Here is a 57,671-nt window from a genome sequence, read left to right as displayed (position 1 = left end):
CCTGCGCAAGGCCGCGATCGCACCGCCGGAATCGGCGGCAGAGGGCGGTGCGGCAGCATGGCTGTTGTAGCCCTCATGAGGCCGCCCGTAGGCCATGTAGTCGAGATCGTTGCGCGCCTGGGCGACCGCGACGGGGGCACCGGTCGTCAGGCCAAGAGCGAACGTGGCGGCAATGATCGGAAATCGAAACGCGTGCACGACCTGCACCTTAAGCCATCCCAAAGCGGAGACGGCTTAAGTCATGCACCGGTTATGGTTAACAAACGGTTCTCACGCGAATGTCGGCGGTGCGCCGCCTCGCACGAGGCGAAAGCACGCACCAGCACGGCACCGTCAGGCGCTGACGCCTGTGCCGATCGGGCACGACACGCCGGTGCCGCCGAGCCCGCAATAGCCGGCCGGATTCTTGGCGAGATATTGCTGATGATAATCTTCGGCGAAATAGAATTCGCCAGCGGGCGCAATCTCGGTGGTGATCGCACCGAGGCCTTTTGCCGACAGCGCTCCTTGGTAAGCCGCCTTCGAAGCTTCCGCAGCTTTGCGTTGCGCGTCGTCAAAAGTGTAGATCGCGCTGCGATACTGGGTGCCGATGTCGTTGCCTTGGCGCATGCCCTGCGTCGGATCGTGGCTTTCCCAGAACGTCTTCAGAAGCTGCTCGTAGGAGATCTTCTTGGGATCGAACACCACCAGCACCACTTCGGCGTGGCCGGTGCGGCCCGAGCAGACTTCTTCATAGGTCGGGTTCGGCGTATAGCCGCCGGCATAGCCGACCACGGTCACATGGACGCCATCACCGAGCTCCCAGAACTTGCGTTCCGCGCCCCAGAAGCAGCCAAGTCCGAACATCGCCTTTTCGAGGCGCGCCGGATACGGCGGCTTGAGGCGTTCGCCGTTGACGAAGTGAGTGGTGGCGGTCGGGATCGCTGTGGCACGGCCGGGCAGCGCCTCGGCCGCGCTTGGCATTGCTGTGGTCTTGCGCATGAACAACATGGGTTTTCTCCGGGGCGAGACATCGGCTGGGCTCGGGGCCGCCTCAGCCGCGAGTTCGTTACGAGCTCGTCATATGTGTCATATATGTCCTTACGCCGCGCCCGGCAGTCCCGTTACAGGCGGCGCGTCAATCCCGCGCATAGCCGATCAGCGGCTTGCGCGGCCGGAACACCAGCAAAAGCAGGATACCAAGCACGCCGAGCACGGCAAACACCGGCTGGTCCAGCACAAGCTTGACGACGCTGGCCCAGAGCCAGGGCGCCTTGCTCTCGACCCAGGCCCGGAACGCCTGCTGGCTGGACTGGTTGATGTCGTTCCAGAACTGACCGAACTGGGTGAACCGCAATGACTGGTCGGCGACCCAGCGCGCCCCGTCATAGACCAGGAAGACGAACCCGCAGGCCAGCAGCAACAGCCCTATCAGTCGGAAAAAGCCGCGGATCATGCTTCACCTATGCCTTTGGCACGCCGTTCGGGAGCCGTCCCAGCCATTACCGGGCCATTGGCGGAAATTCAACCTCATCAGTCACTTATCGCCCTCTTACGGCGGGATCCGGCCGGTTTCCGGGGCCTGAAAGCGTTGACCTTGCGGGAGGCGCCCTCTATAAGAGGCGCCAATGGCGGCGGGCGCAATCCCGCCGCCGCTGTTCTTTGGGCAGCGCCGGCCTCCTTTGAAGCGTTTCGGCTTCGGCAACGGCATTCTCAAAGACACGCGTTTTAGGGAAAACCAGCAGCGTCGATCACGCGGTTCAAGCGGCCGACGCGCTCATGTCACGATCAAGAGCGAACAGTCACCGCAAGGATATTTGAGACCATGGCCAACACCACTTCCGCCAAGAAAGCGACGCGCAAGATCGCCCGCCGCACCGCGATCAACAAGTCGCGTCGCACGCAGATGCGCGGCGCCGTTCGTCGCGTCGAGGACGCGATCAAGCGCGGCGACCGTGATGGAGCGCTGCAGGCGATGTCGCGCGCCGAACCCGAGTTGATGCGCGCCGCGCAACGTCACATCATTCATAAGAACAACGCGAGCCGCAAGGTCTCGCGGCTTACGCAGCAGATCGCGAAGCTCGGCAAGTGAGTCAATTGCACGAGTGAGCTGATCGAGAAGCTCAGTTCTCAAACAGCCCGGCATCGCCGGGCTGTTTGTTTTTGGTATCGCGTTTGCAAAACGCCGCTTGCGAGCGATGCATCGTTGCGTTCGTCCACGCTTTGACTTGATGCATTTTTGCCGCACCTGAAACAAATGCGCGCGTTGCAAGAAATGCCTGCGCCAAGCCAACAAAATGGAAGAGCACGTGACGCATTTCGCGTCTGCAGCGCGGGAGTTACCCTCCTAAAAGAGACTCGAAAATCATTGTTTCGATAATCACTTATCCCCATAGCGAGACCAAGCATTTGGAAAAATCGCTTTGACGGCTCTTGCTTGAAGGATTTGTAAATTTTTTTTTGCAGCACATCGCAATTTGTGACAGCGCCGTTTGCGCGCACGATTTTCTGCGGTGATTCAAAAACTTGCTTTCGAGTCTCGGGCTCCTCGTGCGGGCACGTTAACCGTTGAATAGGATTTGGGTGCTCCGATGTTGAATCAAATGCGTTGCGGGCGGCCGCGCATCGTGTATTTCTAAATTGCTCGCGGCGCCCACGATCTTGAGACCAGCGCGGTTTTAGAAACGGGGCGGACGTGCAAATCGGCGGCGGTGTGCGCGTTGGCGACGCTTTCCAAGCGATTGTCGAATCGAGGCCTATAGCGATATGGGCAACGATATGGCTGTGTCGAAATTTCTCTGGCGAGGTCTTCGTGCCTCGTTCGCTTCAACAAGAGAGATACGACACCGGCAAGAGCGGGAAGCCAGCCCGGGCGGGTGGTAGTTTGGACGGGCTGAGCGAACTGGCATAGCGGCCGAGCGATTGAGTTTCGGACGCAGTCGATTTTGGACACACGTGGGATGACAGCTTGCCGCGAGCAATCGCGGCGGGACGGGGAGGTTGCATGCTTTACGGAGACCACACTCTATTTGCTCGAATGGCAATTGCCGCGAATAAGATTTTCCATGTCGCCGCCGAAAATGTGCGGCCTCTGACACCGGCCCCGGCCACCCCTTCGAGTACTTGCTGACCTCGCGGAACGTTTCCGCTCCTTGCCATCGCTGATCTGACGCGGCGCTTGTCGCCGGACGGTCGAGCTGTCTCTGGAGCGGAATGGTCCGCTTGAGGTCACGCTGCGGCAGGCTCCCTGCACGGCGTTTCATCATTAGAACATCACTGGGTCGGAAGAGCTTTCAGACAATGACAAATTCGGAACAAGAACGCTGGTCACGCGTCAAAGGGCGGCTGCGCTCGAGCGTCGGAGAGGACGTCTATACGAGCTGGTTCGCGCGGATGGATCTCGAAGGCGTGCAGGACGAGAGCGTGCATCTTTCGGTTCCAACCCGTTTCCTCAAGAGCTGGATCCAGGCACATTATGCCGAACGCGTGCTCTCGGCCTGGCAGGCCGAGATGCCGGAAGTGCATCGCATCGACCTCACCGTGCGCTCGGCCGTGCGCTGCGCGACGCCGGTCAAGGAAGCCGCACCTCAACTGGAGGTGCGCCGTCCCGAACGTGCCGATGCGCGGCCTGCGGTCGAGCTGCGCGCGACCGCGACTGCGCCGGTCTCTAGCGGCCATGATGCGCTGGGCGGCTCGCCGCTCGATCCGCGCCTGACCTTTGCGAGCTTTGTCGTCGGCCGCTCCAACACGCTGGCGCACGCGGCCGCTCGTCAGGTCGCCGAGGGGCGTCGCGGCGATCCCGTGATGTTCAACCCGCTCTACATCCACGCCGGCGTCGGCCTCGGCAAGACCCATCTGCTGCAGGCCGTGACCTGGGCCGGCAATGCGGGCGGCGAGCGCAAGGTGCTTTATCTCACCGCCGAGAAGTTCATGTATGGCTTTGTCGCGGCGCTGAAGACGCAGACCTCGCTCGCCTTCAAGGAAGCGCTGCGCGGCATCGATGTGCTCGTGATCGATGACCTGCAGTTCCTGCAGGGCAAGTCGACGCAGGCCGAGTTCTGCCACACGCTGAATGCGCTGATCGACGCCGGCCGCCAGGTCGTGATCGCCGCCGACCGTCCGCCATCCGACCTGGAGAGCCTGGACGACCGCGTGCGCTCCCGGCTCGCCGGCGGCCTCGTCGTCGAGATGGGATCGCTCGGAGAAGAGCTGCGCCTCGGCATCCTCAAGTCGCGCGTCGCGGCGGCGCGCGTGCATCATGCAAGCTTCGACGTGCCGGAACCGGTGCTCGACTATCTCGCCCGCAGCATCACCCATAACGGCCGCGATCTCGAAGGCGCAATCAATCGCCTGCTCGCGCACTCCAAGCTCAACAACCAGCCGGTGACGCTCGACATGGCCGAGCGGGAGGTGCGCGATCTGATCCGTCCGCAGGAGCCGAAGCGGATCAAGATCGAGGACATCCAGCGCGTGGTGGCGCGGCAATACAATGTCAGCCGCTCCGACCTGTTGTCCTCGCGCCGTACCGCGAATGTGGTCCGTCCACGCCAGGTCGCGATGTACCTGGCCAAGACGCTGACGCTGCGCTCGCTGCCCGAGATCGGCCGCCGCTTCGGCGGACGCGACCACACGACCGTCCTGCACGCGGTGCGCAAGATCGAGGCGCTGGTCGCCAAGGACACCACGCTCTCGGAAGAAGTCGAGTCGCTGAAGCGGCAGCTCCAGGAATAACGGCGTTCCCATCCCTTGCGGCCGCGTCCGCCCTCCCGAGCACGGGGAGGGCGGAATTTTTGCACCCGGACGCTTCCTGCCCTCGTCTTTAGACCAAGGGCGTAAATCCTCTCTCGCCTCGGTGGGCGCCGGCCAAATCGTTGAAAAGAGGCCCGCAATCCCTTGCGCTCGGGCCACATCCGCGCCACTTTACGGTCCCCCCGAAAGCCGTATGCTTCAGGCTTGACGGGTGTCATCAGCCGCGGCGCGCCTTGCGCCCGCCGGCATTCCCAAAGACATGTTCTGTCGGATCGGGCGGATATTGCTATGAAGGTCACCGTCGAACGCGCGCAACTCCTCAAATCCCTGGGCCACGTCCACCGGGTGGTCGAGCGCCGCAACACCATTCCGATCCTCGGCAATGTGCTGCTGCGCGCCGACAGCACCCAGCTCTCGCTGAAGGCGACCGACCTCGACCTCGAAGTGACGGAAACCCTGGCTGCGGAAAGCGCGACCGGCGGCTCGACCACGGTTCCCGCGCACATGTTTTACGACATCGTACGAAAGCTGCCCGACGGCGCGCAGATCGTGCTGGAGGCCGATAGCGACCGGGCGGTGCTGGCGATTCGCGCCGGGCGGTCGCGTTTCACGCTCCAGACGCTGCCCGAAAGCGACTTCCCGGACCTCGCTGCCGGCGAGATGGCGCATTCCTTTTCACTCGCGGCAGCCGACGTGAAGCGGCTGATCGATCGCACCCAGTTTGCGATCTCGACCGAGGAGACCCGGTACTATCTCAACGGCATCTATTTGCACACGGCCGGCAGCGGCCAGGCCGCGACCCTGCGCGCGGTGGCAACCGACGGACACCGCTTGGCGCAGTTCGATCTGCCGCTGGCAGCAGGCGCGGCCGGCATGCCCGGGGTGATCGTGCCGCGCAAGACGGTCGGCGAGGTGCAGCGTCTGATCGAGGACAATGAAGCCGAAGTCAGGATTGAATTATCGCAAGGCAAAATCCGCTTCACCATCGGCAATGTAGTGCTGACGTCGAAGCTGATCGACGGCACCTTCCCCGACTACGGGCGCGTAATTCCGCAGAACAACGACAAGGAACTGTTGGTCGACAAGGCGGACTTCGCCGCCGCCGTCGACCGCGTCTCGACGATTTCAAGCGAGCGCGGTCGCGCCGTGAAGCTTGCACTATCCTCCGGCAAGCTAGTGCTGAGCGTCACCAATCCGGATTCGGGCAGCGCGACCGAAGAGCTCGAAGTCGAGTATGCCTCCGACCCGCTCGATATCGGCTTCAACTCGCGTTACCTCTTGGACATCGCCGCACAGATCGGGGGCGAGGTCGCGGTGTTGCGCCTCGCCGATCCGGGTTCACCAACCCTGATCCAGGATCGCGATAGCAAGAACGCGCTCTACGTGCTGATGCCGATGCGAGTGTGAACGCTTGCCTGTCATGGCCGGGCTTGACCCGGCCAGCCGTCAAAACAAATGACTTACTGGGTGTACATCCTCGCAAGAAAACCCGGTGGAACGCTGTACATCGGTGTGACGAACGACCTGGTCCGGCGTGTTTACGAGCATCGCGAGGGTCTGGCGGACCGCTTTACCGCAGCGCTCCAGCGCGAGAAGAACATGAAACACTGGTCCCGCGAGTGGAAGATAGATCTGATCGTCGCGAAAAATACCGACTGGCGTGACCTCTACGATGAAATTGTCCGCTAATGCGGACGACGGATTGCCGGGTCAAGCCCGGCAATGACACCGGACATGACCCCTTCCCGCATCCATCGCCTGGCCTTGACGCATTTCCGCAATTATCGCGCGGCCAGCCTTGAGACGCGCACCGACATGGTGGTGCTGGTCGGCCCCAACGGCGCTGGCAAGACCAATTGCCTGGAGGCGATCTCATTTCTTTCACCGGGCCGGGGCCTGCGCCGCGCGACGCTGGAGGATATCGCAGACAACCAGGGTGACGGCTCCTGGGCGGTATCCGCCGAGGTCGAGGGTGCGCTCGGCCTGGCAACGCTGGGCACCGGCATCGAGGCGCAGCAGGGCGAAGGGCAGAGCACGAGCCGGCGCTGTCGGATCGACCGCGAGCCGGTCGGCTCCGCAAACGCTTTCGGTGATCATTTACGCATGGTGTGGCTGACGCCATCGACGGACGGCCTGTTCGTCGGACCAGCCTCGGAGCGGCGCCGCTTCTTCGATCGGCTGGTGCTTGCCATCGACAGCGAGCATTCCAGCCGTGTCTCGGCACTGGAGCGCTCTTTACGATCGCGCAATCGGCTGTTGGAGGTGCGCAATTTCGACGATCATTGGTGTGACGCGATCGAGCGCGAGACTGCGGAACTCGCCGTCGCGGTGGCGGCGACGCGCGGCCAGACCGCGGTGAAACTGGCAGCGATGCTGCGCACGCGGGGCCAAGCCTCCGCGTTTCCCGCAGCGGAAATCGCGCTGGACGGCTGGATGGAAAATGCGTTGCTCAGCGAACCCGCAACCGCCGTCGAGGACCGCTATCGCGAGATTCTACGCACCAGCCGCGCCCGCGACGCCGCCGCAGGCCGCACGCTGGATGGGCCGCATCTCACCGATCTCCAGGTGATCTATGCGCCGAAAAACATGCCGGCGCGCGATGCCTCGACCGGCGAGCAGAAAGCGCTGTTGATCGGGCTCGTGCTCGCACACGCCACCCTCGTTGCCGAAAGCACCGGCATCGTGCCGCTGCTCCTACTCGACGAGGTGGTCGCCCATCTCGACCCCAACCGGCGCGGTGCGCTGTTTGCCGAATTGGCCAAGCTCGGCGCGCAGGTCTGGTTGACCGGCGCCGACCCGCTGCAATTCAGTGGCGTCGGCGAAGCCAGCGATATTTTCGATGTCGAGAGCGGCCGCATCGCGCGCCGTGCTTAAAGGACTCAATGCGCCGCTGCCGCCGCTTGCGCGGGTTGCCCGTCGAGCACCCTGTCGACGATCGATTGCACCAGGAACACCGATCCCTTCTCGGTGAGGTGGATCGTGTCGCTCGAGGTGATGTCGCTGGCCTGGTCGCCGAGCCGCGCCAGACAACCATCGACGTTGCAAAAGACGTCCCAGGCGGAAATGAATTCAGCCCCCTTCGGCACGAGCTTGGCGCGCAGCTCCGCGTCATACCAATTCGCCGAGACCGATTCAGTCGTGCGCGCTGGAATCAGGCGATGGTGCAGCATGTAATATCGGAGCACCTCGTTCGGCAGTCCGCGCTTCCAGACCGGCTCAGAGCCGAGCACCACGATCCGCGCGCGGGTCTCGCGTTTCAGCACGGCCACGGTCTCGGCGATGTTGTCGATGAACTTGTCCGCGCCGCCGTGCAGCAGCACGATGTCGGGCTTGAGCTCAACCGCGAGCGCAAGCACTTTGTCGTTCATGGCGCGGCAATTGGGGACACCGGGAATATCGGCGTGCAAGGCCGGAGCGCACGCGCTCGAGGTGAACTGGGCGATGCCGAAGTCGCGCCTGCGTTGCGCCTCGCGCAAGCCCGGCATCAGTGAACCGGCGGTGGAATCGCCCCAGATCAAGAGCAGCGGGCGGCGGTCGCGGTCGACGCAATCATCGGCAAACGAGGTCTCGTGGCTGAGATCGAGCATGCATTGATGCACGCGCCATTTGGCGGCCTGCGTCGGCACCTGCGCCATGGCGCGGATCTCCGCCGGCACGCGGAAATCGAAGCCGTTCTGACTGACAACGATAATGCCGCCGAGCGCAACCAGCGCCATGGCCGCACCAAGCGAGGCGAGCTTGGCGCTGCTTGGCTGGCCGAAGCGAATTGGGATCTCGACGAAACGGTACGTCGCCCAGGCCAGCACGATGCTCAGGCCGACCACCAGCGGCCGCTCCAGCGTCGTCAGCGGCGCGAATTTGATGATGGCGAAAAACACCAGCAGCGGCCAGTGCCACAGATAGAGCGGATAGCTGATCTGGCCGAAAAAGATCATGATCCGGCTCGACAGCAGATGTCGACAGCCCCAGGCCGCGGGCGCCGACAGCAACAGCACGCTGCCGGCGACCGGCAGCAGCGCCCACCAGCCGGGAAACGCACGCCCGCTGTCGAGCAGCACGGCCGCAACCCCGATCAGCACGGCACCTGCGGCCGCCCGCAGATTGCTTGCAATCTGCGCGTGCGCGAGACGATCGAAGGTACAGGCCAGGGCGCCGCCCGCCAGGAGTTCCCAAGCCCTCGGGAAAGGCAGGTAGAAGGTCGCGACCGGATCCGAGCCGACCAGCGCCACGTTGAGGGCAAAGGACGCAATACCGATCACCGAAGCCACCGCGAGCAGGCCCACCCGTGCCCGTATCGCCAGCATCAGGAGCAGCGGCCAGACCAGATAAAACTGCTCCTCGATGCCGAGCGACCACAGATGCAGCAGCGGCTTTCTCGCCGACTCGACATCGAAATAGCCGGACTGCAGCAAGAGTGCGATGTTGGCGGCAAAACCGGCGCTGGCAAAGACGTCGGCGCTCAGGCTTGCATAGGCCGACGGCAGCATCCAGAGCCAGCCCAGGACCAGCACTGCGCCCAAGACAACGATCAGGGCCGGAAAGATCCGCCTGATCCGCCGCCCATAGAACGCGAGCAGGCTGAAGCGGCCGCGCTGAAGTTCGCGGGCGATGATGCCGGTGATCAGAAACCCGGAAATGACGAAGAAGATATCGACCCCGATAAAGCCGCCCGGCAGGGCGTCGGGAAATGCGTGAAAGATCACGACCAGCAGCACCGCCACGGCGCGCAAGCCGTCAATATCCGGCCGATAGCGATCTGGAAACACAGGCAGCATCAGCCGGTCCGTAAAGTTCAACACGTCATCTGCATCAGCAGCGACGGATGGCATACCCCCATCCAGCGCGCAGGAGACCTGCGCCCTGCGATCGCCGGCCGATCTAGCGGCCTGTGAGGAGCGATTTCAGACCGGAAAAACCGGTATTTTTAAGGGAAAAGCAGCTTGCGAATCGCGCTTTTTCGGAGGCAGAGAACAGGCCTTCCGATGCCTTGAAAAAGAGCCAAAAAAATCTATGTATTCAAAAGCTTAACCATGGATACTTTGCGCTAGGCGCATCGCATCTTTCGTGGCAGAAATGGCGTCATCAGCGCCTCATCTTCCGCCGCTGATTCGGGACATCCGCAAAAGGCTTCACATGACAGAACCCGCCCGGCAAACCGTTGCCGACACCGAGCATTCGATCGCGAGCGATTACGGCGCGGAATCGATCCGGGTTTTGAAGGGCCTCGATGCCGTTCGCAAGCGGCCGGGCATGTATATCGGCGACACCGACGACGGCTCAGGCCTCCACCACATGGTCTACGAGGTCGTCGACAACGCGATCGACGAGGCGCTGGCCGGCCATGCCACCCGCGTCGAGGTCATTCTCAACCCTGACAATTCCGTGACGGTACGCGACGACGGGCGAGGCATCCCTGTCGACATTCACAAGGGCGAGGGCATTTCCGCCGCCGAGGTCATCATGACCCAGCTCCACGCGGGGGGAAAATTCGACCAGAACTCGTACAAGGTGTCGGGCGGCCTGCACGGCGTCGGCGTTTCCGTGGTCAATGCGCTCTCCAGCAAGCTGCAGCTCCGGGTCTGGCGCGACGGCAAGGAACATTTCGTCGAGTTCGCCCATGGCGAGACGGTGGCGCCGCTGAAGGTCGTCGGCGAGGCCAATGGCAAGCGCGGCACCGAGGTGACCTTCCTTGCCTCCACAGAGACCTTCAAGAACATCGAATATGACTTCGCGACGCTCGAGCACCGCTTGCGCGAACTCGCCTTCCTCAACTCCGGCGTCAACATCGTACTGTCCGACATGCGCCACGCCGTCGAGAAGCGCGAGGAGATGCACTATAGCGGCGGCGTCGAAGAGTTCGTCAAATATCTCGACCGCAACAAGAAGGCCATCGTACCCGCGCCCATCATGGTGCGCTCGGAGGTGAACGGCATCGGAGTCGAGGCCGCGCTGTGGTGGAACGACAGCTATCACGAGAACGTGCTGTGCTTCACCAATAACATCCCGCAACGTGATGGCGGCACGCATCTGGCCGGATTCCGTGGCGCGCTGACGCGCCAGGTCAACGGTTATGCCGAGGCCAATGCGAAGAAGGAAAAGATCCAGCTCACCGGCGACGACTGCCGCGAAGGGCTGACCGCCGTGCTCTCGGTGAAGGTACCGGACCCCAAATTCTCGTCGCAGACCAAGGACAAGCTGGTCTCCTCCGAAGTGCGCCCGGTTGTCGAGAACGTGCTCAACGAAGCCTTGGCGGCGTGGTTCGAGGAACATCCGACCGAGGCCAAGGTCATCGTCGGCAAGGTGATCCAGGCCGCCGCGGCACGCGAAGCCGCGCGAAAGGCGCGCGAGCTGACCCGCAAGAACCCGTTGAGCGTGTCTTCGCTACCCGGCAAGCTCGCCGACTGCCAGGAGAAGGACCCGGCGAAATCCGAGCTCTTCATCGTCGAGGGCGATTCGGCCGGCGGCAGCGCCAAGATGGGCCGCAACCGCGAGTTCCAGGCCGTGCTCCCCTTGCGCGGCAAGATCCTCAACGTCGAGCGCGTGCGCACCGACAAGATGCTTTCGAGCGAGCAGATCGGCACGCTGATCACCGCGCTCGGCACCGGCATCAGCGACGATTTCTCGATCGAGAAGCTGCGCTACCACAAGATCATCCTGATGACCGACGCCGACGTCGACGGCGCCCACATCCGCACGCTGCTTCTCACCTTTTTCTACCGGCAGATGCGCGAGATCATCGATCAAGGTTATCTCTATATCGCGCAGCCGCCGCTCTATAAGGTGTCGCGCGGCAAGTCCGAGCAATATCTGAAGGACGAGCGCGCGCTGGAAGATTACCTCATCTCGACCGGCCTCGACGAATGCGTGTTCAAGGCGGCATCGGGCGAAGACCGCTCGGGGCGCGATCTGTTGTCGCTGGTGGAGGACGCCCGTGTCATCCGCAACGTGCTGCGCAATCTGCATAGCCGCTACAACCGCACGGTCGTCGAGCAGGCGGCGATCGCTGGCGTGTTGCGGCCGGATATTGCCAGGGACCCGGAGAACGCCGCAGAGGCGGCAGGATATATCGCCAAGCGGCTTGACCGGATCGCCGAGGAGGTCGAACGGGGCTGGACCGGTCATTTCGAGGAAGGCAGGGGCTTCCTGTTCGAGCGCACCGTGCGCGGGGTGAAGGATTCCGCCGTCATCGATGACGCGCTTCTTGCGTCGGCCGACGCGCGCAAGCTTGACGATTACGCCGCAAAGCTGCAGCAAGCCTATGATGATCCTGGCAAGCTGCGACGGAAGGATACAGAGGTTACCATTCACGGCCCGGTCGGCCTGTTCGAGGCCGTCACCGAGGCCGGCCGCAAGGGACTCAACCTGCAGCGCTATAAAGGCCTCGGCGAGATGAATCCGGATCAGCTCTGGGAGACCACGCTCGACACCGAAGCGCGCTCGCTCTTGCAGGTGAAGGTCAAGGAGGTCGACGAGGCCGACGACATTTTCACCAAGCTGATGGGTGATGTGGTGGAGCCGCGCCGCGAGTTCATCCAGGACAACTCGCTTAGCGCGACCGTCGACGTCTAAGGGTGCAGGCAGGCGTGGCCCCCATCCAATACATCGTCGAGGGCGGCCATCGGCTGAAGGGCGCCATCGAGCCCTCCGGCAACAAGAACGCGGCACTGCCGATCATAGCGGCCGCGCTCCTCACCGAGCACCCCGTCACGCTCGACAACGTGCCGCGCATTCGCGACACCGAGACCCTGGTCGAGCTGATCCGCTCGGCCGGCGCCGCGGCGGAGTGGCGCGGCCGCAACCGACTTGTCATTCACGCCAAGGACATTCGCGCCGCCGATCTCGACCCCACTCTCTGCGCCCGCATTCGCGCCTCCATCCTGCTGGCAGGGCCCCTACTGGCCCGCTGCGGCTCACTGACGCTGCCGCCGCCCGGCGGCGACGTGATCGGCCGGCGGCGGCTGGACACCCATTTCCTGGCTTTCGAACAGCTCGGCGCCAGCGTGACGGCGACCGACCGGCTGGAGTTCCGCTCTTCGCAGCTCAAGGGCGCCGATGTCTTCCTGGATGAGCCGAGCGTTACCGCGACCGAAAACGCGCTGATCGCGGCGGTGGCGGCACAAGGCACCACTTACTTGCGCAACGCCGCATCCGAGCCGCATGTGCAGGATCTCGCCCATTTCCTGACCGCGCTTGGGGCGAAGATCGAAGGCATCGGCACCAACACAATGGTGATCAACGGTCAGGCTACGCTCGGCCCAGCCACCTATTCCATTCAGCCCGACCATATCGAGGTCGGCTCGCTGATCGGGCTTGCCGCAGTGACGCGCTCGTCGCTGCGCATTGTACGCGCCGGCGTCGAGCATCTGCGCTCGATCCGCATGGGGTTCGAGCGGCTCGGCATCGTCTGCGAGGTCGCCGGCGACGACCTGATCGTACCCTCCGAACAGACGCTGAAGATCAAGGACGATTTCGGTGGCCATGTGCCAAAGCTCGAGGACCAGCCCTGGCCTGCTTTTCCCGCCGATCTGATGTCGATTGCGATCGTCACCGCCACGCAATGCGAGGGCGTGATCCTGATGTTCGAAAAGATGTTCGAATCGCGGATGTTCTTCGTCGACAAGCTGATCGCGATGGGCGCCCGCATCGTGCTGTGCGACCCGCATCGCGCCATCGTGGCGGGTCCTAGCCGGCTGCACGCCGCCTCGATGATCTCCCCCGACATCCGCGCCGGCATGGCGATGCTGCTCGCCGCCGTCTGCGCCGACGGCACCTCCACCATCAACAACGCCGACCAGATCGAGCGCGGCTATGAGCGCATCGACGAACGGCTCAACGCGCTCGGCGCAAGGATCACCCGCGTGCCGGCGCGGTAGCGCTGGCTACGCGAATTTGCCTTAGCTTGCTGCGAGGTCTTAAGTATCCTTCGAGGCTGGCTTCGCGAGCGCCTCAGGATGACCGGTCGAGGTAAATGCTCCAATACGAAGCCAGCGAGCCCTGCGACGATGCTTCGCATGCGCTAAAGTGCAGATCGCTTTGCCCTGACGGGGCAAACACGGCAGCATGGCGCCCCATGGAACATGCAGTTGAAGCACAGCCCGCCTCGGCGTCGCCGCACGATTTGAGGCGCGCACGGAACCATCTTGCTCTCGAACTTGGCGAAACTGCGAGACTCGCGCTGCCGATGGCGCTGACGCAGCTCGGACAGATCGCGATGATGACGACCGATCTCGCCTTCATCGGGCGCATCAGCGCCGAGGCGGTCGCCGCGGCCGCGCTGGCCGGCACGGTCTATTTCGTCGGTTTCACCTTCGGCATGGGCCTGATGTCGGCGGTGGCGCCCCTGGCGGCGCAGGCTTTTGGTGCGGACAATCCGGCCGTGGTGAGGCGATCGCTGCGCGTGGGCCTCTGGGTCGCGCTTCTGCTGTCGCTGCCGATCATGGTTCTTCCGCTGCGCGGCGAGCGAATCCTGCTCGCCCTCGGCCAGGCGCCGCAAACGGCGCAGCTTGCCCAGCAATATCTGTTCGGGCTCGCCTGGGGCGTCGCGCCGGCGCTGTGGTTCCTGGCCATCCGCAGCTTCATGGGCGCGGTCAACCGGCCGGAGCCAGTGTTGTGGATCACGCTTGCGGCTATCCCGATCAACGCCGTGCTCGTCTATCTCTTGATCTACGGCGAGCTCGGCCTGCCACGGCTGGAGCTGTTCGGGGCGGGACTTGCGACCACGCTGGTCAACTGCGCGACCTTTCTGGCGGGGCTCTGGTTTGCAACGCGGCGCCGTCCTTTCAGCGATTATCACGTACTCGCCCATCTCTGGCATTTCGATTGGCCGCTGATGCGACAGCTCATCGTGATCGGCGCGCCGATTTCGATGGCCTTTCTCATGGAGTACGGGCTGTTCTCGGCCGCTGCGCTCTTGATGGGCCTGATCAGCACCACGGCGCTTGCCGCCCATCAGATCGCGCTCCAGGTCGCGGCGATCCTGTTCATGATCCCCTTCGGCATCAGCATGGCGGCGACCGTGCGGGTTGGCCATGCGGTCGGCCGCAACGACGGTCCCGGCATCAGGCGCGCGGGCCTGGTTGCGATGCTGCTCGGCATCGCAATCGCCGCAATACTGACGCTCACCGTCGTCGCGGCCCGCTTTGAGATCGCCCAATTTTTTCTGGGCGAGGCCGCCGAAAATGCCGACGCGACGATCAAGCTGGCTGCGAACCTCCTGCTGGTCGGTGCAAGCTTCTTCATCACCGATGCCGTACAAAGCATCGCGGTAGGCAGCCTGCGCGGGTTGAAGGACACACGGGTGCCGCTCCTGTTTGCCTGCGTCGGCTATTGGCTGATCGGCTTCTCACTTAGCTACGTGCTTGGATTCCGCGCCGGCCTTGGCGCCATCGGCGTGTGGAGCGGATTGTCGATCGGCACTGCCGTGTATGCAGCGCTGTTGGTGCTGCGGTTCCGGCTGCTGGCGAGCGCTGAGCGTCCGCATTCGCCATGAAAGTCCACGAGATCACACCCGCTGTCGATCCCGCGAGCCTGCTCGCCGGTGCTCAGTCCATTGACGCGTTTCGCATCGTGACAATCGCGACGAGCCTCGATGCGCGCCAGGCGGCGGAGAAGATGTTGACGTTCGGACCGCGCTGGATCAAAGCGCTTCTGAAGCTGCGCAACATCCTGGTCAGCCCCTTCGGACTGAAGACCTCGGGTGCAGGCGAACCAGCTTCGGGCGAGGCAATCGGAATATTCCCGGTGCTCAGCGAGACGCCGCAGCGGCTGGTTGCCGGCTTCGACGACCATCATCTCGATTTTCGCATCGTCATCGATGTCGCCGCCGCCGAAGGCGGACAGCAGGTCACTGCGACCACATTGGTGCTGACACACAACCTGCTCGGCAGGACGTATCTGAAACTGATCATGCCCTTTCACCGCCTGATCGCGCGGACATTGCTCCGGCAGGTCGCGAAGATACCATAGGTGAAAACGCGGAACTTGCCGTGACGAGTCCCTTCCGCTTCAACCGTCTCGTCCATTCGGACTGGAGCGTCTTGCCGGCCAAACGCTGGACGGCTGTGGCGCTTTCGCTGGAGGACAGTTGGCTGATCGAGCATCTGGCGCCAACGCCTTCGCCTGACCTGTTCGTGGATGATCTGTTGAAGCAGGGCAGGCGAACGCTTGCCGGGTTCGATTTTCCCATCGGTCTGCCTTCGGCCTATCTGGAGAGGACGGGACTCAACTTTCTCGATCTCATATCCGAGCCGTGCTCCATGCATGCGCGCCGTTTCTTCACGCCGGCAGAAACGCTCTTCGACATCTCTCCCACGCAGCCGTTCTATCGAACGCATCCCGCGGGCGGACGGCATACGGACTTATGTGAGCGCCTCGGATGCGCCTCGTTCGACGAGTTGCTTCGCCAATGCGACAAGGCGACCGAAAACCGGCTCCGCGCGGAGGCGATTTTCTGGACCGTCGGCGCAAAGCAGGTCGGCAAGGCGGCCCTTTGCGGCTGGCGGGAGATCCTCATCCCGGTGCGGCGGCGCGGCGGGCGCCTCTGGCCATTCGATGGCCTGCTTGCAGAGTTAGATACGGGCGGTTTGACAATTGCAGAAGCCTATCCCGCCGAAGCCTACCGGCACATTGGAGTCCGAGGATTGGTCGGAAAGCGTTCGCAGCAGGGGCGAATGGCCGCCGGCCGCATCCTGCTCGAATGGGCATCGAGGCACCGCGTGCGTTTCGATCCAGATATCGCGCGACGCGTCTGCGACGGCTTTGGCGCAGGCGGCGATGGCGAGGATGCTTTCGACGCCCTTGCCGGATTGTGCGGAATGATCGAGGTCGTGGCCGGACGCCGGGCCGAGATGGCCGATGATCGGATCGTCCCCGCGCAGCGGGAAGGCTGGATCCTGGGGCAGACCGACCTACCCCTCTGATGCCTTGCCATCCAGAGCCCAAAGAGGGCTTTCGTCCCCCTATTCATCGAACTCTTCTTCGGCGCCGTTTCCACCCGCGAACAGGACGCCGCGCTTGGCGCGGCTGGCTGGAATGCGGATTTGGGGCGCCCGCAGCATTGAAGATCGCCGCCCGCAGACTTAGAGTTCGCGCAAATTTTTCCGTGGTCACAAGGACACCAGGATGGCAGAGGAAACCGCCACGCTGGCCGGCTATGTCGCCGGCTTGAAATTCGAGGAGATTCCACCGGAGGTGCTGGACCGCGCCAAGGTGCTGACGCTGGATTTTCTCGGCAGCACCGTCCGCGCGCGGCGCGACGCGGAGTCTACACCGTCGCTGCTCAAGATGCTCGAGGGACTTTCCCTTGATGGCAAGGGCAAATCGACCGTGTTCGGCGACAGCAAAACCTGGACCCCGGCGGTCGCGGCACTGCTCAACGGCGCGCTCGGCCATTCGCTCGACTTCGACGACACCCACGCGGATTCCTCGCTGCATCCGAGCGCGCCGGTGGTGCCGGCGGCCTTTGCGGTCGGCGAGATGGTCGGTGCGTCGGGCCGCGAGGTGCTGACCGCGATCGTTGCCGGGTATGAGGTGTGTTGCCGGCTCGGCAATGCGCTCGATCCGACCTCGCATTACGCACGCGGCTTTCACCCGACCGCAACGGCGGGCACCTATGGTGCGGCAGCAGCGGCCTCAAAACTGCTTGGCCTCTCGGAGGCGCAGATCATCTCGGCCTTCGGCGTGTCCGGCAGCCAGGCCGCGGGCTCGCTGCAGTTTCTGGTCAACGGCGCCTGGAACAAACGCTACCAGGTCGGCGCCGCCGCAATGAACGGCGTGATCGCCGCCACGCTCGCGCGCAACGATTTCGTCGGCTCGATCGAATCGGTCGAAGGCAAGCATGGGCTGCTCGTCGGCTATAGCGACAATCCGCATCCCGCCAAGGCGACCGCGGGCCTGGGCACGACCTACGAGACCATGAAGATCGGCGTAAAACCCTATCCGAGCTGCCGCTACACCCATGCCGCGCTCGATGCGATCATAGCCATGCGGCGCGAACACAATCTGACGCCGGACCAGGTCAAGCGCGTCGAGATCGGACTGCACCGCAACGGCATCACGCTGACGGGCGACGCCGCCACCAAACGGCACCCGCGCTCGATCGTCGGCGGGCAGTTCTCGATGTTCTTCACCGGCGCGGTTGCGCTCGACCAGGGCCGCTTCGGCTGGGACGATTACGAGCGGCTTGGCGAGGCCGCGATCGACGCGCTCGCCGACAAGTTCGACGTGGTGCAGGACGATCGTCTCGAAATCGGCCGCCCCCATCCGTTCGGCGCCCGCGTCTCCATCACCACCGATGACGGCGTGCACGAGCGGCTGCATGTCGATCCCTCGGGGGAGCCGAATTCGTTCCCCGATACGCAGGCGATGCAACAGAAATTCCTGACGCTTGCCCGCCCCGTGCTCAACGGCCGGGCGGAGCAGTTTGCGAATGCAATCCTTTCGTTGGAGCGCTTCGAAAGCGTCACGCAGGCAACGCAGTTGGGGCGGCAGTAGCGCTTCTCGCCTGGTTTCAGCGGGAGGCGCCACCACTTTCCAGCTTGCCGAGACTCCCGTCCAGAGCCTGGCTCACCAGGATCGCGGATCGCTCGTCGAGATGGACGCCATCCGCCCAGCGCAGCTCGGTCCTGTCGACATCGATCGAAAGCCATTGCCTTGCGTCCGGAAACGCCTTCCGGACGATCTCACGGGTGATGCGCGTATAGCGCGCCGCTTCGATCGGCCCTTCGCATGGCAATTCCATCAGCAACACGCGCGCGCCGCGCTGTTCCAGCGCCCGGCTCAAGCGGGCGATCTCTGCGACGCTCGCCATGGCGGCGGCGGTCGGATCCTCCGTCTCCCGCTCTTGCACAGCGCGCGCAAGATAGATGCGATTGTCGAAGTTGCTGGGCGGCTGCGCGATCACTCGCCGCAGCGAAGCCGCGACTTGCTCATGAGTGGCGGGCGCATGGCTGAAATTCTCATAGGCCGCGATCGCGGCGCGAACGGGCCGGAAGAACAGCTCTTGGTGCGAAGTGGCGGAGAACCGCTCGATCAGCGCCGTATCGGGCTTCCGCGACAGCACATTGGTTTCGACGACGATCAATTTTGGCAGCCGTCGCTGGTTCGCGACAATCGTAAGCCCGGTCACCGGCGAGCCGCCGGCGAGCGCCAGATTGCGCAGGCCCGGCGTCGCGAAATATTCTTCCCTGAGCCGAAAGGTGAGCGAGCTGCCGACCAGCACGACATCAGGCACGGGATTATTGATATACCTGTTCAGGGTAACCAGCGTGCCGTCCCTGGCAGTTGTCGCCGGCATCTGCAGCCCGCGTCCGAAATGCGCGGTAGCGAGGCCGCAGGCCGCTAAGATCAGCGCTGCGGACATTCCGCATCGCGCAAGCCAGGCCCATGATCCCTGCTGCTTCTGCATCGCGTCAGAACTGGAAGTAGATGAACGCGGTTGTGGGTCCCGCCTCGAGATAGGCCAAGGCCCCCAACGCACCGTAGACATAGGGCTCCCATGTCGCCAATCGTCGCTCGAACAGCACACCCAGGCGAAGATGCTGCAGGATCACCGGCAGCGAATACAACAATGCGAGATCATAGAACAGTTTTGTCGGGTTCGGATTCGTGCTCGGCCTGAACATGCCCGAGATATAGCTGACTGCGTGATCGAAATTCGGCAGCTTGAAGAAGATCCAGAGCATGGTCACGCAGGAAAACACGACTGCGATGCGAAGCGCACGAAATCCCGCCGAATTGATCGTCTCGAACGTCTTGAGGAACGGCCGCTCGATCGCCAGCAAGAGCCCGTGCATGAGGCCCCAGATGAGATAGCTGAAACCCGCACCGTGCCAGAGGCCGCCGAGGCCCATGACGATGATCAGATTGAGATAGGTGCGGAGCTTGCCGCATCTGTTGCCGCCCAGGGGAATGTAGAGATAGGTGCGCAACCAGGTCGAGAGCGAGATATGCCAGCGTGTCCAGAATTCGGAGAACGAGGCCGAGATATAAGGCAGGTCGAAATTGATCGGCAGACGATAACCGAACAGAAGTCCAAGCCCGATCGCGATCGACGAATAGCCGAAGAAATCCGCGTAGATCTGATAGCCGTAGAGAATGACGAGCAGCCAGCGATCCTGCGTTTGCAGGGTCTCATAGAACGGAAAGTCCATATAGGACGTCATCTCGTTGAGATTGTTGGCCACGTAAAGCTTGAAGAAGAAGCCGATCAAAACCCACTTCGCGGCCTCAACGACCGGGATCTCCGAAAATCGCTTCGGCTCGATCTGCGGCAGGAAGAGGCCGGCGCGCGTGATCGGCCCGGACACGAGCTGCGGAAAAAAGATGATGTAGAGGAAGACGTCAGCCAGGCTTGGGGCGGGCGCCTTCTTCTCGCGCGTCAGATCGACCAAGAGGCTGATGTTGTGAAAGACGAAAAACGAGATGCCGACCGGCAGCGGCAGTTTGAGGAGAAAGTCGATCGCCGCGACGTCGACGAGAACGGGCGCCTTGGGATCAAAGAACAGAAATTTGTATTTGAAGAAGGCCAGCAGCGCGAGGTTGAAGATGATGCCGACGGGCAGCCAGCGGCGATCGCGCAGCGCCAGCACCAGGAAAAGATAAGTACCGCCGACGGCAACACCGGGCAGCGGCAGCAGTTCCGGCTGGCCATATCCATAAAAGAACAGGCTGGCCGCGACCAGAAGCTGGACCTGGAACGGCCTGACCGGCGGCAGGTAATAGACGCCAAACACGATCGCGGCAAATACGGCAAACTGCCACGACGTAAAGGTCATGCCTCGAGGCCTCGCACAGCGCAGGTCTTATGCCATGTTGCGGTCGGCGGGAGCAATCCCCTGCATTCCCTTGGACGGCGGCCGCGCGATCCTGCTATGCTCCCCGGCAATCAACAGAAGAGGCTCTTTTCATGAGCTGGATGCCCTCAAACGATCCCGTGCTCGGCGATCCCCTGTCCTGCGATGCGCTGGAACTCGTGATCGTTCCGCGCACCCGCGACCTCGGCGACGGATTCCAGGTCCGCCGCGCGCTGCCGCATGGCAAGCGCCAGATGGTCGGCCCCTTTATCTTCTTCGATCATTTCGGCCCCGTGCAATTCGTCTCAGGCGCCGGCATGGACGTCCGGCCGCATCCGCATATCGGCCTAGCCACCGTCACCTATCTGTTCGATGGCAAGATCATGCACCGCGACAGCGAGGGCAACGTCCAGGAGATCGAGCCTGGCGCGATGAACCTGATGACCGCCGGGCGCGGCATCGCGCATTCCGAGCGCACGCCCGCCCTCGAGCGCCGCAACGGCCAGCAGATGCTCGGGCTGCAGAGCTGGATCGCCCTGCCGGCGGGTAAGGAAGAGATCGCACCCAGCTTCCAGCACTATGCGGCCGGCGACCTGCCGATGATCGCCGAACGCGGCTTCACCGCGCGCATCATCGCGGGGAAATCCTTTGGCATTGCCTCACCGGTAGCGATGGTATCGCCCTGGTTCTACACCGAGGTCACGGCCGAGGCGGGAACCAGCGTGCCGCTCGACCCCGACCACGAGGAACGCGCGATCTACCTGGTCGACGGCGAGGTCGAGATCGCGCATGAGCGCTATGAAGGTCCGCGGCTGCTGATCTTCCGGCCCGGCGATGCCATCACGGTGAAGACGCTTCAACCGACGCGCATGATGTTTCTGGGCGGCGACGCGCTCGAAGGACCGCGGCACATCTGGTGGAATTTCGTTTCCTCCAGCAAGGAGCGGATCGAGCAGGCCAAGCAGGATTGGAAAACCGGCAAATTCGCCCCCATTCCGCAAGAACATGAGTTCATTCCGCTGCCGGAATAGGCTAGCTGCAACGCATCTGCCCGCGGACACTGCCGCCGGGCGCATCAATTCGAAAGCTCCGCCGATGACCACCGTGCTCGCAAGCGATTTACCCCTGCCGAAGATCGGGCGCGGCAAGGTGCGCGATATCTATGCCGTCGGTGATGACCGGCTGCTCTTGCTCACGACCGACCGCATCTCCGCCTTCGACGTGGTGATGGCCGAAACCATTCCGATGAAGGGCGCGGTGCTGACGCAAATCAGCGCCTTCTGGTTCAACGAGCTCGAAGGCGTCGTGCCGCATCATATGATCACCGCCGACACGGACGAGATCATCCGCGAGGTGCCGGCACTGCAGCAGCATCGCGCGGACATTCTGGGCCGCGCCATGCTGTGCCGGCGCACCACGGTGTTTCCGATAGAGTGCGTGATCCGCGGCTATCTCTCGGGCTCGGCCTGGAAGGAATATGCCGCGCAGGGCACGCTGGCCGGCGAGAAGCTCCCGACCGGCCTCGTCGAAAGCGCCAAGCTCGAGCCTGCGATTTTCAGCCCCGCCACCAAGGCCGAGACCGGGCATGACGAGAACATCACGATCCCGCGCATGCGCGAGATCGTCGGCGACGAGGTCACCTATACGCTGGAGAGCATGACACGCGCGATCTACAGGCTCGGCGAAGAACTCGCGCGCGAGCAGGGCATCATCATCGCCGACACCAAATTTGAATTCGGCCGGGATCAGGATGGCCGCATCATTCTGATCGACGAGGTGATGACGCCCGACTCCTCGCGCTTCTGGGCGGTCGACGACTATGTGCCCGGCCAGCCGCAGCCGAGCTTCGATAAGCAGCCCTTGCGCGATTATCTCGACGCCGAGCGCCGGGCCGGCCGCTGGAACGGCGAAGCGCCGCCACCGCCTTTGCCGGCGAGTGTAGTGGAGGCGACCAGCAGGCGATATCTCGATGCCTACCGGCGGATCACGGGGCGCGAACTGAAAATCTGAGTTCGTCATTCCGGGGCGGCTCGCAGAGCCGAACCCCTCGAGATTCCGGGTTCGCGCTTCGCGTGCCCCGGAATGACGGGAAAAAGAACACAGGGCGCCCACATGTCCGAATCCGATGCTCGCAGGCGCCAGCCGCTTCGCATCCGGCGTCGGCCGTCATGGCGGCTTCGGCGACGAGTGAGCCGCCGTCGCCGCATCGGCATCGGCATCGGCATCGGCATCGGGCGAGTTCCACAGTCAAAAATATGGTTGTGATCAGGTGCGGTCCTCGTCTACCACAGGCGCGGGTGTCTGGGGTGAATTCACGCGGTGTCAGCTCGAACGGTCAGTTTCCATCCGCCGCTCGCACGCGTGCTCAATGACGTCCTTGGCGGCACCGCTGCCAGCGTTCTGACCGTCACCTTCGGGCTGTCCTATTCGCTGCTGATCTTTGCCGGTCCGCTGGCGTCTTATCTGTCCTACGGCGTCGGCAGCACCTTCATTACCTCGGCGATCATTGCCGCGATCCTCGCGCTCGGCAGCTCGCTGCCCTTCGCCATCGGCGCGCCCGACAGTTCGACCGCAGCGATGACGGGCATCCTCGCCTCCTCACTGGCCGAACATATCATCGCGACCGATCCGGCCGCGCCGGTGCTTGGACCGGTTTACGTCACCCTCGCGATGGCGAGCATCTTGACGGGCGTCGTGCTCTGCGGCTTTGGGCTGACGCGGATGGGCCGTGCCATCCGTTATGTGCCCTATCCCGTGGTCGGCGGCTTTCTCGGCGCCACCGGGTGCCTGATCCTGCTCGGCGCGGTTCGCGTCATCACCGGCCAGCCGCTGCAATTGGCCACGCTGGAGAGCTTCGCCAATTTGATGCCCCTGTACGAGCTCGCGGCCGCCTGCGCCATGGCGCTCGTGCTTTACCTGACCTGGCACCGCTCGCGCACGCCATTCGGCCTGCCCGTCATCCTGATCGTCGGCACCATCGCTGCGCATCTCGCTTTCCGACTGTTCGGGATTTCGAGTACCGAGGCACAAGCCCTCGGCTGGACATTTCAGCCGCCATCGCAGATCGCGTTCATGTCGCCATGGGACGCGACAGCGATCGCCGAGTATCCCTGGTTCGCACTGCCGGATCTCGCCGGCAATTTGATTGCCCTCATTTTCGTCACGGCATCGAGCACGCTGTTCAACACGACAGGCATCGAGGTCGCCAGCCATCGCGAGGCCGATCTCGAACGCGAGCTGAACGTGACCGGCGTCGCCAACATTCTGTCGGGCGCCCTCGGCGGCTATACCGGCTGCATTTCGGTCAGCCGTTCCGTACTGAATTTCAGCGCCGGCGGCAGCGGTCGACTCTCCGGGCTGACAACAGCCGCAATCTCCGCCTCGATGCTGATCGTGGCGCCGGCGCTGCTCGGCTATATGCCGAGATTCGTGCTCGGCGGCCTTCTGCTCTATCTCGGCGCGGACACGTTGCACAAATGGATCGTGCAGTCGCGCCGCCGTCTCTTCCTGACCGAATACCTCTCGCTGCTCGCGATCATCGGCATCATCCTGCAATGGGGTTTCGTCGCGGGCATCCTGATCGGGGTGGTGATCGGCTGCGCCACCTTTGCGTTAAGCGCCTCGCGAATCAATTCAATCAAATTCGCCTTTAACGGATCCGAATATCGCAGTTCGCTCGACCGCTCGCGCGACGACCAGGCGGTACTGTCGGCGCATGGCAGCAAGATCCAGGGTCTCAATCTGCAGAGCTATCTGTTCTTCGGCTCGGCCAACCGGCTCTATCAGCACGTCAAGGCACTGCTCGCGCGCCACGGCGAATGCCGCTATCTCATCTTCGATTTCAAGCTCGTGACCGGCATCGATTCGTCCGCCGCCTTCAGCTTCGCGCAGATCAAACGTGCGGCACAGGATCGCGGCATCAGGCTGGTACTGGTCCATCTGCCTATAATGGCCGAGAAGGCGCTGCGCTCAAGCGAGTTCATCTCGCCCGACGTTCTGATTATGCCGGAGCTCGATCACGCGTTGGAGTGGTGCGAGAACGAGATCATTGCGCGACATCAGGAGCGGGTGCAGGAGGAAGCGAATTTGCGCGAATGGTTCACGCAAATCCTCGGCACCGAAGACGACGCCCTCGAGCTGATGCACCGCTGCGAGCGGATCGAGGTCCAGGCCGGCCAGACCGTGGTCAGTGCAGGGGAAGCCGCCGATTCCATGCACTTCATTCTCGACGGCCGCGTCGGCGTGATGATTGCCGCCGATAATGGCAGCACGACCCGGGTGCGCAGCCTCGGGCGCTACACCACGATCGGCGAGATGGGCCTGGTCTCACATGCGCCGCGCAGCGCAACCATTCAGGCCGAGGTCGCAAGCGTGCTCTATGCGCTGACGGCGCAGCAATTCGAGACGATCAAGCGCGAGCATCCGGCGCTCGGTCAGAAGCTGCTGACCTATTTCGTCTCCGTCATGGCCGAGCGGCTGACCTTCGCAAACCGCATGATCGCGGTGCTGCGGCGATAACGTCGTCCCGGACAAGCCAGCTCCTGCCAGCGCGCGGCATTGTCCGGTCGCGAGCGTGGATCCGAGACCCATAACCGCAGGCGGCCACTTTCCGGAAAGCCGGCCCACGGGTTAGCCAGACAACCAGGGCCTGTGGTTATGGACCCCGCTTTCGCGGGGGCGACACATCGTGTGACTTGTGGCCCCTACACCCCCGCCATCATCACATATTTGATCTCGAGATATTCCTCGATGCCATGATGCGAGCCCTCTCGGCCAAGGCCGCTTTCCTTCACGCCGCCGAAGGGTGCAACTTCGGTCGTGATCAGGCCCGTGTTCACGCCGACCATGCCAGACTCCAGCGCTTCGGCGACGCGCCAGACGCGGCCGAGATCACGCGCATAGAAGTAGGAGGCAAGCCCGAACGGCGATTTGTTGCACATCGCGATCACGTCGGCCTCGTCCTTGAAGCGGATGACCGGCGCGAGCGGCCCAAAGGTTTCCTCCTGCGAGACCAGCGCGTCGGCGCGCACGTCCGAGAGCACCGTCGGCTCGAAGAAAGTGCGCCCGAGTGCATGGCGCTTGCCGCCGGTGACGACCTTGGCGCCGCCCTTCACGGCATCAGCAATATGGCGCTCGACCTTCTCGATGGCTTCCATGTTGATGAGCGGCCCCTGGGTGACGCCGGCTTCGGTGCCGTCGCCGATCTTCATCGCCGCCGCCTTTTGGGAAAGCTTCCGCACGAACTCGTCGTAGATCTTATCCTGCGCGTAGAGACGATTGGCGCACACGCAGGTCTGGCCCATGTTGCGGTATTTCGAGACCATGGCGCCTTCAACGGCGGCATCGATATCCGCATCGTCAAACACGATGAACGGCGCGTTGCCGCCGAGTTCGAGGCCGAGCTTCTTCACGCCGACGGAAGCCTGCCTGTACAGAATCTTGCCGACCTCGGTCGAGCCGGTGAAGCCGACGAAGCGCACCGCCGGATGCTCGCACAGCACCTTGCCGATCGGCGGCGCGTCGCCGGTGATGATGTTGAAGACGCCCTTGGGCACGCCCGCTTTCTCGGCAAGTGCTGCCAGCGCGAGTGCGCTGAGCGGCGTCTCGTTGGCCGGCTTGAGCACCACCGTGCAGCCGGCCGCAAGCGCCGGCGAGACCTTGCGGGTGATCATCGAGTTCGGGAAATTCCATGGCGTGATCGCGCCGCAGACGCCGATCGGCTGCTTGATCGCGAGCAGGCGCGCATCAGGCTTCTGCGTCGGGATGGTTTCGCCATAGACGCGCCGCGCTTCTTCGGCGAAGAATTCGACATAGGCACCACCGATATCGACTTCGCCAAGCGCTTCCGTGAGCGGCTTGCCCTGCTCGGACGTGAGGATCAGCGCGAGATCCTCGCGGCTAGCGACGATCAGTTCGTACCATTTGCGCAAAATATTCGATCGCTGCTTGGCCGTGAGCTTGGCCCAGGCGGGGAAGGCACGTTCGGCGGCTTCCACCGCTTGCGTACAATCGGCGGCGCTCATCTGCGGCACCTTCGTAAGCTCGATCCCGGTTGCCGGATTGTTCACGGCGAAGACGGGGGTGCCGACCCACGCGCCATCGATATAGCAGCGATCGCGCAGCAGCGAAGGATCCTTCAGCCTCTCGCGAAGTGTTTGGGCGCCCTGCGAAGCGCGTGCGGCAGCGGTAGGGGTCATGGCGTTGCTCCTCGGATTTTCTGGAATTGACGCTGAATATAGGCGGAAACTCAGGCAGGCGCGACCTCCCGAGGACGCGCGGCTGCTTCAAGCTGCATTCAAGGCTGCACCCAAGCGGCCGGTCAGGCGGCGCCGCTCAAATAGGTTTCGCGCCGGCCGATCATACGTTCCGCGGCGGCCTTGGCGTCCGCCTTCGTCGAGGTGGCGCAGGTGCGGTATTCGAGGTCGGGCAGCTCGGCAGGGTCACGGCGGCCGAACCAGGACTTGCCGCCCACCGGCAACAGCGCCAGGGCCTGCGCAACGTTGTCGACCGCGCCGAAGGAATGCAGCGCGCCGGTTGCGGCGTAACGAACCTCGTAAATGCCCGGCGAGATTGGTGCTTCCAAATTCTCGCCACGCCCTGGCCGGGGATAGCGCTTCCATTCGCTCCAGGTCGAGATCATTATCGCCCCCTCGCGGCCGGCGGCGGCCGCCAATGTTTGAATTAAAAACTTGTCGCCCGTCGGCGTCGATTTAGCTGCGGTGCGAACGCGTTACTGCGAAAATAGTTTCAGCGACAGTACCAAAGGAGCATATCGCCGATGCAACGCAGCTCATCGCTGCGACGCCGGCTTTCCCCGGCAAATTGTTGCACAATTACCAATAGTCCCCTTTTTGCCACTCCAAGGACGCGACCCCAATCACGAGATTGCGACCCGTGCGGTGCAAAGAAAGCGTTACTTGCGGGACGAAGCGCCCGAGAGGAAGATCATCCCGCCGATAAGGTTAACGGGAGGATCCCCTATGCAGAGCGACGTTCAGATCGACGAGGTCCTGCGTCAAAAATGCGACGCAAAAGAAATTCCCGGCGTGGTCGCGATGGCCGCGAGCGGGGACGAGGTGATCTATCAGGGCGCATTTGGCAAACGTGACCTCGCCAAGGACGACCCGATGACGATCGACAGTGTGTTCTGGATCGCGTCGATGACGAAAGCGGTGACTACTGCCGGCGCGATGCAGCTCGTCGAGCAAGAAAAGCTCGCGCTTGACGAGCCGATCGGAAAGGTGCTGCCCGATCTCGCCTCGCCCATGGTGCTCGAAGGGTTTGACGCGCAAGGCGAACCGAGACTGCGTCCGGCCGAGCGGCCGATCACGCTGCGCCACCTCATGACCCACACCGCCGGCTTCTGCTACGACATGTGGAACGGCGACATGGGGAAATATCTGGAGAAGACCGGTGTTCCCGGCATCATCACCTGCAAGGACGATGCGCTGAAGACTCCCATCATGACCGATCCCGGCTCACGCTGGGAATACGGCACGAACATCGACTTCGTCGGCAAGGCGGTCGAAGCCGTATCGGGCATGCGGCTCGACGCCTATTTGCGTGACAATCTGTTCGCGCCGCTCGGCATGAGCGACACCGGATTCAAAATCACCGACGACATGCGCCGGCGGCTGGTCGGGATGCATGCCCGTGGGGCCGATGGCGTGCTCGCGCCGATGCCGTTCGAACTGGAGCAGGATCCGGAATTCCACATGGGCGGCGGCGGGCTCTACTCGACCGCGGGCGATTACATCAAATTCTGTCAGATGATCCTGAACGAGGGCAGCGGTAACGGCAATCAACTGCTCAAACCGGAGACGGTCGCGTTGATGGCGCAGAACAATATCGGCGACCTCGTGGTCACGAAGATGAGTACGGCAGCCCCGATTTACACCAATGATGTCGATCTCTACCCCGAGATGGTCAAGAAGTGGGGTTTGAGCTTCCTGATCAACACCGCGCAGACGCCGGAGGGACGCAGCCCCGGCAGCCTCGCCTGGGCCGGGCTCGCCAACACATATTTCTGGATCGATCCGGCGCGCGATATCGCCGGCGTGATTCTGATGCAGATGTTGCCGTTTGCCGATCAAAAATGCCTGGAGGCCTTCGCCGGGTTCGAACGCGGCATCTATGATGGTCTCGATGCCGCCGGCGGCAAGAAGGCGGCGTGAGAGTTGCCAACTTCTCCGTTCTCGTCATGGCCGGGCTCGTCCCGGCCATCCTCGAGCTGCCGATCAGGCGAACAAAGACGTGGACGCCCGGGTCAAGCCCGGGCATGACGGGCTGAGAGAGCGGTGAATGGAATGGTCCGCTCTTAGACCGGCAGCCCGTTCTGCTGCGCCAATTCCTTCAGCGACACCTGCGGCCGCGCGCCGATGTGCTGAATCACCTCGGCGGCCGCGAGCGCGCCGAGCCGGCCGGCATTCTCGTAACCCGCCCCGCGCACCAGGCCGAACAGGAAGCCGGCGGCGAAGAGATCGCCGGCGCCGGTGGTATCGACGATCGTCTTGACCGGGAACGCCGGTACCGCGACCACGCTTTCGTTTGAGGCCACCACGCAACCCCTCTCGCTGCGCGTGACGACGCCGAGTTTCGCATCGAGGCGCAACTGCTTGAGCGCGGTATCGAAGTCCGACGTCAAGTAGAGCGAGCGCAGCTCGGCTTCGTTGGCAAAGACGAGGTCGACCGTGCCCTTGCGCATCAGATCCAGGAACTCATCGCGATAACGATCGACGCAAAAGGAGTCCGATAGTGTCAGCGCCACTTGCCGGTCCGCTTCATGGGCAATCTGGGAGGCCTTTACGAAGGCCTCCTTGGCGTCTTTCGGATCCCACAAATAGCCTTCGAGATAGACGATGCGCGCCGCGGCGACCTGCGCGGGATCGATATCGGCCGGCGTCAAGTGCTGCGCCGCGCCGAGATAGGTATTCATGGTGCGCTCGCCGTCACCGGTCACCAGGATGTAGGAGCAGCCGGTCGCCGGGCCATCCGCTGCGGGCTTGGTCTCGAATGCAACACCGGCGGCGCGGATGTCATGGGTATAGAGCGCTCCGATCTGGTCGTCTTTGACCTTGCCGACGTAGGCCGCGCGTGCCCCCAGGCTTGCGAGGCCGACGATGGTGTTGGCGGCCGATCCGCCGGACATTTCGGTCGCGGGTCCCATGTCGCGGTAGATCGCGGTCGCGCGCGCCTCGTCGATCAGGGCCATGCTGCCTTTGGTCATTCCGTGGCGGCTCAAAAAGGCCTCGTCGGTCCGCACCAGCACATCAAAAATCGCATTGCCGATGGCGAGAACATCATATTTCGCGTCAGTCATTCGGTCGGGGTCCTGTTACGGCAATTGCGGTTAAGCCCAGAATCCGGTTTCCAGGCGGCGAGAATGCAGGTTAATCCTGTCGCGCGGCCTATCATGCCCGCCCCCGCAGGAGCAAGCCACGGTTCCGTTCTCGAGAAACGCATGATCCGCTCTTTCCTCACGGTCTCGACGGGAACGCTGGCCTCGCGCCTGCTCGGCTTTGTGCGCGACTCCATGATTGCCGCATTGCTGGGCACCGGCGCGATCGCCGATGCCTTTCTGCTCGCGTTTCAATTGATCAACGTGGTCAGGCGGCTGCTGACCGAGGGCGCGTTGAATGCCGCGCTGGTTCCGGCCTGGCTGCGGCTGCGCGAGAGCAAGGGGGAGGCGGCCGCGGCGGCATTCGCCGGCAAGGTGCTCGCGACCGTCAGCACCGTCCTGATCGTCGCGACGGCGCTGATGGGCTTTCTCATGCCGTTCGTCCTTAGCGCACTGGCTCCCGGTTTCGCCGGCCGGGAGACGCTGCGGCTCGCCGTCGATGACGCACGGCTGATGCTGCCTTACGTTGCGTTCGCAGGCCCCTCGACCGTGATGCTAGCGTTGTTTTCCGCGCAATCGCGCTTCGCGCTGACGGCCTTCTCGCCGCTCCTGTTCAACATCGCGCTGATCGCGGTGATGATCGCTCTCATCTTCGCCAAAGAGGACGCCGGTTTCGTGGCGCTGACGCTCGCCACGACGGTGGGCGTCGCCGGCCTTCTGCAATTGCTGATACTGGTTTCGCGACGGACGGACAGCCGCATCGCGAGGCCGCTGCGGGTCTCGCTTGACGCGCAGACGCGCGGCTTCTTCGCGCGTGCCGTTCCCGGCATGATTGCCAACTCCGCGCCGCAGCTCCTGATGGTCGGCGGCGCCATCATCGCCTCATCCTCACCCTCGGCAGTATCCTGGCTCTATTTCGCCAACCGCCTCATCGAGCTGCCGCTCGGCATTGTCGGTGTCGCGATGGGCACCGTGCTGATCAGCGAGCTGACCCGCAGCGTCCGCAGCGGCGATGAAAGCGCGATTGCGCAGGCGCAGTCGCATGCGCTGGAACTGGCTGCGGGACTGGCGCTGCCGGCGACGCTCGGACTGATCGTCCTGAGCGAGCCGATCGTACGGCTCTTGTTCGAGCACGGCGCGTTCACGGCGCAGGACACGAATGCGACCGCGCAAGTGCTGGTCTGGCTTGCGCTGGCCTTGCCGGCGCACGTGCTCACGAAGGCGCTGGCGCCTGCGTTCTTCGCGCGCGAGGATACGGCTACGCCGCTCAGGGCAAGCCTCATCGGCTTGGTCGTCGCGATCATTGCGGCCTTCATCTTCGACCGCCTGCTCGGCGCAGGCGGCATTGCCGCCGGGGTCGCCCTTGGCGCCTGGAGCAATGCAGGTGCATTGGCCCGAAGCGGCGTGGCGGCATTCGGCTTTTCGCTGGCGGCGGCGACGCGGCAACGTCTGGGGCGAATCGCGGCAGCGGCCTTCATCATGGCCGGACTATTGTGGCTTGCGGCGCGTCTGTCGGTGCTGGGCGCACCCGCGCATGGCCTGGCCCACGCAATGTCGATCATTCTGGCGATTGCCGCGGGCCTTGCAATTTACCTCCTCTTGCTCGGACTTTTCGGCGTCGCCGGCTGGCGCGCGGCGGTCAACGCTATCAAGAGCGGCAAGCCGCGCGACTTGCGTAGCTGACGCTTCTCGTGGCAAACGACGGCCCGAAACAGCAGGAAGCTAGCCATGGCCTTCGTGGAACGGGTTTTTTCGGGCGTCCAGCCGACGGGCAATCTGCACCTCGGCAATTACCTCGGCGCCATCGTCAACTTCGTGAAGATGCAGGAGACCCACAACTGCATCTATTGCGTCGTCGACATGCATGCCATCACGGTCGACGTCGACGTCTGGGGCGGCCCGACCCAACTTGCCCATAACACGCGCGAGGTGACGGCTGCCTTCATCGCGGCCGGCATCGACCCGAAGAAGCACATCGTGTTCAATCAGAGCCAGGTCTCGGGCCATGCCGAGCTCACCTGGATCTTCAACTGCGTGGCCCGCGTCGGCTGGCTCAGCCGCATGACGCAGTTCAAGGAGAAGGCGGGGAAGGATCGCGAGAATGCCTCCGTGGGTCTCTACGACTATCCGGTGCTGATGGCGGCCGACATCCTGCTCTACCGCGCCACCCATGTGCCGGTCGGCGAGGACCAGAAGCAGCATCTCGAGTTGTCGCGCGACATCGCGCAGAAGTTCAACAATGATTTCGGCGACTCGATCCGCGGCCATGGTTTCGCCGACGGCCAGTTCTTTCCGCTGCCCGAGCCGATGATCACGGGACCCGCGACGCGCGTGATGAGCCTGCGCGACGGCACCAAGAAAATGTCGAAGTCGGACGCGTCGGATTATTCGCGCATCAACCTGACCGACGACGCCGACACCATCGCGCAAAAGATCCGCAAGGCGAAGACCGACCCCGAGCCGCTACCGACGGAAGAGAAAGGGCTGGAGCCGCGGCCCGAGGCCGACAATCTCGTCGGCATCTATGCCGCGCTGTCGGGCCGCACCAAGCAGGACGTGCTGCGCGATTTCGGCGGCGGACAGTTTTCGAGCTTCAAGAACGCGCTGGTCGAACTTTGCGTGACCAAACTGTCGCCGATCGCCTCCGAAATGAAACGGCTGGTCGCCGATCGCGAGCATGTCGACAACATCCTGATCGATGGCGCCGAGCGCGCACGCGCGATTGCCGAGGAGACGATGAAGGCGACAAAGGACATCGTCGGCTTCGTCCGTAAGCGCTAGAGTGTTGCGCCGCGTAACGCGGCGCAAGTGGCAAGCCTTGCTGACGCCTCTTCCCTCTCCCCAGGCGGGAGGGGATGTGGCAGCATGCTGCTCGGTTAAGATGCATTGCCGGGACATGCATGACCACCCAGCGACGAAGCTACCAGGCGGGTCACAAGCCGAAATGCCTGGTCATTGTCGACGATAGCGCTGAATGGGACCGCGCGGTCTATTACGCCAGCCGCTGGGCCAGGCGGGTCGGCGGCGGCGTTGTGATGCTGCGCCTCATTGAGACCGAGGACCAGAACCAGCAATGGCTTGGGGTCGCCGATATCATGCGCGCGGAGGCGCATGAGAACGCGAATGCCGCCCTCGACCGTGCCGCCGGACGCGCCAACGGCATCGCCGCGATCACGGCGGAACGCGTGATCCGCGAAGGCGATCCGGCCGAGCAGATTCTCGACGTCATCGAACAGGATGTCGACATCGCGATGTTGGTGCTGGCCGCCAATCCCGGCGCCGAAGGGCCCGGTCCGCTCACCGCCATGCTGACGAGGACGGTCGCCTCGTTTCCGATTCCCCTGGTGATCGTACCCGGCGACCTGAGCGACGGCGATCTTGATGCCCTGTCCTAAAAGGGGGGAACCCGCCGTTTCAGGCCCTTGATCGTGCATTTACCGTCGCCATCTGCTAGACAGTCCCCACGCGCCGGCCTTGAACCGGCGACGCCGGAGAAAATCATGTTCATTCAGACCGAAGCGACCCCCAATCCCGCCACCCTCAAATTCATTCCCGGCCGCATAGTGCTCGATGCCGGCACCATGGAATTTTTGAGCCGCGAGGCCGCCGCGCGCTCGCCGCTCGCCGCTCGCTTGTTCGACGTGCCCAGCGTCACCAGCGTATTTTTCGGCTCGGACTTCATCACCGTGACCAAGGAGGGCAGCGATTGGCAGCATTTGAAGCCTGCCATCCTCGGCGCCATCATGGAACATTACATGTCGGGCGAGCCGCTGCTCGCTGACGGTAGCGCAGGCAGCGATGCGACGCTTGATGACGATGGCGAGTTCTTTAATGAGGAGGACGCCGAGACCGTCGAGATGATCAAGGATCTGATCGAAACCCGGGTGCGGCCGGCGGTCGCCAATGATGGCGGCGACATCACCTTCCGCGGCTTCAAGGACGGTATCGTCTATCTCAACATGAAGGGCGCCTGTTCGGGCTGCCCGTCGTCAACCGCAACCCTCCAGCACGGCATCCAGAACCTGCTGAGGCACTTCGTTCCCGACGTGGTCGAAGTCCGGCCGATGTGACCGCGGGCGTCGCACCGCGACGCACACGGTCCCCCAGGGCGGTGCGAAGCATCGAACCGGGATCTCGAGTTTCTCAGATGTGCGATTGCACATCTGAGTTCGGTCCTTCGCACCGCTCCGGAATGACGATTTAGATCCTACGCCAGCCTGCGCCCGATCGCGGCGGCTTCCGCGGCGGCGCGCTGCATATTGGTCGACATTTCGCTGGTGACGGCGCTTTGCTCCTCGACCGCGGCCGCCGTCGAATTCACATATTCCGCGACGTCCTGGATCGCCTTCTTGATCGAAACCAGGGCGCCGACGACGTCGCCGGAAATCCCGTTCAAATTGCCGATCTCCTGATCGATCTTGTCGGTGGCCTGCTTGGCCTGGTTGGCGAGGTTCTTGACCTCGGCGGCAACCACGGCAAAGCCGCGGCCGGCCTCGCCGGCGCGCGCCGATTCGATGGTGGCGTTGAGCGCAAGCAGGTTGATCTGCCCCGTAATGTCGCCGATCAACTGCACGATGCTGCGCATCGACTCCGCCGCGGCCGAGAGCCGCTGCGCCTGCTGGTCGGCCACCTCGACCCGGTCGACTGCGGTTGCGGCCGTATCCTTGGACTTGGTCATGGCCTCGGAGATTTCGCGCACCGAGGTGTTCAGTTCCTCCGCGCCCGCCGCGACCTGGTCCATCATGCCGCTGACCTTTTCGCCCTGCAGGCGCGCGATCACCTGGGCCGTGGTCTCGGCGGCATATTTGACGACCTTGAACGGCTTGCCGTTCAGGTCAAGGATCGGGTTGTATGTCGCCTGAATCCAGATGTCCCTGCCGCCCCTGCCGATCCGCTTGAACTCGCCGGATTGGAATTCACCGCGGTTCAGCTTGGCCCAGAACTCGCGATAGCCGGCGCTGTCCCGATCGGCCGGGTCGACGAACATGCTGTGATGGCGCCCCTTGATGTCCGACAGCGAATAGCCAAGCGCCTTGCAGAAATTCTCGTTGGCCGTGATGATCGTACCGTCCATGTTGAACTCGATCACCGCCTGCGACTTGTCGATCGCTGCGATCTGGCCGGCGAGATCGGCATTGCGCAGCTTGGTCGCGGTCACGTCGGTTGCGAATTTGACGACTTTGAAGGGCTTGCCGTTCTGGTCGAGCAGCGGATTGTACGAGGCCAGAATCCAGACTTCCTTGCCGCCTTTGCCGATGCGCTTGTATTCGGCCGCATCATATTCGCCGCGATTGAGCTTCGCCCAGAAGTCGCGATAGGCCACGCTGTCGCGATAGGAGGGCGCCACGAACATGCTGTGATGCTTGCCCTTGATCTCGGCGAGCGTGTAGCCCATCACGCGCAGGAAGTTCTCGTTGGCGGTGATGACTTTGCCGTCCATGTTGAACTCGATGACGGCCTGAACCTTGCCGGCCGCCGCGACTTCCGCGGCCAGTTCGAGGTTTTGCAGCCTTACCGACGCGTCGCTCCATTCGACCGCAACACCAACGGGCTTTCCCTGCCCGTCGCGCAGGGGCGTCGCCACGAGATCGAAGCTGCGGCCGCCTATCTCGATGATGGCGCGGTGCTGCTCTTTCAGAGAGCCGAGCAATTCGCGCTGGCGCTCGGAACGCTTGTGGAAAATATCGATGTTGCTACCGACCAGCTTCGTCGCCGAAAAGCCTGGAAGGTCCTTGCGGATGTCGGCCTCCGCTCGTGCGAACAACTGCGTCAAGGCGCGGTTCACATGGACGATGTTCAGGTTGGCATCCGCGATCATGACATTGGCGGTGATGGACTCCAGCGCCAGCGATTTCGCCAGCTCCGCTCCACGTGCGCGGCCGTTGAACATCTTGAAATCTCCTCGAGGATCAAACCGATTGTGATGTCCACGGCGACGAGCGCGATCGACGCGAGGGACGGAAAGCCTGCTTGCGAACCATCCCAGTTTTTTCATTTTCGGCTAATTTTCGATTAATTACCGTAGTTTCCAGGGGATATACCAATTTCAGGTTGCGATCCCGAGACAAGACACTGGTTGGGGGAGCCTGCCCAGAACGATATTCACAGCCAGCCGGAAGGACTTGGGCGGCGAACGAAGCCTTGACCTGTTTCGCCGCAAAGCATGGTAAGAGCGGAACATGTTGATCCTTGCCATCGATACCGCGCTCGACGCCTGCGCGGCCGCGATCCTCGACTCCGGCACCGGTACCCTGATCGCGCAGGCCACGCAGCCGATGAAACGCGGGCACGCGGAAGCGCTGATGCCGCTGGTGGCCGGCGTGATGAGGGATGCGGGATTGCCGTTTGCCGCTCTAGACCGCATCGCGGTGACCACGGGTCCCGGCAGCTTCACCGGTTTGCGCGTCGGGCTGTCGGCGGCACGCGGGATTGCGCTTGCGGCGGAAAAGCCGGTGGTCGGATTGACCACCCTGTCGGCTTACGCGGCGCCCGTCGTCAGCGAGAATGACGAGCACCCGATCATCTCCGGGATCGATGCGCGCCACGACCAGGTATATTTCCAGGTGGTTGGCGGCAACGGCAGCTCGCTGGTCGAGCCCAAGGTCGCGCCGATCGCTGAAGCGCTGCAAGCCTGTCGGTTCGGCGCACCTTATCTCGTCGGCAATGCCGCGCGGATATTGGCCGAGCGCTGGCCGAGCGACGCGCCGCCGCCGGTCAAGGTCGACGCGCAGGCCGCGCCCGACATTGCCTGGGTGGCCTGGCTCGGCGCCGCCGTCGATCCCGCGGCAGCGCCGGCCCGCCCGTTTTATCTGCGTCCTCCAGATGCGAAGCCGGCCTCCCATCAGACGGCCCGGGCGGCGCAGACGGCGACCTCATCATGAATTGGCTCTCCGATTTCTTGGGCGGCGAGGGCAGCGCGTTGGTCGAACCGGCGACGCTTGCGGACGCGCCGCGACTTGCCGAGCTGCACGGCGCCTCGTTTCACTGCGGCTGGGGTGAAGGCGAATTCGAGAGCATGCTGGGCGAGGCCAACACGCTCGTGCATCGCCTGAAGCTGGGGCGAAAGATCATTGGCTTTGCGGTATCCCGCTTCGGCGCCGATGAGGCCGAGATCCTGTCGATCGCGATCGATCCGCGCCATCGTGGCCAGGGACTGTCCCGCAACCTGCTTCTGACCCATCTCGGCCACCTCGCAGCCCGCGGCGTACGCACTATATTTCTGGAGGTTGAGGAAAGTAACGGTCCGGCGCTACGGCTCTACGAGCGGGCCGGATTTGCCGTCGTCGGCCGCCGCGAAAGATATTATCGAGATGCCTCCGGGGAACAATCGAACGCGCTTCTGATGCGCCGCGACTTGTCGTAACATGGACATGGTGGCACAAGGCGCCAGCTCTCAGGGCAACAATCTATGACTGCATTGAAACCTTCGTCAGCACCAAAAACGTCGGGCATCGAAGCGCGTTGCGCCGCCACCGGCATGCGGATGACCGAGCAGCGCCGCGTGATCGCCCGCGTGCTGGCGGAAGCCGAGGATCATCCCGACGTCGAGGAACTCTATCATCGTTGCGTCGCGGTAGACGACAAGATCTCGATTTCGACGGTCTACCGCACGGTGAAGCTGTTCGAGGATGCCGGCATCATCGAGCGGCACGATTTCCGCGAAGGCCGCGCCCGCTACGAGCAGATGCGCGATAGCCATCATGATCACCTGATCAACCTGCGCGACGGCAAGGTGATCGAATTTACCTCCGAGGAAATCGAGAAGCTGCAAGCCGAAATCGCCCGCAAGCTGGGCTACAAGCTGGTCGATCACCGCTTGGAGCTGTATTGCGTCCCGCTGGACGAGGATAAGACCTCAACCTAAGTGGCGATCGATCTCATCATCTTCGATTGCGACGGCGTGCTGGTCGATAGCGAGGTCATCTCCTGCCGCGCGCACGCCGACGTGTTGACGCGGTATGGTTACCCGATCACGGAAGAAGAGGTGTTGCGCCGCTTTCTTGGTGTCTCCGATCGCGAGGCACGCCTGATCGTCGAAACCGAACTCGGCCGACCGCTTCCAGACGACGTCGAGCAGCAGGTCAAAAATGCGACGCTGCAGTTCTATGCCGGAGACCTCAAGGCGATTGCCCATGTCGCCGAAGCGATTTCCGCGATCGCGCTGCCGAAATGCGTGGCCTCCAGCGGCACTCCCGAGAAGATCCACCACGGCCTGACCTGCGCCGGGCTTTACGGCCTGTTCGCGCCGCATATCTTCTCGGCCACTCAGGTCAGACGTGGGAAACCGGCACCCGACTTGTTCCTGTTCGCGGCCAGCCGAATGAACGTATCGCCGGAACGATGTCTGGTCATCGAGGACAGTGTTCCCGGAGTAACCGGAGCCCGCGCGGCCGGAATGGCCGTCCTTGGCTTTCACGGCGGCAGCCATTGTGGCGCCGACCACGCGGAAATCCTGGAGAAGGCCGGGGCGCTGGCGATCTTTGACGACATGCGGCATTTGCCCGCCCTGATTGCTCAAATTGAGCAAAATTCAGCCCCCGTCGCTGGATTTTCGCCGGTTTAGCCTATATCTGAACCATGCGCGTGGCGGATCATCGGGGGTACCGTCTTTCCGAAAAGATCATGTTTTCGACCGACGCGCGCAGTGCCGACACTTAAACAGGGTTCATGAGTCCGAAGCGCAAACTCCACATCAAGTCCTATGGCTGTCAGATGAACGTCTACGATGCCCAGCGCATGGTGGATACGCTGGCATCCGAGGGCTATGTCGAGACCGACAACGCCGATAATGCGGATCTCGTGATCCTCAACACCTGTCACATCCGGGAAAAGGCTTCCGAGAAGGTTTACTCCGAACTGGGACGGTTGCGCGTCGCCAAGCAGGAAGCGGCTCGCGAGGGTCGCGAGATGCGCATCGCGGTTGCCGGCTGCGTCGCGCAAGCCGAAGGCGACGAGATCATCCGTCGCGCGCCGGCCGTCGATATCGTGGTCGGGCCGCAGAGCTATCATCACTTGCCGCAACTGATCGAGCGCGCGAGCAGCGAAGGCCGCGCGATCGAGACCGAGTTTCCGGCCGAGGACAAATTTTCCTTTTTGCCGCAGCCTGCGCCCAGCGCGATCCGCGCGCGCGGAATTTCCGCCTTCGTGACCGTGCAGGAGGGCTGCGACAAGTTCTGTACCTTCTGCGTCGTGCCCTATACCCGCGGTGCGGAAGTATCGCGTCCGGTCGAGAAGATTGTCGACGACGTCAAGCGGCTCGCCGACAACGGGGTGCGCGAGATCACACTGATCGGCCAGAACGTCAACGCCTATCACGGCGAGGGACCGGACGGGACGAGTTGGAGCCTCGGCAAGTTGCTGTTGCGGCTTGCCGACGTTCCCGACATCGCACGGCTGCGCTATTCGACCAGCCACCCCCGCGACGTCGACGATAGCCTGATCGAGGCCCATCGTGACGTGCCGGCACTGATGCCGTTCGTGCATCTGCCGGTGCAGTCGGGTTCCGACCGGATTTTGGCCGCGATGAATCGTAAACATACCGTGCGGGATTATTGCGAAACTATCGAACGTTTTCGGCGGGCTCGCCAAGACGTTGCTTTCTCATCGGATTTCATCGTCGGCTTCCCCGGCGAGAAGGCGCAAGATTTTTCCGCCACCCTCGCGCTTGTCACGCAAATCGGATACGCTGCCGCCTATTCGTTCAAATATTCGCCGCGGCCCGGCACGCCGGCGGCGGAGATGCAGGAGACGGTGTCGACGGCTGAGATGGACGAGCGTTTGGCGCGGCTTCAGGACCTGATCAACAGCCAGCAATCGGCCTTCAACGCGGCGGCGATCGGCACCACTATGGACGTGCTCTTCGAGAGCCCCGCGCGCAATCCCGGGCAGATCGTCGGACGCAGCCCTTATCTGCAGCCGGTCCATGTCATGGCACCGCATGACATCATCGGCCAGGTGCTGCCGGTTCGGATCGAAAAGCTTGAGCGCTTCAGCCTGTTTGGCACGCTTGCCAGCCCTCTATCGGACGTTCGGCCCGCGCCTTCTCAAATGACCATTGGAGCCTGAAACCCTTGCCAAAAAGCGCATCGGATTCGTCTTCGCTCGCTCCCAGCCGCAAATTTGACCGCGACATGCAGATCCCGCCCGAGACGCAGGTCGTCATCGACTTCGACGACAACCGCGCCGTCTCCGCGCTGGTCGGCCCCTACGGCCAGAACCTGGCGCAGATCGAACGCCGGCTCGGCATCGTCGTCGATTCCCGGGGCAACCACATCACCATCGCAGGCTCCCGCGACGGCTGCGACGCCGGCCGCCGCGTGCTCGAGGCGCTGTACGCCCAGGCCGTGCAAGGCCACGATCTCGATCAGGGCGAGGTCGAAGGCGCGATCCGCGCCGTGATCGCGCAAGGCTCGCTGTTCGAATATGACGCCAAGGCAGCCAAGAGCGCGTTCGAGATCATCAACTTGCGCAAGCGCCCGGTGCGGGCGCGCACCGCCGCGCAGGACTCCTACATCCGTGCGCTCAAGCGCCATGAATTGGTGTTCGGGATCGGTCCTGCCGGCACCGGTAAGACCTGGCTTGCGGTGGCCCATGCCGCGCAATTGTTCGAGCGCAAGGAAGTGGACCGCATCATCCTGTCCCGGCCCGCGGTCGAAGCCGGCGAGCGGCTCGGCTTCCTGCCGGGCGATCTGCGCGAAAAGGTCGATCCCTACCTGCGCCCGATCTATGACGCGTTGTACGATGTGATGGATGCGCGGATCGTCGAACGCGCGTTGCAGACCGGCGAGATCGAGATCGCGCCGCTTGCCTTCATGCGTGGCCGCACGCTGACCAACGCCGCGATCATTCTGGACGAGGCACAGAACACCACGTCCATGCAGATGAAAATGTTCCTGACCCGGCTCGGCGAGAACAGCCGCATGATCGTCACCGGTGATCCCTCGCAGGTCGACCTGCCGAATGGGCAGATGTCGGGTCTCGCCGAGGCCACGAGGCTGCTCAATGGCGTTGATGGGATCGCACAGGTGAGGTTCACGGCGGACGATGTGATCCGCCACGAATTGGTAGCGCGGATCGTCGCGGCCTATGAAGCGTCGCCCGAAAAGCAGGCGGCCAATCAGCTGTGAAGGATCGCGCCGCGCCCGAAGGCGATCTTCGGCCGAAGAGATATTCCGCTCAACCCACTGACATGCCGAACCCAGTCCACCCCATCACCGAAGTCGTTATCGCCGCCGAAGGCTGGCAGAACGAGCCGGATGCCGAGAGTATCGTCCAGCGCGCGATCGAGGCAGCCGCCTCCGCGTCCAACGCCGATGTCGGCAACGCCGAGCTCGCGGTGATGCTGACCGATGATGCCGGTATTCGCACGCTCAACAAGGATTTCCGCGGTATCGACAAGCCGACCAACGTGCTGTCGTTTCCGGCGCCCGATATCGGCGGCGCGGACGGCGACAATGATGCGCCGCACAGCCTCGGCGACATCGCGATCGCGTATGAGACGGTACGGCGCGAAGCCGACGAAGAGGGCAAACCGTTCGCTGATCACTTGAGCCACCTTGCAGTGCATGGGTTTCTGCATCTGATCGGCTACGATCACGAGGCGGACGACGACGCCGAGGAAATGGAAGCCCTGGAGACCGAGGTTCTGGCGCAACTCGGGATTCCCGACCCCTATGCGGAACGGGAACGGATGGACTGAGATGCCGGACTCCGAACCGATCCACGACAATCCGCGCAACACGCGCAACCTGCCGGCCGTCGTTCCTGAGAACGAACTCGGCCGCCCCGCCACGGAAAACTGGTTCATCCGCGCCATCCGCACCCTGTTCGGCTGGAAACCGGGATCGGTGCGCGACGATCTGCAGGTGGTGCTCGAGGCCGCGGCGCCCGACGATGCCGGCTTCACCGCCGTCGAGCGCACCATGCTGCGCAATATCCTGTCCCTGCACGAGCGGCGCATCGCCGACGTCATGGTGCACCGCGCCGACATCATCGCGGTCAAGCGCGACATCCAGCTCGGCGAATTGATGGACCGGTTCGAAAGCGCGGGTCATTCGCGCCTGGTCGTCTACAACGAAACACTCGACGATCCCGAGGGCATGGTCCACATCCGCGATCTTCTCGCCTTCATGACCGCGAAGGCGCGCGTGCGCGACCCGGCCAAGACCCGGCGGAAAAAGCCCTTCCCCGCCGGCCTTGATCTGCGTTCGGTCGATCTCGCGATGCCGCTGGCGGACGCCAACATCATCCGCAAGCTGTTATACGTGCCGCCCTCGATGCGCGCGATCGACCTGCTCGCGCAGATGCAGGCCTCGCGCATCCATCTCGCGCTCGTGGTCGACGAATATGGCGGAACCGACGGGCTGGTCTCGATCGAGGACATCGTCGAGCAGATCGTCGGCGAGATCGACGACGAGCACGACAGCGACGAGCCGCCCTCGATCGTGCGGCAGCCGGACAATTCTTTCATCGCCGACGCACGCGCAAGTCTCGAGGATGTCCGCTCGGTGATCGGGGAAGAGTTTGTGCCCGGCGAAGCCGGTGAAGAGGTGCAAACGTTGGGAGGCTATCTCGTGAGCCATGTCGGCCGCCTGCCGGTGCGCGGCGAGGTCATCTCCGGTCCCGGCAATTTCGAGGTCGAGGTGCTCGATGCCGATCCGCGCCGCGTGAAGCGGCTGCGCATCACCACGCGCAAAGAGCGCCCCGCCTCGCGAACGCAGCGCGAAAGCCGCCGCCGCGAGGCCGCGCCCGACGCCGGTTCGCCCCAGGCCAACGACAACTCCCCGCCAGCTCCCGGCGACGGAGCCGGCCCCCAGTGAGTGTTTCCGAGAAACTGCGCGCCGCGGCGCTGTCGATCATTCTCTCCTGGGGCTGGAAGCGCGCGCTTATCGCCTTTGCCGCAGGGGCGCTATCGGTTCTTGCCATGGCGCCGTTCAACGCCTGGCCGGTGCTGTTTGTGACCTTTCCCGTGGCTGTCTGGCTGATCGACGGGGCCGCCGCCGGCCGGGCGCAAGGGCTGCCAGCAGCGGCGCTGGCGGGCTTTTGGTTCGGTCTGGGTTATTTCGTGCCGGGCCTCTACTGGATCGGCGATGCCTTCCTGGTGGACGCCTCGACCTTTGCCTGGCTGATGCCGTTCGCAGTGCTGGGCCTGCCCGCTTATCTCGCGCTCTTTTCGGCGTTCGGCTTTGCCCTCGCACGCCTGGTGTGGAGCAAGGATGGCTCGCGGGTGGTGGCGCTTGCCGGCAGTCTCACGATCGCGGAATGGCTGCGCGGCCACCTGCTCACCGGCTTCCCCTGGAATGCGTTCGGCTATGCGCTGACCGAGCCGCTGGCGCTCGCGCAAACGGCTTCGCTGATCGGCATCTGGGGCATGACTTTCCTGGCCGTGTTGATCTTTGCCGCGCCCGCCGTGCTGATCGACCGCACGGCCCGCGCGCGCGCCTCATGGACCGCGCCGATCGCGGCTCTGGTGCTCTTGATCGCGATGGGCGCGTTCGGCGCCGTCCGCCTAGCGATGCACCCGACCAGGATGGTTGCGAACGTCAAGCTCAGGCTCATGCAGCCCAACCTGCAGCAGGACGAGAAATTCAATTATTCCGCCAAGGCGGCGGTGATGAAGAAATACCTGGCGCTGTCCGATCGCGCCACTGGACCGAACGCCACGGGCGTACGCGATGCGACCATTTTGATCTGGCCCGAATCCGCCTTTCCGTTCTTCCTGACACGCGAGGCGGACGCGATGGCGCAGATCGCCGATCTCTTGTCGAGCGGCCCGAAGACGGTGCTCATCACCGGGGCCGTGCGCGCGCCCGACGACCTGCCGCCGGGCATGCGCGTCACGCGAGCTTACAATTCGATCTACGTGATCGATCATGACGGCAGCGTGCTCTCCATCTATGACAAGTTGCATCTTGTACCATTCGGTGAGTACCTGCCGTTCCAGGACTGGATGGAACGGCTCGGTTTCGAGCAACTCACCCGGGTTCAGGGCGGGTTCATTCCGGGCACGGTGCGCCACACCCTGAAGATCCCGAATGCCCCGCCGGCCCTTCCTTTGATCTGTTATGAAGCGATCTTTCCCTCCGCCATCGGAACCCCCGACGGGCGTCCCGGCTGGATGGTCAATCTGACCAATGATGGCTGGTTCGGCATCACGACCGGTCCCCACCAGCATTTGCAGCAGGCGCGGCTGCGCGCCATCGAGCAGGGCCTGCCGCTGGTGCGCGCGGCCAATACTGGAATTTCCGCTGTGGTCGATCCGGTGGGACGTGTGGTTGCACAGCTTCCCCTCGGCCGCGAGGGCGTCCTGGATTCCGGCCTGCCGGCGGCGATCGCACCGACCGTCTACACGCGCGTGGGCGATAGTCCTGCGGCGATTTTTGTCGCCGTCGCCCTAATCTTCGTCATTCGCCGCCGGCTCTCGCGCGGCTGACGCTTGCATCCTGTTGCTGATTGTTGCTGGAGTTCTGCGCTATCAAGAATTTTTGCAACCGGCGTGCTCCACCAGTTGACAGATCGGCATGGCTCTTCGCATTTTCTGGCGCACGAAAAGTCAGGTCACTGTCAGGTTCTCCGCATCACCCCCCGATCTCCCCTGCAAGGTTTGACGGTGCTGGCGCCTGTGGCCCATTTGTTTTCGCTTGCCTCGCCGGTTCAGGCCTGATCGCAAAGGAGCATCGGAGATGTCGACCAAAGCACCGAACCCTGTTGACAAATATGTCGGCAGTCGGGTGCGGATGCGCCGTATCATGCTGGGCATGAGCCAGGAAAAGCTTGGCGAAGCCCTAGGGCTCACGTTCCAGCAGATACAGAAATACGAGAAAGGCACCAACCGGGTGGGCGCGAGCCGCATCCAGCAGATTGCGGAAGTGCTGCAGGTCCCTGTCTCGTTCCTGTTCGAAGGCGGGCCAAGCAGCAAAGGCGGCACTGAGGCCTTCGGCGACGGAGCTTCGCCGACTTATGTGTCCGATTTCCTCGCCACCTCCGAAGGGCTGGCTCTGACCCGCGCCTTCACGCGTATCACCGACTCGAAACTCCGGCGCAGCATTGTCGATCTGGTCGAACAGATCGCCGCGCAAGAGGCAGCCGAGAAGGGCTAGAGAGCATGATCTGCCCCGCAGCGCCGCGGTAGCTGACGAACGGGAACGCATTTGCGCGGAGATCATGCTCGAGCAAAACGTCAGCTTTAGGTTTGAGCCAGCGTGAAATCTGGCCTATGTCGTGGAGGCTTGATCCTCCTCACAGGGCCGCATGATGCTCGAAATATCCAATCCCTTCGACGCCTTGACCATCCTTGACGGCATCCGACGCTGGGTGGAAATCGAGACGCCGACCGACGCGCCCGCAGAGGTCAACCGGCTGGCGATGCTGGTGGCGGAAGGCTATCGCGACCTGCCCGCACAGGTCGAACGCATTCCGGGGCAGAACGGCTGTGGCGATCATCTGGTGGCGCGATCGTCCTGGGGGCAGGACGCGCCAGGCATTCTGGTGCTGAGCCATCTCGACACCGTTCATCCCATCGGCTTCATCAAGCGCCTCCCGTTTCGAATAGAGGGGGACAGCGCGTTCGGGCCCGGCATCTACGACATGAAAGGCGGCGCCTATCTCGCCTATCATGCCTTCCGGCAGCTTTGCTTGAGCGGTGAACATTCCGGCCTCGGTATTACCCAACTCTTCGTCTCCGACGAGGAAATCGGCAGCCCGACTTCACGGCGGCTGATCGAGACCGAGGGAGAAAGAGCCAAATACGTGCTGGTGACGGAGCCTGCGCGCGACGGCGGCAAGATCGTCACAGCTCGCAAGGGCGTCGGACGCTTCGAAATCTTCATCAAGGGCGTGCCCGCGCATGCCGGCGCGCGCCCGGAGGACGGCCGCAGCGCCATCCGTGAACTAGCCAATGTCATTGCGATGCTGGAGTCGATGAACGATCTGCAGCGCGGCATCACCGTCAATGTCGGTGTCGTACGCGGCGGCACACGCCCGAACGTGGTGGCGGAAGACGCCTATGCCGAGGTCGATCTGCGCGTGCCAACCATGGCCGGCGCCGACGATCTCGTGGCGAAGATCCTCAATCTGAAATCACGCAGCGAAGGCGTCAGCGTCACAGTCACCGGCGACTTGAACCGGCCGCCTTATGAGAAAAGCAATGCGGGCGCGGCGTTGTTCGAGCATGCCAAGCAGCTCGCTGCCGAAATCGGCTTCGAGCTTGTCGACACCGTCACTGGCGGAGGCTCCGACGGCAATTTCACGGCCGCGCATACCGCGACGCTTGACGGGCTCGGCGTTGACGGCAAGGGCGCGCACACCCATTACGAACAGCTTTACATCTCCTCGATCGAACCGCGGGCGCGGCTGTTGCACCGCCTGTTCCAGACGCTGCGATGAGCGCGGCGGAACGCGATTTCCCGCAGCGGGAAGGCGCGCGGCAGTCGGGCTCGTTTTTCGGCCGCCGCAAAGGACACAAGCTCCGCGCCCATCAGACCGAGCTGATCGAACATCTCTTGCCTCACCTTGCGATCGACATCGCAGAGGCGGCGCCTGGCGATGTCGCCAGCTTGTTTGATCCGCGGACCGATCAGGTCCGGCTCGAGATCGGCTTCGGCGGCGGTGAGCATCTGGTCGCCGAGGCCCAAGAATTTCCGAGCTTCGGATTCATCGGCTGCGAGCCTTACGTCAACGGCATGGCCAAGATCCTGGCCCAGATCGAAGCCACCAACGTCCGCAATATCCGTTTGTTCGCCGGCGATGCGGCCGAGCTCTTGGCTTGGCTGCCGTCGCGCTCGCTGTCGCGCATCGACCTCATTCATCCCGATCCCTGGCCGAAGCGGCGACACTGGAAGCGGCGTTTCGTCCAGGATGCAACGGTGGCAGCGATGGCACGTGTCCTAAAGACGGGCGGCGAATTTCGTTTCGTCAGCGACATCGACGATTACGCCGCCTGGACGCTGTCACATCTGTTGCGTTCGCCCGACTTCGAATGGTTGGCCGAGCGCGCAGATGACTGGCGCTTGCCATGGGCAGGATTCACCATGACACGTTACGGCCGCAAGGCCGAACGCGAGGGACGCAAGGCGACTTACTTGCGGTTTCGAAGGAAGGACTAGGAGTCAACACCGTCGTTCCGGAGCGCCTCGAAGAGGCGAACCCGGAACCTCGAGATTCCGGGTTTGATGCTGTCGCATCGCCCCGGAATGACGGCCCACCTCACACCGCCTGCTGCATCTTCCAGAAACTCACGACACGGTCCGCGGTCGACGGCATCAGGCGCGCGAAATTGACCCGCGCGGCCTCGATATCCGCCGGCGCCGGGATTCGATTCGGGCCGAGCCGCAGCAGAATCAGCGCGCGCACCGTCGCCCATTGCAATCCGACAGTTTTGCCGATGATCAGGATCGGGTCGTGGCGGTCGCCCGAGATCAGCCGGTCCAGGGTCGGGATGCTCACGCCCGACATTGCGGCGAGCGCAGCGACCGACTCTTCGTAAGCGTATTGCTTGGCAAAGCCGAGCAGTGCCGCTTCATTGAGCTGGCCGGCCTCGTGCAGCGCCAGGATGGTGCGATGGGCCGGGACGAAATCGCGTGTGGCCTTCTCGAGCTGCTCCGGGCGGCCGAGGATCTCGCTCAGCACCTGCCTGATCGCAATCTGCCTGTCGGGCTTGACGACGTCGAACAGGCGACGGCGGATCACGTCCAGCGACCCCGCCAGCAACTCCTTCAGGCGCTGCTCCGGCAGATCGTCGCGCTGGCCGACCGTCAACGTCAGCACGGCATCGCGCGCGGCCCGCTTGGTCAGCTCGAGAAAGCCGTTCTCGGAAAACACCGCGCCGGCATTGCCCGCGGTACGGCGCACCACCTCGCGATCGCCCCGACGCACCATGACGTCGGTCAGGTCGGCCGAGAGCGTATGGCGCTCCGCCATGGCCAACAAATGGCCCTGGCCTTTCAACCGTGCGACTTCGAGCAGGATCTCCTCGTCGAGCACGGGCGAGCGGCGCAACACCGGTCCCGCCACCAGGATTTCGTTCTCCCGCGCAAACTGGCCGACAAGGCTGCGCGGCGCATTGCCCAGCAGCGAGAAGCGCTCGGAGAGCTCGGCGCGCATGATCGTTTCCACATAGGGAACGAGGTCGATCAGGATGTCGTCGAATAGGTCGACGTGGCTCGGACGCAGCCGGGCGGCGTCCCGAAAGAACAGCTCGGCGATCCGGCGCGCAACCTCGGCGCGCCGCTCAGGATTGCCATGCCTGACGATGTCATCGAGTCCCGGAATCAGCGACGCAGCGGCTAACATCAAACCTGCTCGGAACGCATCCGGATCCCACGCAACGCAAGCTACCTCCGTCCCGTTGCGCGGGGCGGGCTTTGCCGACAACTTAGGTTTCGTTGGTGAAGGAAGGGTTAGGCCGGAAGCATCCCGTCAGCACTGCAAATTCGGCGCCACGCCCGCCCGCCGACCCTTGTCGAACGCCCGAAATATCGCTATATCAGGTTCAACTTAGAGTACTCACATACGGACAGCGTATTGAGGGTGGGCTCCCCCGGGAACCCGCTCTTTTTTATTACCTGAAGCCGCCCGGCGCCGATACGGATGTCGGCCGAGCTTCGAGGTAAGCGCTGCCGGTCCGGACTTCGGGCAAGCGCAAAGTCCGGCCAACCAATGCAAGCTAACTCGTTTTGACGCTGGATATGATCGATCTGACCGCCGCTCGAGAGGATGCCGACCTCCTGGCCGAACCGCGCCTGGTCGTCGAATCCGGCGTGGCGGCACGAGTCGCGGCGATTGCCGGCCCGGTGCTGCAGGGCATGGGCTATCGACTGGTGCGCATCAGGGTCACTGGTGAGGCCGGCTGCACGGTCCAGATCATGGCGGAACGGCCCGACGGTTCGATGCAGATCGAGGATTGCGAGGCGGTGTCGCGGGCGCTGTCGCCGGTGCTCGACGTCGCCGACCCCATCGATCGCGCCTACCGGTTGGAGATTTCCTCGCCGGGAATCGATAGGCCGCTGGTACGCCGCTCCGATTTCGAACGCTTCCGTACCCATCTCGTGAAAATCGAGATGGCAGTTGCGCACGAGGGCCGCAAGCGGTTCCGCGGCACAATCGACGCCGTCCAAGGCGATTGCGTGCGGCTGCATCGGGATGACACGCCAGCCGGCGAAGATGCCGATGTGCTCCTGAGAATGGAAGACATCGCCGACGCCCGGCTGGTGCTCACCGATGAGCTGATCGCCGAATCGATGCGGCGCGGCAAGGCGGCCGAACGCGAGCTGAAACGTAATCTCGGGCTCGAGCCTCCGATGCCCGCATACGCCAAGAAACAGGCCGATAAGACCGCGCCGAAACGGAAGAAGCCGGCGCCAAAGGCCACCAAGCAACACCGCCTCGCGGCCGAGAGGGCGCGCAGAGGCGAGACCGATCCTGAGAGAGGAGATTGAACCATGGCAGTCAGTGCCAACCGACTTGAACTGCTGCAGATCGCCGACGCGGTGGCGCGCGAGAAGTCGATCGACCGCGGCATCGTGATTTCCGCGATGGAAGATGCCATCGCCAAGGCCGCCCGCGCCCGCTACGGCAGCGAGACCGACGTGCACGCCGAGATCGATCCGAAGAAGGGCGAGCTCCGCCTGTCGCGTCATATGCTGGTGGTCGATAAGGTCGAGAACTCGGCCAACCAGATTTCGCTGGAAGACGCCCGCCGCGCCAATCCGGGCGCGCAGATCGGCGACACCATCGCCGACACGCTCCCGCCGCTCGAATATGGCCGCATCGCCGCGCAATCGGCCAAGCAGGTCATCGTGCAGAAGGTGCGTGAGGCCGAGCGCGACCGCCAGTACCAGGAATTCAAGGACCGCATCGGCGACATCGTCAACGGCATCGTCAAGCGCGTCGAATATGGCAGCGTGATCGTCGATCTCGGCCGCGGTGAAGGCATCATCCGGCGCGATGAAATGCTGCCGCGCGAGGTGTTCCGCAACGGCGACCGCGTCCGCGCCTATATTTTCGACGTGCGGCGCGAGACCCGCGGTCCGCAGATCTTCCTGTCGCGCACCCATCCGCAGTTCATGGCAAAGCTGTTCGCGCAGGAAGTGCCAGAGATCTACGACGGCATCGTCGAGATCAAGGCGGTGGCCCGCGACCCCGGCTCGCGCGCCAAGATCGGCGTGATCTCGCGCGATTCCTCGGTCGATCCCGTCGGCGCCTGCGTCGGTATGCGCGGTTCGCGCGTGCAGGCCGTGGTCAACGAGCTGCAGGGCGAGAAGATCGACATCATCCCCTGGTCGCCCGACATCGCGACTTTCGTGGTCAATGCCCTGGCGCCCGCCGAGGTCGCCAAGGTCGTTATCGACGAGGACCGCGAGCGGATCGAGGTCGTGGTTCCCGATACGAACAACCAGTTGTCGCTCGCGATCGGCCGGCGCGGCCAGAACGTGCGGCTCGCCTCTCAGCTCACCGGCTGGGACATCGACATTCTGACCGAGCAGGAGGAATCGGAGCGCCGCCAGGCCGATTTCGAGAACTCCACGCGCGTATTCATGGAGTCGCTCAATGTCGATGAAGTGGTCGGCCAGCTCCTGGCTTCGGAAGGCTTCACTTCGGTCGAGGAACTGGCGCTGGTCGATGTCAAGGAACTCGCCGGCATCGAGGGCTTCGACGAGGAGACCGCAACCGAGCTGCAAAACCGCGCCAAGGAATATCTCGAGCAGCAGGAAGCCGAGCTCGAAACCAAGCGCAAGGAACTGGGGGTCGAGGACGCGCTCAAGAGCGTGCCCGGTGTGACCTCGAAAATGCTGGTGAAGTTCGGCGAGAACGACATCAAGACGGTCGAGGATCTGGCCGGCTGCGCTACCGACGATCTGGTCGGCTGGATCGAGCGCAAGGACGGCGGCGAACAGGCCAAGCATGCCGGTGCGCTCGACGGCATCGAAATTTCTCGCGACGATGCGGAACAGCTCATCATGCAGGCCCGCGTCAAAGCGGGGTGGATTACCGAGGCCGATCTCGCCAAGCAGAACGCGGCACCCGAAGCCGCCGACGCTGCGACGGCGTAAGGCTTCAACGAGATGGCCCGCGCATGCTCGCATCAACCGACCCGGAGCTCGACTTTGGACCGCGGACTGAGAAGTCCGCGACCATGCGCATGTGCGCGGTCAGCCGCGAGGCGCGCCCCATCGACGAGCTGATCCGCTTTGTCGTCGCGCCCACCGGCGAGGTGGTCGCGGACGTGAAACGCAAGCTTCCCGGCCGCGGCCTGTGGGTCAGCGCGTCGCGCCGGGCGGTTGCGGAAGCGGTTCGCCGTCACCAATTTAGGCGGGGGTTCAAGCGGGACGTTCGCGTCTCGCCGGCGCTTGCCGACGAAACCGACGCCCTACTTGTCCGCAGTGCCATCGAGGCGCTTGCGATCGCTGCCAAGGCTGGCCAGGTCGTCTGCGGTTTCGCCAAGGTCGAAAGCGCGCTGAGGGACCGCCGCATCAGGAACACGATCCAGGCGCTGATCCATGCCATGGACGGCGCGCCCGACGGAATCCGCAAGCTGGACGCGCTTCTGAGGCAAAATGCCGGGAATAATACCGAGCCGGAAGGGTTTCCGATCATCACCGCCTTAACTTCGGCAGAATTGGATTTGGCACTCACCCGGTCAAATGTGATACATGCTGCCGTGCTCGCGGGCCCGGCGAGCAAGACATTCCTGTCGCGCAGCCAGACCTTGGTCCGATACCGGATGGCCGACGCGGACAAGACTGCCGGAACCGGGACCAAGAATTCGGACTAGCATTCGAAATAGCGACGACTTGCGGTAAGGACGGTGCGTCATTCGCACCAGGTAACGAGATTAGGACGACTGAATGGCCGATAAGAATACGCCTGGCGACAAGAAACTGAGTATGCCCAGCAAGACCTTGACGCTGAAGCCGCGCGTCGAGACGGGCACCGTGCGCCAGAGCTTCCCCCATGGCCGGAGCAAGCAGGTCGTGGTCGAAAAGCGCGGTAAGCGCCGTATTGGCGGCGACGCGCAGGTCGAGGCCACGCACACGCCCGAGCCGGCCGCTCCGAAGGCGCCGCCGCCGAGGGCTCCGATGCCGGGTGGCCGTGCCGGCGCGGGCCCGCAGCAGCCGCGCAATGCGTCCGGGGTCGTGCTTCGCACGTTGACCGAAGACGAGCATGCCGCGCGGGCTCATGCGCTCGCCGACGCAAAGCTTCGCGAGATCGAAGAGCGCCGCCAGGCCGAAGAGGAAGCCAAGCGGCGCGCCGCGCGCGAGGCCGCCGAGAAGGCCGAGCGCGAGGCCGCCGAGGCCCGCCGCAAGGCCGAGGAAGAACGTCACCGTCAGGAAGAGGAAGCCAAGCGCAAGGCGGAAACCGAAGCCAAGAAGCGTTTTGGCGAGGCAGAGGCTCCCCGCGCGCCGGCCCCTGCTGCCGCTGCCCCGCAGCCCGCCGCCGCCCGCACCGCGGCAGGCGCGACCGCACCTGCCCGCACGCCCGCGGGAGCCCCCGCCGCCCGGACGCCCGCAGCGTCACCTGCCGCCCGCGGACCTGCTCCTGTCCGTGCGGCCCCTGCCGTCGCCGCCGAGGCCGACGAGGACGAGGGACCGCGCCAAGTCCGTCGGGGCCCCGGGGGCGCCATGCGCCCGGTGGCGGCACCCAAAACAACGCACAAGCCTTCGCCGCAGAAGCAGCGCGGGCGCTTGACCGTCGTTACTGCTCTCGATGCGGACGACGTGCGCGAGCGCTCGATCGCCTCGTTCCGCCGTCGCACCCAGCGCCTGAAGGGGCACGCGTCGAACGAGCCGAAGGAGAAGCTGATTCGTGAGGTGACGATTCCGGAGGCCATCACCATCCAGGAACTCGCCAACCGCATGTCGGAGCGCGCAGTCGATGTCATCCGCCTATTGATGAAGCAAGGTGCGATGCACAAGATCACCGACGTGATCGACGCCGACACCGCGCAGCTAATTGCGGAGGAGATGGGCCATACCGTGAAGCGCGTGGCCGCCTCCGACGTCGAGGAAGGCCTGTTCGACGTCGTCGACGATTCGACCGACACCGAACCGCGTTCGCCGGTGGTGACCGTGATGGGTCACGTCGACCACGGCAAGACCTCACTGCTCGATGCGCTGCGCCAGACCAACGTGGTCTCGGGCGAAGCCGGCGGCATCACCCAGCATATCGGCGCCTATCAGGTGACGACACCCGAAACCGGCAAGAAGATCACCTTCATCGATACGCCCGGCCACGCCGCGTTCACCGCGATGCGCGCCCGCGGCGCCAAGGTGACCGATATCGTGGTGCTGGTGGTCGCCGCCGACGACGGCGTGATGCCGCAGACGGTGGAAGCGATCAACCACGCCAAGGCGGCGAGGGTTCCGATCATTGTCGCCATCAACAAGATCGACAAGCCGGAGGCCAGGCCCGACCGCGTGCGGACCGAACTGCTGCAGCACGAGGTGCAGGTGGAATCGCTCGGCGGCGACGTCGTCGATGTCGAGGTGTCCGCCAAGAACAAGACCAATCTCGACCGGCTGCTCGAAATGATCGTGCTGCAGGCTGAAATCCTTGACCTGAAGACCAACTCGCATCGCCCGGCCGAAGGCACCGTGATCGAGGCGAAGCTCGACCGCGGCCGCGGTCCTGTCGCAACCGTGCTGGTTCAACGCGGCACGCTGCACGTCGGCGACATCATCGTGGCTGGCGCCGAGATGGGCCGTGTTCGCGCGCTGATCTCCGATCAGGGCGAGGCCGTGCAGGAAGCAGGTCCGTCGGTGCCGGTCGAAGTGCTCGGCTTCAACGGTCCGCCGGAAGCCGGCGATCGCCTGGCCGTGGTCGAGAATGAAGCCCGCGCCCGCCAGATCACGAGCTACCGCGCGCACCAGAAGCGCGAGAACGCGGCGGCTTCGATTTCCGGCATGCGCGGCTCGCTCGAGCAGATGATGTCGCAGCTCAAGACGTCGGGCCGCAAGGAATTCCCGCTCGTCGTCAAGGCCGACGTGCAGGGTTCGCTCGAAGCCATCCTCGGTTCGCTGGAGAAGCTCGGCACCGACGAAGTCGCCGCGCGCATCCTGCATGCGGGCGTCGGCGGCATCTCCGAATCCGACGTGACGCTGGCCGAAGGCTTCAATGCCGCGATCATCGGCTTCAACGTGCGCGCCAACAAGGAAGCGGCGGCATCCGCGAAGCGGAACGGCATCGAAATCCGCTACTACAACATCATCTACGACCTTGTGGATGACGTGAAAAAGGCCATGAGCGGCCTGCTTGCGCCCACATTGCGCGAAACCATGCTCGGCAATGCGCAGATCCTGGAGATCTTCAACATCTCCAAGGTCGGCAAGGTGGCGGGCTGCCGGGTCACCGACGGTACCGTGGAGCGCGGCGCCAACGTCCGGCTGATCCGCGACAACGTCGTGGTGCACGAAGGCAAGCTGTCGACGCTGAAGCGCTTCAAGGATGAAGTGAAGGAAGTGCAGGCCGGCCAGGAATGCGGAATGGCGTTCGAGAGCTATCACGACATGCGCGTCGGCGACGTGATCGAATGTTATCGCGTGGAGACCATCCAGCGCTCGCTGTAAGTCCAAGCCTTACGAAGCGCTTAAGGTCTCGTTCGTCATTGCCAGGCTTGACCCGGCAATCCATCCGCCGCAGGCGGACCCTTGAAATGATTTGATGGATGCCCGGGTCAAGCCCGGGCATGACAAGGTCAATTTTCTATGCCCCGTCCTCACCAGAAGCGAAGCTCGACGTCCGGTGCTTCGCAGCGCCAACTGCGAGTCGGCGAAGCCGTGCGCCACGCTGTTGCCGATATTCTTCAGCAGGGTCACGCGCACGATCCGGACCTTGAGGGCCATATCATTACGGTGCCTGAGGTCCGGATGTCGCCGGACCTGAAGCTTGCAACCATTTATGTCATGCCACTCGGCGGACGCGACACGGACATTGTGCTCGCGGCGCTCGATCGCAACAAGAAATTCCTACGCGGCGAAGTCGCTCGGCGCGTTAACTTAAAATTTGCTCCCGATATCCGCTTTCGCGTCGACGATCGATTCGACGAGGCGGAACGGATCGAGAAATTATTGAGAACGCCTGCGGTGCAAAGAGACCTCGCACCCGATTCGGACAAAGATCAATGAGCGTGACCCCCGCCAAGGGCGCAATCGGCTCCCAAATGGAGGCCGATTCGCGCCACGATGAAAAAGATATTTTCGCCGAGCTGCGCAGCACCGAGCCGCGCGGCCACAATGATCCGCGCGCGAAGAAGCAGCAGCAGAACAACCAACCGCGCCGCGACAAGCGCGACATCCATGGCTGGGTCGTGCTCGACAAGCCGATCGGCATGACGTCGACGCAGGCCGTTGCGGTGGTGAAGCGCCTGTTCCAGGCCAAGCGCGCAGGTCATGCCGGCACGCTCGATCCGCTGGCCTCAGGCGGCCTGCCGATCGCCCTCGGTGAGGCGACCAAGACCGTGCCTTTCGTGATGGACGGCCGCAAACGCTATCGCTTCACCGTGCGCTGGGGCGAGGAACGCGACACCGACGACACCGAGGGCCAGGTCGTCAAGACCAGCGATATCAGGCCGGCGCCGGAGGCCATTGAAGCGCTGCTGCCGCAATTCACCGGCCTGATCGAACAGATCCCGCCGCGCTATTCCGCGATCAAGGTCCAAGGCGAGCGGGCCTACGATCTTGCGCGCGACGGCGAGGTCGTGGAGCTGGCGCCCCGGCCGGTCGAGATTCACCAATTAACCCTCCTTGGCCAGCCCGATCGCGACCATTCCCTGTTCGAGGCCGAATGCGGCAAAGGAACCTATGTACGGGCGCTGGCCCGCGATATCGGCCGGATTCTAGGCTGTTTCGGCCATATCTCGGCCCTGCGGCGGACCGTGGTCGGACCTTTCGGCGAAAACGACATGATTCCGCTGGAACAGTTGGAGGCTTTATGCAATAGAGCCGCGTCGGGCGAGGGAAGCCTCGCCGACGCGCTTTTGCCCGTTGAGACCGCGCTGGACGACATCCCGGCACTGGCCGTCACTCGGGCTGATGCGGCAAGGCTCCACAGGGGCCAGGCCGTTTTGTTGCGCGGACGGGATGCGCCCAGTTGTAGCGGCACAGTCTATGTCACGGTGGCAGGCCGGCTTCTCGCGCTTGCCGAAGTCGGCAATGGCGAAATCATCCCCAAGCGCGTGTTCAACCTGACCGGGCTGACTGCCAGCTCCGGTCGCAACGAAAGAGTTTGACGATGTCGATTACCGCCGAACGCAAAGCGGAAGTCATCAAGGCAAGTGCCACCAAGTCCGGCGACACAGGCTCGCCGGAGGTCCAGGTCGCGATCCTGTCGGAGCGCATCAACAACCTGACCGAACATTTCAAGACCCACGTGAAGGACAATCATTCGCGCCGGGGCCTATTGAAGCTCGTCTCCACGCGCCGCTCGCTGCTCGACTACTTAAGGAAGACCGACGAGGCGCGTTACAAGGCGCTGCTTGAAAAGCACAACATTCGTCGTTGAGCTTGTTTGGAAGTGCACGCGCGCAGGATTGCGCGCGTTTTTGCATGATTTTTCGGGAGCCACGCGTGGCGTTCGGAAGAATCATCGTACGCAGGAGCATGATCCGGAAAGGCCAACCCCGTACTTGGTCGGGGTGGTCACGATTTTCCAAAGGGATCATTCTCACGTGATGAGCATGATAAGGACCGGGAGGCCGCGTAGCAAGGTGGCTGCCGGTTTTCCAGGAAGAGCATGCTCCGAAGAAGACGAGCGGAATGGCGTTTTGATGAAGCCGTTGCGCTCGAGGTGCGGCCAGCAGCAATTCGGCGGCTGGACGTAACGGGCAAGGTGCCCGTGAGAAGCCGAAAGGATGGACGCCATCCGAAAGATGACAACCATGGCAGGATCGCCGGACGCTGGCCTTTCTCCGTCAGCGTCCCGCCATCTTGCGCATGGTTTTTGTGTTTTGGGGCGGCCGTTCTTTCGTAAACCGATGAAAGAAGACCTCTATGTTCAATATTCATTCCGTCGAAATCGACTGGGGAGGACGTCCCCTCAAGCTTGAAACCGGAAAGATCGCCCGGCAGGCCGACGGTGCCGTCGTCGCGAGCTATGGCGAGACCGTGGTGCTCGCCACCGTTGTCGCCGCCAAGGCGCCGCGCGAGGGCGTCGATTTCCTTCCCCTGACCGTCGACTATCAGGAGAAGGCCTATGCTGCGGGGCGCATTCCTGGCGGCTATTTCAAGCGCGAGGGACGGCCGACCGAGAAGGAAACGCTGGTTTCCCGCTTGATCGATCGTCCGATCCGCCCGCTGTTCGTCGATGGCTGGCGCAACGAGACCCAGGTGATCGTCACTACGCTCTCGCATGACATGGAAAACGATCCCGACGTGGTGGCGATGGTTGCGGCCTCCGCCGCGCTGACGCTGTCGGGCGTGCCGTTCAAGGGCCCGATCGGCGCGGCGCGCGTCGGCTTCGTCAACGACGAATACGTGCTGAACCCGACGCTCGACGAAATGGCCGATACCCAGCTCGATCTCGTCGTCGCCGGCACCACCGATGCCGTACTCATGGTGGAATCGGAAGCGAAGGAGCTCAACGAGGACATCATGCTCGGCGCGGTCATGTTCGGCCACCGCCACTTCCAGCCGGTGATCAATGCGATCATCGATCTTGCGGAGAAGGCCGCCAAGGAGCCGCGCGAGGTCCAGCCCCTCGACGACAGCGCGCTGGAGAAAGAAATGCTCGGTGTGATCGAGCAGGACCTGCGCCAGGCCTATGCGATCGCCATCAAGCAGGAACGCTACGCCGCCGTTGCCGCCGCCAAGGACAAGGTGATGGCG

Annotated in this window: 51 protein-coding genes (2 of these 51 cut by a window edge); 39 read left to right on the top strand and 12 right to left on the bottom strand. The window is 63.5% G+C overall.

What is annotated here, in order from left to right:
- The 3 genes from F758_RS0120540 to F758_RS0120530 form a co-directional block, all read right to left on the bottom strand.
- Positions 1-198, bottom strand: the 5' end (the start) of a protein-coding gene (locus tag F758_RS0120540; RefSeq protein ID WP_024509640.1) for a polysaccharide biosynthesis/export family protein. Its footprint begins 618 nt before the window's first position; 198 of the gene's 816 nt are visible here — the first part of the coding sequence; its start codon is at positions 196-198; its stop codon lies off the left edge, out of view.
- 135 nt (positions 199-333) lie between these two features.
- On the bottom strand, positions 334-990 hold the full coding sequence (gene msrA / locus F758_RS0120535; protein WP_024509639.1) for a peptide-methionine (S)-S-oxide reductase MsrA: 657 nt from the start codon (positions 988-990) through the stop codon (positions 334-336).
- 127 nt (positions 991-1,117) lie between these two features.
- Positions 1,118-1,435 carry a hypothetical protein gene (locus tag F758_RS0120530; protein ID WP_024509638.1) on the bottom strand — a complete coding sequence of 106 codons (318 nt, stop codon included), beginning with the start codon at positions 1,433-1,435 and terminating at the stop codon, positions 1,118-1,120.
- Positions 1,436-1,804: 369 nt separating this feature from the next.
- Between F758_RS0120530 and rpsT the strand changes: the two genes are divergently transcribed.
- Positions 1,805-2,071, top strand: a complete 267-nt coding sequence (gene rpsT, locus F758_RS0120525; protein WP_024509637.1) for a 30S ribosomal protein S20 — start codon at positions 1,805-1,807, stop codon at positions 2,069-2,071.
- 31 nt (positions 2,072-2,102) lie between these two features.
- Here rpsT and F758_RS0120520 read toward each other — a convergent pair whose 3' ends face one another.
- On the bottom strand, positions 2,103-2,297 hold the full coding sequence (locus tag F758_RS0120520) for a hypothetical protein (RefSeq protein ID WP_024509636.1): 195 nt from the start codon (positions 2,295-2,297) through the stop codon (positions 2,103-2,105).
- A gap of 982 nt (positions 2,298-3,279) precedes the next feature.
- Between F758_RS0120520 and dnaA the strand changes: the two genes are divergently transcribed.
- From dnaA to recF, 4 genes are all read left to right on the top strand, one after another.
- A complete protein-coding gene (dnaA, locus tag F758_RS0120515) occupies positions 3,280-4,710 on the top strand; it encodes a chromosomal replication initiator protein DnaA (RefSeq protein ID WP_024509635.1) in 1,431 nt (476 codons plus the stop codon).
- Positions 4,711-5,016: 306 nt separating this feature from the next.
- On the top strand, positions 5,017-6,135 hold the full coding sequence (gene dnaN / locus F758_RS0120510) for a DNA polymerase III subunit beta (protein ID WP_024509634.1): 1,119 nt from the start codon (positions 5,017-5,019) through the stop codon (positions 6,133-6,135).
- A gap of 48 nt (positions 6,136-6,183) precedes the next feature.
- Positions 6,184-6,417 (top strand): GIY-YIG nuclease family protein, encoded by a 234-nt coding sequence (locus F758_RS0120505; protein ID WP_024509633.1) that lies wholly within the window; start codon positions 6,184-6,186, stop codon positions 6,415-6,417.
- A gap of 45 nt (positions 6,418-6,462) precedes the next feature.
- The gene (gene recF / locus F758_RS0120500) at positions 6,463-7,602 is read left to right on the top strand and encodes a DNA replication/repair protein RecF (RefSeq protein ID WP_024509632.1); all 1,140 of its coding nucleotides are present in this window, start codon (positions 6,463-6,465) and stop codon (positions 7,600-7,602) included.
- Between the two features lie 5 nt (positions 7,603-7,607).
- Here recF and F758_RS0120495 read toward each other — a convergent pair whose 3' ends face one another.
- Entirely contained in the window at positions 7,608-9,557 is a 1,950-nt protein-coding gene (locus tag F758_RS0120495; RefSeq protein ID WP_024509631.1) for an acyltransferase family protein, read from the bottom strand.
- 304 nt (positions 9,558-9,861) lie between these two features.
- Here F758_RS0120495 and gyrB point away from each other — a divergent pair, with 304 nt between their 5' ends.
- The 6 genes from gyrB (at position 9,862) to F758_RS0120460 (ending at position 18,219) form a co-directional block, all read left to right on the top strand.
- A complete protein-coding gene (gyrB, locus tag F758_RS0120490) occupies positions 9,862-12,297 on the top strand; it encodes a DNA topoisomerase (ATP-hydrolyzing) subunit B (protein ID WP_024509630.1) in 2,436 nt (811 codons plus the stop codon).
- A 14-nt stretch (positions 12,298-12,311) separates the two neighbouring features.
- On the top strand, positions 12,312-13,601 hold the full coding sequence (gene murA / locus F758_RS0120485) for a UDP-N-acetylglucosamine 1-carboxyvinyltransferase (RefSeq protein WP_024509629.1): 1,290 nt from the start codon (positions 12,312-12,314) through the stop codon (positions 13,599-13,601).
- Between the two features lie 197 nt (positions 13,602-13,798).
- The gene (locus F758_RS0120480) at positions 13,799-15,217 is read left to right on the top strand and encodes an MATE family efflux transporter (protein ID WP_024509628.1); all 1,419 of its coding nucleotides are present in this window, start codon (positions 13,799-13,801) and stop codon (positions 15,215-15,217) included.
- A complete protein-coding gene (locus tag F758_RS0120475; RefSeq protein ID WP_024509627.1) occupies positions 15,214-15,693 on the top strand; it encodes a DUF2867 domain-containing protein in 480 nt (159 codons plus the stop codon). Before F758_RS0120480 ends, F758_RS0120475 begins: the two co-directional genes overlap by 4 nt.
- 20 nt (positions 15,694-15,713) lie before the next feature.
- Positions 15,714-16,646, top strand: coding sequence for a DUF429 domain-containing protein (locus tag F758_RS0120470; RefSeq protein WP_024509626.1), 933 nt, complete (start codon positions 15,714-15,716; stop codon positions 16,644-16,646).
- A gap of 202 nt (positions 16,647-16,848) precedes the next feature.
- Positions 16,849-18,219, top strand: coding sequence for an MmgE/PrpD family protein (locus F758_RS0120460; RefSeq protein WP_024509625.1), 1,371 nt, complete (start codon positions 16,849-16,851; stop codon positions 18,217-18,219).
- Between the two features lie 16 nt (positions 18,220-18,235).
- Here F758_RS0120460 and F758_RS0120455 read toward each other — a convergent pair whose 3' ends face one another.
- Together F758_RS0120455 and F758_RS0120450 are read right to left on the bottom strand one after the other, a co-directional pair.
- Positions 18,236-19,087 carry a hypothetical protein gene (locus tag F758_RS0120455; protein ID WP_024509624.1) on the bottom strand — a complete coding sequence of 284 codons (852 nt, stop codon included), beginning with the start codon at positions 19,085-19,087 and terminating at the stop codon, positions 18,236-18,238.
- 49 nt (positions 19,088-19,136) lie between these two features.
- Complete coding sequence (locus F758_RS0120450) at positions 19,137-20,501, bottom strand: MBOAT family O-acyltransferase (protein WP_024509623.1); 1,365 nt, start codon at positions 20,499-20,501, stop codon at positions 19,137-19,139.
- A gap of 131 nt (positions 20,502-20,632) precedes the next feature.
- Here F758_RS0120450 and F758_RS0120445 point away from each other — a divergent pair, with 131 nt between their 5' ends.
- The 3 genes from F758_RS0120445 to F758_RS0120435 all read left to right on the top strand — a co-directional run bounded on the left by F758_RS0120445 (position 20,633) and on the right by F758_RS0120435 (position 25,037).
- The gene (locus F758_RS0120445; protein ID WP_024509622.1) at positions 20,633-21,550 is read left to right on the top strand and encodes a pirin family protein; all 918 of its coding nucleotides are present in this window, start codon (positions 20,633-20,635) and stop codon (positions 21,548-21,550) included.
- Positions 21,551-21,614: 64 nt separating this feature from the next.
- Positions 21,615-22,529: a phosphoribosylaminoimidazolesuccinocarboxamide synthase gene (locus F758_RS0120440; protein WP_024509621.1), complete on the top strand. Its 915-nt coding sequence runs from the start codon at positions 21,615-21,617 to the stop codon at positions 22,527-22,529.
- A gap of 309 nt (positions 22,530-22,838) precedes the next feature.
- Positions 22,839-25,037 carry an SLC26A/SulP transporter family protein gene (locus tag F758_RS0120435; protein WP_024509620.1) on the top strand — a complete coding sequence of 733 codons (2,199 nt, stop codon included), beginning with the start codon at positions 22,839-22,841 and terminating at the stop codon, positions 25,035-25,037.
- 185 nt (positions 25,038-25,222) lie between these two features.
- Here the strand turns inward: F758_RS0120435 and F758_RS0120430 are convergent, their stop codons facing one another.
- Entirely contained in the window at positions 25,223-26,716 is a 1,494-nt protein-coding gene (locus tag F758_RS0120430; protein ID WP_024509619.1) for an NAD-dependent succinate-semialdehyde dehydrogenase, read from the bottom strand.
- Between the two features lie 122 nt (positions 26,717-26,838).
- Complete coding sequence (locus F758_RS0120425) at positions 26,839-27,159, bottom strand: hypothetical protein (RefSeq protein ID WP_024509618.1); 321 nt, start codon at positions 27,157-27,159, stop codon at positions 26,839-26,841.
- 340 nt (positions 27,160-27,499) lie between these two features.
- Between F758_RS0120425 and F758_RS0120420 the strand changes: the two genes are divergently transcribed.
- Positions 27,500-28,693 (top strand): serine hydrolase domain-containing protein, encoded by a 1,194-nt coding sequence (locus F758_RS0120420; RefSeq protein ID WP_024509617.1) that lies wholly within the window; start codon positions 27,500-27,502, stop codon positions 28,691-28,693.
- Between the two features lie 143 nt (positions 28,694-28,836).
- On the opposite strand, the gene F758_RS0120415 is transcribed toward F758_RS0120420, so the two are convergent.
- Positions 28,837-29,838, bottom strand: a complete 1,002-nt coding sequence (locus F758_RS0120415) for an adenosine kinase (protein WP_024509616.1) — start codon at positions 29,836-29,838, stop codon at positions 28,837-28,839.
- A gap of 141 nt (positions 29,839-29,979) precedes the next feature.
- On the opposite strand from F758_RS0120415, the gene murJ reads away from it, so the two are divergent.
- From murJ to F758_RS0120395, 4 genes are all read left to right on the top strand, one after another.
- On the top strand, positions 29,980-31,539 hold the full coding sequence (gene murJ, locus F758_RS0120410) for a murein biosynthesis integral membrane protein MurJ (RefSeq protein WP_024509615.1): 1,560 nt from the start codon (positions 29,980-29,982) through the stop codon (positions 31,537-31,539).
- Positions 31,540-31,584: 45 nt separating this feature from the next.
- On the top strand, positions 31,585-32,637 hold the full coding sequence (gene trpS / locus F758_RS0120405) for a tryptophan--tRNA ligase (RefSeq protein ID WP_024509614.1): 1,053 nt from the start codon (positions 31,585-31,587) through the stop codon (positions 32,635-32,637).
- A 119-nt stretch (positions 32,638-32,756) separates the two neighbouring features.
- Entirely contained in the window at positions 32,757-33,251 is a 495-nt protein-coding gene (locus F758_RS0120400) for a universal stress protein (RefSeq protein WP_024509613.1), read from the top strand.
- A 105-nt stretch (positions 33,252-33,356) separates the two neighbouring features.
- On the top strand, positions 33,357-33,926 hold the full coding sequence (locus tag F758_RS0120395; protein WP_024509612.1) for a NifU family protein: 570 nt from the start codon (positions 33,357-33,359) through the stop codon (positions 33,924-33,926).
- 137 nt (positions 33,927-34,063) lie between these two features.
- Here the strand turns inward: F758_RS0120395 and F758_RS0120390 are convergent, their stop codons facing one another.
- Positions 34,064-35,746, bottom strand: a complete 1,683-nt coding sequence (locus F758_RS0120390; protein ID WP_024509611.1) for a methyl-accepting chemotaxis protein — start codon at positions 35,744-35,746, stop codon at positions 34,064-34,066.
- Between the two features lie 289 nt (positions 35,747-36,035).
- On the opposite strand from F758_RS0120390, the gene tsaB reads away from it, so the two are divergent.
- The 12 genes from tsaB (at position 36,036) to trmB (ending at position 46,958) form a co-directional block, all read left to right on the top strand.
- On the top strand, positions 36,036-36,737 hold the full coding sequence (gene tsaB, locus F758_RS0120385) for a tRNA (adenosine(37)-N6)-threonylcarbamoyltransferase complex dimerization subunit type 1 TsaB (protein ID WP_024509610.1): 702 nt from the start codon (positions 36,036-36,038) through the stop codon (positions 36,735-36,737).
- A complete protein-coding gene (gene rimI, locus F758_RS0120380; RefSeq protein WP_024509609.1) occupies positions 36,731-37,219 on the top strand; it encodes a ribosomal protein S18-alanine N-acetyltransferase in 489 nt (162 codons plus the stop codon). The genes tsaB and rimI overlap by 7 nt, the downstream gene beginning before the upstream one ends.
- A 45-nt stretch (positions 37,220-37,264) precedes the next feature.
- Positions 37,265-37,720 (top strand): Fur family transcriptional regulator, encoded by a 456-nt coding sequence (locus F758_RS0120375; protein ID WP_024509608.1) that lies wholly within the window; start codon positions 37,265-37,267, stop codon positions 37,718-37,720.
- Positions 37,721-38,419: an HAD family hydrolase gene (locus F758_RS0120370; RefSeq protein WP_024509607.1), complete on the top strand. Its 699-nt coding sequence runs from the start codon at positions 37,721-37,723 to the stop codon at positions 38,417-38,419.
- 104 nt (positions 38,420-38,523) lie between these two features.
- Positions 38,524-39,921, top strand: coding sequence for a tRNA (N6-isopentenyl adenosine(37)-C2)-methylthiotransferase MiaB (gene miaB / locus F758_RS0120365; RefSeq protein WP_024509606.1), 1,398 nt, complete (start codon positions 38,524-38,526; stop codon positions 39,919-39,921).
- Between the two features lie 65 nt (positions 39,922-39,986).
- Entirely contained in the window at positions 39,987-40,982 is a 996-nt protein-coding gene (locus F758_RS0120360; protein ID WP_024509605.1) for a PhoH family protein, read from the top strand.
- Positions 40,983-41,044: 62 nt separating this feature from the next.
- Positions 41,045-41,554: an rRNA maturation RNase YbeY gene (ybeY, locus tag F758_RS0120355; RefSeq protein WP_024509604.1), complete on the top strand. Its 510-nt coding sequence runs from the start codon at positions 41,045-41,047 to the stop codon at positions 41,552-41,554.
- A 1-nt stretch (position 41,555) separates the two neighbouring features.
- Positions 41,556-42,674, top strand: coding sequence for a hemolysin family protein (locus F758_RS0120350; protein ID WP_024509603.1), 1,119 nt, complete (start codon positions 41,556-41,558; stop codon positions 42,672-42,674).
- On the top strand, positions 42,671-44,287 hold the full coding sequence (gene lnt / locus F758_RS0120345) for an apolipoprotein N-acyltransferase (protein WP_024509602.1): 1,617 nt from the start codon (positions 42,671-42,673) through the stop codon (positions 44,285-44,287). The genes F758_RS0120350 and lnt overlap by 4 nt, the downstream gene beginning before the upstream one ends.
- Positions 44,288-44,537: 250 nt before the next feature.
- Positions 44,538-44,954, top strand: coding sequence for a helix-turn-helix domain-containing protein (locus F758_RS0120340; protein ID WP_024509601.1), 417 nt, complete (start codon positions 44,538-44,540; stop codon positions 44,952-44,954).
- 154 nt (positions 44,955-45,108) lie between these two features.
- Complete coding sequence (locus F758_RS0120335; RefSeq protein WP_024509600.1) at positions 45,109-46,239, top strand: M20 family metallopeptidase; 1,131 nt, start codon at positions 45,109-45,111, stop codon at positions 46,237-46,239.
- A complete protein-coding gene (trmB, locus tag F758_RS0120330) occupies positions 46,236-46,958 on the top strand; it encodes a tRNA (guanosine(46)-N7)-methyltransferase TrmB (RefSeq protein ID WP_024509599.1) in 723 nt (240 codons plus the stop codon). The genes F758_RS0120335 and trmB overlap by 4 nt, the downstream gene beginning before the upstream one ends.
- Positions 46,959-47,058: 100 nt before the next feature.
- Here trmB and F758_RS0120325 read toward each other — a convergent pair whose 3' ends face one another.
- On the bottom strand, positions 47,059-48,144 hold the full coding sequence (locus F758_RS0120325; RefSeq protein WP_024509598.1) for a DUF2336 domain-containing protein: 1,086 nt from the start codon (positions 48,142-48,144) through the stop codon (positions 47,059-47,061).
- Between the two features lie 395 nt (positions 48,145-48,539).
- Between F758_RS0120325 and rimP the strand changes: the two genes are divergently transcribed.
- The 8 genes from rimP to pnp all read left to right on the top strand — a co-directional run.
- Positions 48,540-49,289, top strand: a complete 750-nt coding sequence (rimP, locus tag F758_RS0120320; RefSeq protein WP_024509597.1) for a ribosome maturation factor RimP — start codon at positions 48,540-48,542, stop codon at positions 49,287-49,289.
- A gap of 3 nt (positions 49,290-49,292) precedes the next feature.
- Entirely contained in the window at positions 49,293-50,903 is a 1,611-nt protein-coding gene (nusA, locus tag F758_RS0120315; protein WP_024509596.1) for a transcription termination factor NusA, read from the top strand.
- A 23-nt stretch (positions 50,904-50,926) separates the two neighbouring features.
- A complete protein-coding gene (locus F758_RS0120310; protein WP_024509595.1) occupies positions 50,927-51,625 on the top strand; it encodes an RNA-binding protein in 699 nt (232 codons plus the stop codon).
- Between the two features lie 73 nt (positions 51,626-51,698).
- On the top strand, positions 51,699-54,416 hold the full coding sequence (infB, locus tag F758_RS0120305) for a translation initiation factor IF-2 (RefSeq protein WP_024509594.1): 2,718 nt from the start codon (positions 51,699-51,701) through the stop codon (positions 54,414-54,416).
- Positions 54,417-54,554: 138 nt separating this feature from the next.
- On the top strand, positions 54,555-54,974 hold the full coding sequence (rbfA, locus tag F758_RS47120) for a 30S ribosome-binding factor RbfA (protein WP_024509593.1): 420 nt from the start codon (positions 54,555-54,557) through the stop codon (positions 54,972-54,974).
- Positions 54,971-56,077, top strand: a complete 1,107-nt coding sequence (gene truB, locus F758_RS0120295) for a tRNA pseudouridine(55) synthase TruB (protein WP_024509592.1) — start codon at positions 54,971-54,973, stop codon at positions 56,075-56,077. Before rbfA ends, truB begins: the two co-directional genes overlap by 4 nt.
- A gap of 2 nt (positions 56,078-56,079) precedes the next feature.
- Positions 56,080-56,349 carry a 30S ribosomal protein S15 gene (rpsO, locus tag F758_RS0120290; RefSeq protein ID WP_024509591.1) on the top strand — a complete coding sequence of 90 codons (270 nt, stop codon included), beginning with the start codon at positions 56,080-56,082 and terminating at the stop codon, positions 56,347-56,349.
- A 488-nt stretch (positions 56,350-56,837) separates the two neighbouring features.
- A protein-coding gene (gene pnp, locus F758_RS0120285; RefSeq protein ID WP_024509590.1) for a polyribonucleotide nucleotidyltransferase crosses the window boundary here: on the top strand, positions 56,838-57,671 show its beginning. The gene runs 1,344 nt beyond the window's last position; the window shows 834 of its 2,178 coding nt (coding positions 1-834); the start codon lies at positions 56,838-56,840; its stop codon lies off the right edge, out of view.

It is taken from the genome of Bradyrhizobium sp. ARR65, from assembly GCF_000472385.1.
In the GTDB taxonomy this organism is placed as follows: domain Bacteria; phylum Pseudomonadota; class Alphaproteobacteria; order Rhizobiales; family Xanthobacteraceae; genus Bradyrhizobium.
This window is presented reverse-complemented; position numbering and strand designations above follow the sequence as displayed.

What these genes read in the sequence shown, in the direction of transcription:
- msrA (WP_024509639.1), bottom strand. Translation starts at nt 990, where the DNA reads ATGTTGTTCATGCGCAAGACCACAGCAATGCCAAGCGCGGCCGAGGCG.
- F758_RS0120530 (WP_024509638.1), bottom strand. Translation starts at nt 1,435, where the DNA reads ATGATCCGCGGCTTTTTCCGACTGATAGGGCTGTTGCTGCTGGCCTGC.
- rpsT (WP_024509637.1), top strand. Translation starts at nt 1,805, where the DNA reads ATGGCCAACACCACTTCCGCCAAGAAAGCGACGCGCAAGATCGCCCGC.
- F758_RS0120520 (WP_024509636.1), bottom strand. Translation starts at nt 2,297, where the DNA reads ATGCGTCACGTGCTCTTCCATTTTGTTGGCTTGGCGCAGGCATTTCTT.
- dnaA (WP_024509635.1), top strand. Translation starts at nt 3,280, where the DNA reads ATGACAAATTCGGAACAAGAACGCTGGTCACGCGTCAAAGGGCGGCTG.
- dnaN (WP_024509634.1), top strand. Translation starts at nt 5,017, where the DNA reads ATGAAGGTCACCGTCGAACGCGCGCAACTCCTCAAATCCCTGGGCCAC.
- F758_RS0120505 (WP_024509633.1), top strand. Translation starts at nt 6,184, where the DNA reads ATGACTTACTGGGTGTACATCCTCGCAAGAAAACCCGGTGGAACGCTG.
- recF (WP_024509632.1), top strand. Translation starts at nt 6,463, where the DNA reads ATGACCCCTTCCCGCATCCATCGCCTGGCCTTGACGCATTTCCGCAAT.
- F758_RS0120495 (WP_024509631.1), bottom strand. Translation starts at nt 9,557, where the DNA reads ATGCCATCCGTCGCTGCTGATGCAGATGACGTGTTGAACTTTACGGAC.
- gyrB (WP_024509630.1), top strand. Translation starts at nt 9,862, where the DNA reads ATGACAGAACCCGCCCGGCAAACCGTTGCCGACACCGAGCATTCGATC.
- F758_RS0120480 (WP_024509628.1), top strand. Translation starts at nt 13,799, where the DNA reads ATGGAACATGCAGTTGAAGCACAGCCCGCCTCGGCGTCGCCGCACGAT.
- F758_RS0120475 (WP_024509627.1), top strand. Translation starts at nt 15,214, where the DNA reads ATGAAAGTCCACGAGATCACACCCGCTGTCGATCCCGCGAGCCTGCTC.
- F758_RS0120460 (WP_024509625.1), top strand. Translation starts at nt 16,849, where the DNA reads ATGGCAGAGGAAACCGCCACGCTGGCCGGCTATGTCGCCGGCTTGAAA.
- F758_RS0120455 (WP_024509624.1), bottom strand. Translation starts at nt 19,087, where the DNA reads ATGTCCGCAGCGCTGATCTTAGCGGCCTGCGGCCTCGCTACCGCGCAT.
- F758_RS0120450 (WP_024509623.1), bottom strand. Translation starts at nt 20,501, where the DNA reads ATGACCTTTACGTCGTGGCAGTTTGCCGTATTTGCCGCGATCGTGTTT.
- F758_RS0120445 (WP_024509622.1), top strand. Translation starts at nt 20,633, where the DNA reads ATGAGCTGGATGCCCTCAAACGATCCCGTGCTCGGCGATCCCCTGTCC.
- F758_RS0120440 (WP_024509621.1), top strand. Translation starts at nt 21,615, where the DNA reads ATGACCACCGTGCTCGCAAGCGATTTACCCCTGCCGAAGATCGGGCGC.
- F758_RS0120430 (WP_024509619.1), bottom strand. Translation starts at nt 26,716, where the DNA reads ATGACCCCTACCGCTGCCGCACGCGCTTCGCAGGGCGCCCAAACACTT.
- F758_RS0120425 (WP_024509618.1), bottom strand. Translation starts at nt 27,159, where the DNA reads ATGATCTCGACCTGGAGCGAATGGAAGCGCTATCCCCGGCCAGGGCGT.
- F758_RS0120420 (WP_024509617.1), top strand. Translation starts at nt 27,500, where the DNA reads ATGCAGAGCGACGTTCAGATCGACGAGGTCCTGCGTCAAAAATGCGAC.
- F758_RS0120415 (WP_024509616.1), bottom strand. Translation starts at nt 29,838, where the DNA reads ATGACTGACGCGAAATATGATGTTCTCGCCATCGGCAATGCGATTTTT.
- murJ (WP_024509615.1), top strand. Translation starts at nt 29,980, where the DNA reads ATGATCCGCTCTTTCCTCACGGTCTCGACGGGAACGCTGGCCTCGCGC.
- trpS (WP_024509614.1), top strand. Translation starts at nt 31,585, where the DNA reads ATGGCCTTCGTGGAACGGGTTTTTTCGGGCGTCCAGCCGACGGGCAAT.
- F758_RS0120400 (WP_024509613.1), top strand. Translation starts at nt 32,757, where the DNA reads ATGACCACCCAGCGACGAAGCTACCAGGCGGGTCACAAGCCGAAATGC.
- F758_RS0120395 (WP_024509612.1), top strand. Translation starts at nt 33,357, where the DNA reads ATGTTCATTCAGACCGAAGCGACCCCCAATCCCGCCACCCTCAAATTC.
- F758_RS0120390 (WP_024509611.1), bottom strand. Translation starts at nt 35,746, where the DNA reads ATGTTCAACGGCCGCGCACGTGGAGCGGAGCTGGCGAAATCGCTGGCG.
- tsaB (WP_024509610.1), top strand. Translation starts at nt 36,036, where the DNA reads ATGTTGATCCTTGCCATCGATACCGCGCTCGACGCCTGCGCGGCCGCG.
- F758_RS0120375 (WP_024509608.1), top strand. Translation starts at nt 37,265, where the DNA reads ATGACTGCATTGAAACCTTCGTCAGCACCAAAAACGTCGGGCATCGAA.
- miaB (WP_024509606.1), top strand. Translation starts at nt 38,524, where the DNA reads ATGAGTCCGAAGCGCAAACTCCACATCAAGTCCTATGGCTGTCAGATG.
- F758_RS0120360 (WP_024509605.1), top strand. Translation starts at nt 39,987, where the DNA reads ATGCAGATCCCGCCCGAGACGCAGGTCGTCATCGACTTCGACGACAAC.
- ybeY (WP_024509604.1), top strand. Translation starts at nt 41,045, where the DNA reads ATGCCGAACCCAGTCCACCCCATCACCGAAGTCGTTATCGCCGCCGAA.
- F758_RS0120350 (WP_024509603.1), top strand. Translation starts at nt 41,556, where the DNA reads ATGCCGGACTCCGAACCGATCCACGACAATCCGCGCAACACGCGCAAC.
- F758_RS0120340 (WP_024509601.1), top strand. Translation starts at nt 44,538, where the DNA reads ATGTCGACCAAAGCACCGAACCCTGTTGACAAATATGTCGGCAGTCGG.
- F758_RS0120335 (WP_024509600.1), top strand. Translation starts at nt 45,109, where the DNA reads ATGCTCGAAATATCCAATCCCTTCGACGCCTTGACCATCCTTGACGGC.
- trmB (WP_024509599.1), top strand. Translation starts at nt 46,236, where the DNA reads ATGAGCGCGGCGGAACGCGATTTCCCGCAGCGGGAAGGCGCGCGGCAG.
- F758_RS0120325 (WP_024509598.1), bottom strand. Translation starts at nt 48,144, where the DNA reads ATGTTAGCCGCTGCGTCGCTGATTCCGGGACTCGATGACATCGTCAGG.
- rimP (WP_024509597.1), top strand. Translation starts at nt 48,540, where the DNA reads ATGATCGATCTGACCGCCGCTCGAGAGGATGCCGACCTCCTGGCCGAA.
- nusA (WP_024509596.1), top strand. Translation starts at nt 49,293, where the DNA reads ATGGCAGTCAGTGCCAACCGACTTGAACTGCTGCAGATCGCCGACGCG.
- F758_RS0120310 (WP_024509595.1), top strand. Translation starts at nt 50,927, where the DNA reads ATGCTCGCATCAACCGACCCGGAGCTCGACTTTGGACCGCGGACTGAG.
- infB (WP_024509594.1), top strand. Translation starts at nt 51,699, where the DNA reads ATGGCCGATAAGAATACGCCTGGCGACAAGAAACTGAGTATGCCCAGC.
- rbfA (WP_024509593.1), top strand. Translation starts at nt 54,555, where the DNA reads ATGCCCCGTCCTCACCAGAAGCGAAGCTCGACGTCCGGTGCTTCGCAG.
- truB (WP_024509592.1), top strand. Translation starts at nt 54,971, where the DNA reads ATGAGCGTGACCCCCGCCAAGGGCGCAATCGGCTCCCAAATGGAGGCC.
- rpsO (WP_024509591.1), top strand. Translation starts at nt 56,080, where the DNA reads ATGTCGATTACCGCCGAACGCAAAGCGGAAGTCATCAAGGCAAGTGCC.